Source organism: Rhizobium sp. P43, from assembly GCF_056730705.1.
In genome coordinates, this window is sequence record NZ_CM161539.1 from 2,183,626 (window position 1) to 2,239,246 (window position 55,621).

Annotated in this window: 56 protein-coding genes, 1 tRNA gene and 2 pseudogenes (2 of these 59 running past the window's edge); 32 read left to right on the forward strand and 27 right to left on the reverse strand. The window is 61.1% G+C overall.

All coding sequences use genetic code 11. The features are described from left to right. From AC1PUL_RS10840 to AC1PUL_RS10870, 7 genes and pseudogenes are all read left to right on the forward strand, one after another. Positions 1-43, forward strand: partial view of a YfbR-like 5'-deoxynucleotidase gene (locus tag AC1PUL_RS10840; RefSeq protein WP_480468410.1) — the end only. The gene continues 590 nt to the left of window position 1, outside the view; 43 of the gene's 633 nt are visible here — the last part of the coding sequence; the start codon falls outside the window, past its left edge; the stop codon is at positions 41-43. Then, positions 40-576 (forward strand): tyrosine phosphatase family protein, encoded by a 537-nt coding sequence (locus AC1PUL_RS10845; RefSeq protein WP_480468412.1) that lies wholly within the window; start codon positions 40-42, stop codon positions 574-576. The genes AC1PUL_RS10840 and AC1PUL_RS10845 overlap by 4 nt, the downstream gene beginning before the upstream one ends. Beyond that, positions 573-1,553 carry an NUDIX hydrolase gene (locus AC1PUL_RS10850; protein WP_480468414.1) on the forward strand — a complete coding sequence of 327 codons (981 nt, stop codon included), beginning with the start codon at positions 573-575 and terminating at the stop codon, positions 1,551-1,553. Before AC1PUL_RS10845 ends, AC1PUL_RS10850 begins: the two co-directional genes overlap by 4 nt. Before the next feature lie 60 nt (positions 1,554-1,613). Continuing rightward, positions 1,614-2,123: pseudogene (locus AC1PUL_RS10855) on the forward strand (mechanosensitive ion channel family protein); the annotation flags it as partial. An 83-nt stretch (positions 2,124-2,206) separates the two neighbouring features. After that, the gene (locus tag AC1PUL_RS10860) at positions 2,207-2,599 is read left to right on the forward strand and encodes a helix-turn-helix domain-containing protein (RefSeq protein ID WP_480464776.1); all 393 of its coding nucleotides are present in this window, start codon (positions 2,207-2,209) and stop codon (positions 2,597-2,599) included. 40 nt (positions 2,600-2,639) lie between these two features. Beyond that, entirely contained in the window at positions 2,640-3,158 is a 519-nt protein-coding gene (locus AC1PUL_RS10865) for an IS630 family transposase (RefSeq protein ID WP_480464775.1), read from the forward strand. 19 nt (positions 3,159-3,177) lie between these two features. Then, positions 3,178-3,552, forward strand: coding sequence for a mechanosensitive ion channel family protein (locus AC1PUL_RS10870; protein WP_480468416.1), 375 nt, complete (start codon positions 3,178-3,180; stop codon positions 3,550-3,552). Between the two features lie 54 nt (positions 3,553-3,606). Here the strand turns inward: AC1PUL_RS10870 and AC1PUL_RS10875 are convergent, their stop codons facing one another. The 4 genes from AC1PUL_RS10875 to nadA all read right to left on the reverse strand — a co-directional run bounded on the left by AC1PUL_RS10875 (position 3,607) and on the right by nadA (position 8,033). Then, a complete protein-coding gene (locus AC1PUL_RS10875; protein ID WP_480468418.1) occupies positions 3,607-3,921 on the reverse strand; it encodes a hypothetical protein in 315 nt (104 codons plus the stop codon). A 507-nt stretch (positions 3,922-4,428) separates the two neighbouring features. Beyond that, positions 4,429-5,331: a carboxylating nicotinate-nucleotide diphosphorylase gene (nadC, locus tag AC1PUL_RS10880; RefSeq protein WP_480468420.1), complete on the reverse strand. Its 903-nt coding sequence runs from the start codon at positions 5,329-5,331 to the stop codon at positions 4,429-4,431. A 12-nt stretch (positions 5,332-5,343) separates the two neighbouring features. Next, a complete protein-coding gene (locus AC1PUL_RS10885) occupies positions 5,344-6,936 on the reverse strand; it encodes an L-aspartate oxidase (RefSeq protein ID WP_480468422.1) in 1,593 nt (530 codons plus the stop codon). A 26-nt stretch (positions 6,937-6,962) separates the two neighbouring features. After that, the gene (gene nadA, locus AC1PUL_RS10890; RefSeq protein ID WP_480468424.1) at positions 6,963-8,033 is read right to left on the reverse strand and encodes a quinolinate synthase NadA; all 1,071 of its coding nucleotides are present in this window, start codon (positions 8,031-8,033) and stop codon (positions 6,963-6,965) included. A gap of 230 nt (positions 8,034-8,263) precedes the next feature. Here nadA and AC1PUL_RS10895 point away from each other — a divergent pair, with 230 nt between their 5' ends. The 5 genes and pseudogenes from AC1PUL_RS10895 to AC1PUL_RS10915 form a co-directional block, all read left to right on the forward strand. Beyond that, positions 8,264-11,044 (forward strand): DUF2339 domain-containing protein, encoded by a 2,781-nt coding sequence (locus AC1PUL_RS10895; RefSeq protein ID WP_480468426.1) that lies wholly within the window; start codon positions 8,264-8,266, stop codon positions 11,042-11,044. A gap of 50 nt (positions 11,045-11,094) precedes the next feature. Beyond that, a complete protein-coding gene (locus AC1PUL_RS10900) occupies positions 11,095-11,778 on the forward strand; it encodes an HD domain-containing protein (RefSeq protein ID WP_480468428.1) in 684 nt (227 codons plus the stop codon). Positions 11,779-11,793: 15 nt separating this feature from the next. After that, the gene (locus tag AC1PUL_RS10905; protein ID WP_480468430.1) at positions 11,794-12,639 is read left to right on the forward strand and encodes an MOSC domain-containing protein; all 846 of its coding nucleotides are present in this window, start codon (positions 11,794-11,796) and stop codon (positions 12,637-12,639) included. A gap of 333 nt (positions 12,640-12,972) precedes the next feature. Further along, a complete protein-coding gene (locus tag AC1PUL_RS10910) occupies positions 12,973-14,193 on the forward strand; it encodes an MFS transporter (protein ID WP_480468432.1) in 1,221 nt (406 codons plus the stop codon). Between the two features lie 398 nt (positions 14,194-14,591). Next, positions 14,592-14,771: pseudogene (locus tag AC1PUL_RS10915) on the forward strand (hypothetical protein); the annotation flags it as partial. Positions 14,772-14,773: 2 nt separating this feature from the next. Here AC1PUL_RS10915 and recO read toward each other — a convergent pair. Both recO and AC1PUL_RS10925 read right to left on the reverse strand, forming a co-directional pair. Next, complete coding sequence (gene recO, locus AC1PUL_RS10920; RefSeq protein WP_480464220.1) at positions 14,774-15,547, reverse strand: DNA repair protein RecO; 774 nt, start codon at positions 15,545-15,547, stop codon at positions 14,774-14,776. Between the two features lie 53 nt (positions 15,548-15,600). Next, positions 15,601-16,191 carry a TetR/AcrR family transcriptional regulator gene (locus tag AC1PUL_RS10925; RefSeq protein WP_480464222.1) on the reverse strand — a complete coding sequence of 197 codons (591 nt, stop codon included), beginning with the start codon at positions 16,189-16,191 and terminating at the stop codon, positions 15,601-15,603. Positions 16,192-16,350: 159 nt separating this feature from the next. Between AC1PUL_RS10925 and AC1PUL_RS10930 the strand changes: the two genes are divergently transcribed. Then, positions 16,351-17,514, forward strand: coding sequence for an AbrB family transcriptional regulator (locus AC1PUL_RS10930; protein WP_480464224.1), 1,164 nt, complete (start codon positions 16,351-16,353; stop codon positions 17,512-17,514). A 21-nt stretch (positions 17,515-17,535) separates the two neighbouring features. On the opposite strand, the gene era is transcribed toward AC1PUL_RS10930, so the two are convergent. The 8 genes from era to rpoZ all read right to left on the reverse strand — a co-directional run bounded on the left by era (position 17,536) and on the right by rpoZ (position 24,394). Next, a complete protein-coding gene (gene era, locus AC1PUL_RS10935) occupies positions 17,536-18,477 on the reverse strand; it encodes a GTPase Era (protein WP_298461859.1) in 942 nt (313 codons plus the stop codon). Positions 18,478-18,486: 9 nt separating this feature from the next. Next, positions 18,487-19,212: a ribonuclease III gene (rnc, locus tag AC1PUL_RS10940; protein ID WP_298461856.1), complete on the reverse strand. Its 726-nt coding sequence runs from the start codon at positions 19,210-19,212 to the stop codon at positions 18,487-18,489. Next, positions 19,209-19,946: a signal peptidase I gene (gene lepB, locus AC1PUL_RS10945; RefSeq protein ID WP_298461854.1), complete on the reverse strand. Its 738-nt coding sequence runs from the start codon at positions 19,944-19,946 to the stop codon at positions 19,209-19,211. The genes rnc and lepB overlap by 4 nt, the downstream gene beginning before the upstream one ends. Before the next feature lie 97 nt (positions 19,947-20,043). Then, the gene (acpS, locus tag AC1PUL_RS10950) at positions 20,044-20,448 is read right to left on the reverse strand and encodes a holo-ACP synthase (RefSeq protein ID WP_298461853.1); all 405 of its coding nucleotides are present in this window, start codon (positions 20,446-20,448) and stop codon (positions 20,044-20,046) included. Position 20,449: 1 nt separating this feature from the next. Beyond that, positions 20,450-21,031, reverse strand: coding sequence for a DUF2062 domain-containing protein (locus AC1PUL_RS10955; protein ID WP_480464227.1), 582 nt, complete (start codon positions 21,029-21,031; stop codon positions 20,450-20,452). A 134-nt stretch (positions 21,032-21,165) separates the two neighbouring features. After that, on the reverse strand, positions 21,166-21,315 hold the full coding sequence (locus AC1PUL_RS10960) for a DUF3563 family protein (protein WP_480464228.1): 150 nt from the start codon (positions 21,313-21,315) through the stop codon (positions 21,166-21,168). Positions 21,316-21,664: 349 nt separating this feature from the next. Next, a complete protein-coding gene (locus tag AC1PUL_RS10965; RefSeq protein ID WP_480464230.1) occupies positions 21,665-23,893 on the reverse strand; it encodes a RelA/SpoT family protein in 2,229 nt (742 codons plus the stop codon). 99 nt (positions 23,894-23,992) lie between these two features. After that, positions 23,993-24,394, reverse strand: a complete 402-nt coding sequence (rpoZ, locus tag AC1PUL_RS10970; RefSeq protein WP_480464232.1) for a DNA-directed RNA polymerase subunit omega — start codon at positions 24,392-24,394, stop codon at positions 23,993-23,995. A gap of 296 nt (positions 24,395-24,690) precedes the next feature. Between rpoZ and AC1PUL_RS10975 the strand changes: the two genes are divergently transcribed. Further along, complete coding sequence (locus tag AC1PUL_RS10975) at positions 24,691-25,275, forward strand: LabA-like NYN domain-containing protein (protein WP_298461838.1); 585 nt, start codon at positions 24,691-24,693, stop codon at positions 25,273-25,275. A 389-nt stretch (positions 25,276-25,664) separates the two neighbouring features. Here the strand turns inward: AC1PUL_RS10975 and AC1PUL_RS10980 are convergent, their stop codons facing one another. Further along, complete coding sequence (locus AC1PUL_RS10980) at positions 25,665-26,084, reverse strand: DUF3830 family protein (RefSeq protein ID WP_480464234.1); 420 nt, start codon at positions 26,082-26,084, stop codon at positions 25,665-25,667. 2 nt (positions 26,085-26,086) lie between these two features. After that, positions 26,087-26,563, reverse strand: coding sequence for an SsrA-binding protein SmpB (gene smpB, locus AC1PUL_RS10985; protein WP_480464235.1), 477 nt, complete (start codon positions 26,561-26,563; stop codon positions 26,087-26,089). A gap of 368 nt (positions 26,564-26,931) precedes the next feature. Here smpB and AC1PUL_RS10990 point away from each other — a divergent pair, with 368 nt between their 5' ends. Continuing rightward, positions 26,932-28,695 carry an ATP-binding protein gene (locus tag AC1PUL_RS10990; protein WP_480464236.1) on the forward strand — a complete coding sequence of 588 codons (1,764 nt, stop codon included), beginning with the start codon at positions 26,932-26,934 and terminating at the stop codon, positions 28,693-28,695. A gap of 133 nt (positions 28,696-28,828) precedes the next feature. On the opposite strand, the gene dapA is transcribed toward AC1PUL_RS10990, so the two are convergent. Next, on the reverse strand, positions 28,829-29,713 hold the full coding sequence (gene dapA, locus AC1PUL_RS10995) for a 4-hydroxy-tetrahydrodipicolinate synthase (RefSeq protein WP_480464237.1): 885 nt from the start codon (positions 29,711-29,713) through the stop codon (positions 28,829-28,831). A gap of 220 nt (positions 29,714-29,933) precedes the next feature. Here dapA and AC1PUL_RS11000 point away from each other — a divergent pair, with 220 nt between their 5' ends. Together AC1PUL_RS11000 and AC1PUL_RS11005 are read left to right on the forward strand one after the other, a co-directional pair. Beyond that, on the forward strand, positions 29,934-32,015 hold the full coding sequence (locus AC1PUL_RS11000) for a lytic transglycosylase domain-containing protein (protein WP_480464238.1): 2,082 nt from the start codon (positions 29,934-29,936) through the stop codon (positions 32,013-32,015). Positions 32,016-32,089: 74 nt separating this feature from the next. Further along, positions 32,090-32,950 (forward strand): alpha/beta fold hydrolase, encoded by an 861-nt coding sequence (locus AC1PUL_RS11005; protein ID WP_480464239.1) that lies wholly within the window; start codon positions 32,090-32,092, stop codon positions 32,948-32,950. Between the two features lie 103 nt (positions 32,951-33,053). Here AC1PUL_RS11005 and AC1PUL_RS11010 read toward each other — a convergent pair whose 3' ends face one another. Beyond that, entirely contained in the window at positions 33,054-34,034 is a 981-nt protein-coding gene (locus tag AC1PUL_RS11010) for a porin (RefSeq protein ID WP_480464240.1), read from the reverse strand. 239 nt (positions 34,035-34,273) lie between these two features. Further along, positions 34,274-34,364 (reverse strand) — tRNA-Ser (locus AC1PUL_RS11015). Positions 34,365-34,963: 599 nt separating this feature from the next. Here AC1PUL_RS11015 and AC1PUL_RS11020 point away from each other — a divergent pair. Next, positions 34,964-35,944, forward strand: coding sequence for a porin (locus AC1PUL_RS11020; RefSeq protein WP_480464241.1), 981 nt, complete (start codon positions 34,964-34,966; stop codon positions 35,942-35,944). A 299-nt stretch (positions 35,945-36,243) separates the two neighbouring features. After that, positions 36,244-37,176: a tyrosine-type recombinase/integrase gene (locus tag AC1PUL_RS11025; RefSeq protein WP_480464242.1), complete on the forward strand. Its 933-nt coding sequence runs from the start codon at positions 36,244-36,246 to the stop codon at positions 37,174-37,176. A 100-nt stretch (positions 37,177-37,276) separates the two neighbouring features. On the opposite strand, the gene AC1PUL_RS11030 is transcribed toward AC1PUL_RS11025, so the two are convergent. Further along, positions 37,277-38,494, reverse strand: a complete 1,218-nt coding sequence (locus AC1PUL_RS11030; RefSeq protein ID WP_480464243.1) for an NAD(P)/FAD-dependent oxidoreductase — start codon at positions 38,492-38,494, stop codon at positions 37,277-37,279. A gap of 333 nt (positions 38,495-38,827) precedes the next feature. On the opposite strand from AC1PUL_RS11030, the gene AC1PUL_RS11035 reads away from it, so the two are divergent. The 3 genes from AC1PUL_RS11035 to AC1PUL_RS11045 all read left to right on the forward strand — a co-directional run bounded on the left by AC1PUL_RS11035 (position 38,828) and on the right by AC1PUL_RS11045 (position 41,004). Continuing rightward, positions 38,828-39,181 (forward strand): hypothetical protein, encoded by a 354-nt coding sequence (locus tag AC1PUL_RS11035; RefSeq protein WP_480464244.1) that lies wholly within the window; start codon positions 38,828-38,830, stop codon positions 39,179-39,181. Between the two features lie 182 nt (positions 39,182-39,363). Then, positions 39,364-39,780 (forward strand): PilZ domain-containing protein, encoded by a 417-nt coding sequence (locus AC1PUL_RS11040; protein WP_480464245.1) that lies wholly within the window; start codon positions 39,364-39,366, stop codon positions 39,778-39,780. A 111-nt stretch (positions 39,781-39,891) separates the two neighbouring features. Continuing rightward, the gene (locus tag AC1PUL_RS11045) at positions 39,892-41,004 is read left to right on the forward strand and encodes a pyridoxal phosphate-dependent aminotransferase (RefSeq protein ID WP_480464246.1); all 1,113 of its coding nucleotides are present in this window, start codon (positions 39,892-39,894) and stop codon (positions 41,002-41,004) included. 150 nt (positions 41,005-41,154) lie between these two features. On the opposite strand, the gene AC1PUL_RS11050 is transcribed toward AC1PUL_RS11045, so the two are convergent. After that, complete coding sequence (locus AC1PUL_RS11050; RefSeq protein ID WP_480464247.1) at positions 41,155-41,421, reverse strand: SEL1-like repeat protein; 267 nt, start codon at positions 41,419-41,421, stop codon at positions 41,155-41,157. A 511-nt stretch (positions 41,422-41,932) separates the two neighbouring features. On the opposite strand from AC1PUL_RS11050, the gene AC1PUL_RS11055 reads away from it, so the two are divergent. After that, positions 41,933-42,268, forward strand: coding sequence for a DUF2147 domain-containing protein (locus AC1PUL_RS11055; protein ID WP_298468992.1), 336 nt, complete (start codon positions 41,933-41,935; stop codon positions 42,266-42,268). Between the two features lie 71 nt (positions 42,269-42,339). Here AC1PUL_RS11055 and AC1PUL_RS11060 read toward each other — a convergent pair whose 3' ends face one another. Next, complete coding sequence (locus AC1PUL_RS11060) at positions 42,340-42,717, reverse strand: bleomycin resistance protein (protein WP_480464248.1); 378 nt, start codon at positions 42,715-42,717, stop codon at positions 42,340-42,342. Positions 42,718-42,977: 260 nt separating this feature from the next. Between AC1PUL_RS11060 and AC1PUL_RS11065 the strand changes: the two genes are divergently transcribed. Both AC1PUL_RS11065 and AC1PUL_RS11070 read left to right on the forward strand, forming a co-directional pair. Further along, positions 42,978-43,148: a hypothetical protein gene (locus AC1PUL_RS11065; protein ID WP_480464249.1), complete on the forward strand. Its 171-nt coding sequence runs from the start codon at positions 42,978-42,980 to the stop codon at positions 43,146-43,148. A 98-nt stretch (positions 43,149-43,246) separates the two neighbouring features. Continuing rightward, complete coding sequence (locus tag AC1PUL_RS11070; RefSeq protein ID WP_480464250.1) at positions 43,247-44,749, forward strand: AMP nucleosidase; 1,503 nt, start codon at positions 43,247-43,249, stop codon at positions 44,747-44,749. A 30-nt stretch (positions 44,750-44,779) separates the two neighbouring features. Here the strand turns inward: AC1PUL_RS11070 and AC1PUL_RS11075 are convergent, their stop codons facing one another. After that, the gene (locus AC1PUL_RS11075) at positions 44,780-45,253 is read right to left on the reverse strand and encodes an OsmC family protein (protein WP_480464251.1); all 474 of its coding nucleotides are present in this window, start codon (positions 45,251-45,253) and stop codon (positions 44,780-44,782) included. Positions 45,254-45,408: 155 nt separating this feature from the next. On the opposite strand from AC1PUL_RS11075, the gene AC1PUL_RS11080 reads away from it, so the two are divergent. The 4 genes from AC1PUL_RS11080 to AC1PUL_RS11095 all read left to right on the forward strand — a co-directional run bounded on the left by AC1PUL_RS11080 (position 45,409) and on the right by AC1PUL_RS11095 (position 48,563). Beyond that, a complete protein-coding gene (locus AC1PUL_RS11080) occupies positions 45,409-46,005 on the forward strand; it encodes a PadR family transcriptional regulator (protein WP_480464252.1) in 597 nt (198 codons plus the stop codon). 2 nt (positions 46,006-46,007) lie between these two features. Beyond that, complete coding sequence (locus AC1PUL_RS11085) at positions 46,008-46,301, forward strand: DUF2218 domain-containing protein (protein ID WP_480464253.1); 294 nt, start codon at positions 46,008-46,010, stop codon at positions 46,299-46,301. A 196-nt stretch (positions 46,302-46,497) separates the two neighbouring features. Further along, entirely contained in the window at positions 46,498-47,661 is a 1,164-nt protein-coding gene (locus AC1PUL_RS11090) for a TMEM43 family protein (RefSeq protein WP_480464254.1), read from the forward strand. 128 nt (positions 47,662-47,789) lie between these two features. Next, positions 47,790-48,563 (forward strand): SDR family NAD(P)-dependent oxidoreductase, encoded by a 774-nt coding sequence (locus tag AC1PUL_RS11095; protein ID WP_480464255.1) that lies wholly within the window; start codon positions 47,790-47,792, stop codon positions 48,561-48,563. 60 nt (positions 48,564-48,623) lie between these two features. Here the strand turns inward: AC1PUL_RS11095 and AC1PUL_RS11100 are convergent, their stop codons facing one another. After that, positions 48,624-49,997 (reverse strand): aspartate aminotransferase family protein, encoded by a 1,374-nt coding sequence (locus tag AC1PUL_RS11100; RefSeq protein WP_480464256.1) that lies wholly within the window; start codon positions 49,995-49,997, stop codon positions 48,624-48,626. Between the two features lie 191 nt (positions 49,998-50,188). Here AC1PUL_RS11100 and AC1PUL_RS11105 point away from each other — a divergent pair, with 191 nt between their 5' ends. Further along, a complete protein-coding gene (locus AC1PUL_RS11105) occupies positions 50,189-51,547 on the forward strand; it encodes a glutamine synthetase family protein (RefSeq protein WP_480464257.1) in 1,359 nt (452 codons plus the stop codon). Between the two features lie 67 nt (positions 51,548-51,614). Here the strand turns inward: AC1PUL_RS11105 and AC1PUL_RS11110 are convergent, their stop codons facing one another. Next, positions 51,615-52,532, reverse strand: a complete 918-nt coding sequence (locus AC1PUL_RS11110) for a diacylglycerol/lipid kinase family protein (RefSeq protein ID WP_480464258.1) — start codon at positions 52,530-52,532, stop codon at positions 51,615-51,617. A 222-nt stretch (positions 52,533-52,754) separates the two neighbouring features. Between AC1PUL_RS11110 and AC1PUL_RS11115 the strand changes: the two genes are divergently transcribed. After that, complete coding sequence (locus tag AC1PUL_RS11115) at positions 52,755-53,777, forward strand: zinc-binding alcohol dehydrogenase family protein (RefSeq protein ID WP_480464259.1); 1,023 nt, start codon at positions 52,755-52,757, stop codon at positions 53,775-53,777. Positions 53,778-53,822: 45 nt separating this feature from the next. Here the strand turns inward: AC1PUL_RS11115 and AC1PUL_RS11120 are convergent, their stop codons facing one another. Beyond that, entirely contained in the window at positions 53,823-54,296 is a 474-nt protein-coding gene (locus AC1PUL_RS11120) for an Lrp/AsnC family transcriptional regulator (RefSeq protein WP_480468557.1), read from the reverse strand. Positions 54,297-54,427: 131 nt separating this feature from the next. Between AC1PUL_RS11120 and AC1PUL_RS11125 the strand changes: the two genes are divergently transcribed. Next, complete coding sequence (locus AC1PUL_RS11125; RefSeq protein WP_480464260.1) at positions 54,428-55,342, forward strand: DMT family transporter; 915 nt, start codon at positions 54,428-54,430, stop codon at positions 55,340-55,342. A 10-nt stretch (positions 55,343-55,352) separates the two neighbouring features. Here AC1PUL_RS11125 and AC1PUL_RS11130 read toward each other — a convergent pair whose 3' ends face one another. Then, positions 55,353-55,621: the 3' portion of a winged helix-turn-helix transcriptional regulator gene (locus AC1PUL_RS11130; RefSeq protein WP_480464261.1), read on the reverse strand. The gene runs 139 nt beyond the window's last position; 269 of the gene's 408 nt are visible here — the last part of the coding sequence; its start codon lies off the right edge, out of view; the stop codon is at positions 55,353-55,355.

Genomic DNA, 55,621 nt, shown 5'->3' on the forward strand with positions numbered 1-55,621 from the left:
GATCGAGGCTGACAGGCAATCGACGACCTGGGCCCGCGCATGAGCCTGATCGTCGTATCGCCGCTTGCCCGGATCGCGGAGATGGCCGTGCGCCACAAGGCGCGCGAGATGATCAGCCTGCTCGCTGCCAACCAGGATTTTCATCGGCCGGCTGTCATCCACGCTGATCGGCATCTGAAGCTTGCGATGAATGACATCGCCTTTGCCGGAACCGGTGATCTGATTGCACCGCAGGAAGCGCATGTTGCCGAGATCATCAAATTCGCAAGGGGCTGGGATCAGGCCTCCCCGCTTGTGGTTCACTGCTGGATGGGCGTGTCGCGTTCGCCGGCAGCGGCGATGATCGCAAGCCTCGCCGTGGCGCCCGATGATGACGATGACGCGCTGGCACAGCGATTGCGGGAAGCGTCGCCCTTTGCCACGCCGAACATGCGGCTGGTCGAGATCGGTGATGAGATGCTCGGTCGTGGCGGACGCCTCGCGAAGGCCGTCAAGGCGCTCGGGCGGGGTGCGGATGCCGATGGCAATACGCCGTTTGTATTGCCGCTTCCCGCACGCGAGCCCGTCCAGTCATGACGGCACCGGCGGAGATCGAGATCGGGCTCAATGCCGCGATCGTCGCCATCAACGCCCGCACACCACGCCTGCTCGTGGTCGGAGAGGACGGCAACGCACTGGATGCGCTGCCGTTCGGCCCTTTCGAGCCGAACCGCCATCGAACCATGGAAATGTCGCTTCGGCATACCGTCGAGGCGCAGACGGCGCTCGAACTCGGATACATCGAACAGCTCTATACCTTCGGGGATCGGGGGCGCCACAAGATGCCCGGGGATCTCGGACCGCATGTGGTCTCGGTCGGTTATCTCGCCCTGACGCGTCTCGACTCTGACCGCGACGCAAAGCTCGAACTTTCCGGCGCGCGCTGGCGTGACTGGTATGGCTATCTGCCCTGGGAGGACTGGCGTCAGGGGCGCCCGACCCTGCTTGATGCGGCAATCCTTCCCGCGCTGACAGCCTGGGCCGAGGAAGGCACGGCGAACGCCGATCGCGCGCAAGGCGGCTCGCGGCGCTCCAGGCTGAAGCTCGCCTTCGGGCTCGACGACTTTCCCTTCGACGAGGAACGCGTGCTGGAGCGCTACGAACTCCTCTACGAAGCGGGCCTGGTTGAAGAGGCGGTTCAAGATGGGCGGCTAGAGCGGTGTCGAACAACAGTGTCTCTCGGCCGGCCGATGCGCCATGATCATCGGCGGATTGCGGCGACGGCGCTGGCAAGGCTGCGCAGCAAGATCAAGTATCGGCCCGTCATCTTCGAACTGATGCCGCCGGAATTCACGTTGACCGACCTGCAGAGCACCGTTGAAGCGATCGCCGGGCACCATGTGCACAAGCAGAATTTTCGTCGCCTGGTAGACGGAGCCGAACTCGTCGAGCCAACCGGTTCAACGCAGTCTGCGACGGGTGGGCGGCCGGCTGCCCTTTTCCGTTTCCGTCGTCAGGTGCTCGAAGAGCGGCCAGCCCCTGGGCTCAAGGTCGGCGGTCGCGCCAGCGGTTGACCTCGCCTCCCCCTGCCCCATCTAGCCCTTGGACAGCAATAGCCAAGGAGCAATCACGGCCTGGAGATACAAGCGAACGAGGTGATCCTCGCGACACAAGCAGCATTGGCACAGGCGAGCCGTCTCGCGGTCGAATACTCCTTTTCGATCGTCGGGGCGCTTCTTCTTCTCTTCATCGGCTGGTGGCTCTCATCGCTGCTGAGCCGCTGGACCCATGCGGGGCTGATGCGTGTTCGCGGGATCGACGAGACGCTGGCTCGGTTCTTTGCCAATGTCGTGCGCTACGGTGCCCTCATCCTCGTTTTCGTCACCGTGCTTGGCCAGTTCGGCGTGCAGACGGCATCGATCATCGCTGCCCTTGGTGCGGCCGGGCTTGCCATCGGCCTTGCGCTGCAGGGGACGCTGCAGAATATCGCCGCCGGCATCATGCTGCTGGTGTTGCGGCCGTTCCGGGTAGGAGAATACATCGACACGGGATCCATCTCAGGAATCATCGTCGAGATTGGCCTGTTTGCGACCGAGCTCAAGACACCTGACGGCCTCTACCGGCTGGCGCCCAATTCGACGCTCTAAAGCGTGTCGCGGCAAACGGGATTCAGGATTCCGGTTTTTCTTGATCTGTGATTGACTGTGCCCGTGGAAGGAGAAGCGCCATGGGCAAGCCGCATCCGATGGAGTTGCGTGAGCGTGTCGTTGCGTTTGTGAATGAAGGCAACAGCAATCGGGAAGCCGCCCGGCATTTCCGGGTTTCGCCCCGGTTCGTCAACAACATGATGATCCTGCATCGTTCCTCTGGTTCTCTTCGGCCTGCCAGACAGGGCCACCCGCCTGGCAGTAAACTTTCGCCGCATGGGGAATGGATCAGCGAGCGCGTAGCCCTCAATGGCGAAGTGACGCTGGACGAACTGTGTCTCGAACTGGCCGAGCGCGGCATCGAAGTCCACCGCGCAACCGTCGGGCGGTTTCTACATCGGCTTGGGCTCAGCAATAAAAAAAAGCCTCAAGGCAAGCGAGCAGCTCAGACCGGAGATCGCCAAGGCGCGTGATCTTTGGATTGGCCGGCGAAAGCGGTTCTTCAACAAGGCGTTGTCACGGCTCATCTTTATCGATGAGACGTCCACGAATACCCGTCTGACGAAGCGCACCGGATGGTCTGCCAAAGGCAGTCGCTTTGCGGCTTACGCTCCCTTCGGCCACTGGAAGACGCAGACATTCATCGCCGGACTGCGCTGCCATGGCCTGACCGCGCCATGGATTGTCGATGCACCCATGAACAGCCGCATCTTTGAAACATGGATCGAGACACAGCTTGCGCCGACACTGTCGCCCGGCGATGTTGTCATCCTCGACAATGTCGGCTTCCACAAAAGCGAGAAAGCCGAACAACTGGTCAAGGCGAAGGGGGCCTGGCTTCTCTTCCTGCCGCCCTATTCGCCGGACCTGAACCCCATCGAAATGGCGTTCTCAAAGCTCAAGGCGCTCTTGCGAAAGCGAGCAGCCAGGAGCTTCGACACGATTGCCCAAGCCCTCGGCGACATCATCGCCCTCTTCTCTGTCACTGAATGCCGAAACTTCTTCAAAGCCGCAGGATATGAGGCTGAATAAATGCGACACGCTTTAGAATGTGCCAATCACCAATTACAGCCGGCTGCCGACCCGCCGTTTCGAGTTCAAGATCGGTATCGACTACAGTGACGACATCGATCTCGCCGAGACGATCATGCGCGAACACGCGGAGGCGGATGCAAGAGTCTTGAAAGATCCTGCCATCTCGACCCATGTCGATCAGCTGGGCGACAGCGCCGTTGTGGTCACCATGTGGTATTGGACGGCGGCCTCGGACTTCTGGCCGACCTCGCGCGAGATGATCAAGAAGGTGAAGAAGTCCTTCGACGAGAACGGGATTTCCATCCCGTTCCCGCAGGTGACCTATCACGGTTCACCGCAAGTGGTCGCACTGCCCGAACGCTTCGTCGACGCTCGGCCGAAGGAAGCCTGAGCCACACCTGCCGCCACAGATGCGACCCAGGTTCTGGGGTACGAGGCAGCAGGGTTAGCTTTCGCTCTGCTGCCCGACCGTCTTTTCGATATGCCGATCGATGATCCGTTGCATCTCGGCAAGCACTTCGAAGACACACACCGTATCCTCTTCCGTCATGCCGAAGCCAGCATCCGGCTCGCAAACGGTACCGGGCAGATCAGGGGATTCTTCTGAGCGTTTTGCAAAATCGGCAACAGCAGGCCCCAAAGTCGGCTGTCCACAGTCACGCTCACGCGTAGCCACCGCTGCTGTTACCTCGGTTGCGGGATTATCCTTCCCGACGCCGCCCAATATCGCGCTATCAGGCTCCAGAACTGTCGTCGTCATGCCCACCCCATACTCAAACACTCTGCCTGATGGCCCAGCCTGCAATACAATCTGCATGCACTGAAAGGGCTATGGGATTCGGCCGATCCGGTCAAAAACCAGGAATTACGGGTGATAAGTAGCGAAGGATTTGCTGATATATCAGCAAGACCCTGACGGGCATGCGTTTTTCGAAGCGCTGGAGTTTACCGCTGCTGCTGCACTGCGAGAGTGACCACAAACTTGGAGCCGTTCATTTTTAAATGGAAGCAGTTCTGCCGGAGCAGGTTTTCGTCAGGGCAGCGACGATCTGCGCTGCACATACCCAAAGGTATGGGCGAGACGATCGCCGCTGATCCTGGCGAAAAGATGCCCGGCCCTTCGGGTTGGCTGGAACGGGCCGCCTGATCGCCCGGCTGGCTTGGCCGTATGCTGTGGCTACGACGCGCGCCAGCCGGACGACCATCCGACTCCGTTTCAGCCAACAGAACTGATTCCATTTAGAAATGAACGGCTCTAATCGTGAGTTCAGCATAGCGCTATGTCGAGACCGATATCGAGCGTGGGCGCAGCCATCGTGATCTTCGAGGTCGAGATATAGTCGACCCCCGTTTCGGCGATCGCACGGATCGTCTGGATGTTCACATTGCCAGAGGCTTCCAGCACCACGCGCCTGACATCCGAGGCATAGCCGTCTTCACTCAGGCCATGATGCTCACGATTGATCGCCACCGCCTCGCGCAACAGATCCGGCCCCATATTGTCGAGCAGGATCACATCCGGCCGTGCCGTCAGGGCCTCACGCATCTGGCCGAGGCCATCGACCTCCACCTCGATCTTGACGAGATGGCCGGCATAGGCGCGCGCCGCTTCGATGGCCGAGGCAACACCGCCGGAGACGGCGATGTGGTTGTCCTTGATGAGGATCGCATCGTCGAGCCCGAAGCGATGGTTGGAACCGCCGCCGAGCCGCACCGCGTATTTCTCGACGGCTCTCAGGCCCGGCAGGGTCTTGCGGGTGCAGGTGACACGGGCCTGAGTATGGGCGATCTCGGCTGCAAAGCGGGCGGTATAGCTCGCCACGCCCGAGAGGTGCATCAGGAAATTCAGCGCGACGCGTTCCGCCGAGAGCACCGAGCGGGCATTGCCGGAGACGCGGGCGATGGCTTGGCCTGGCGCCACCGTGTCGCCATCGGCCACAAGCGCCTCAAAACGCACGGAGGGATCGATCAGGCGAAAGGCGGCTTCTGCCAGGGGAAGGCCCGCCACCACGCCGGTCTCGCGGCTGTTCAGTTCAGCCGTCGCCGTCTTTTCCGGGCCGATCGTGGCATAGGTGGTGATGTCGCCAGCGCGGCCAAGATCTTCGAGCAGGGCGTTGCGAACGAGATCCTCGATCATCAGCGGCGAGAGTTGCGGGCGCAGGCTCGTCATCACGTAATCTCCTCAGCCGGCCAGTTCGGCGGCGATGCGGTCGGCATCCTTGAGTGTCAGATAGGTGCGGCGGCGCAGCGGTTCCTGCGACTGCGGATGGTCGGCGCGCATATGGGCGCCCCGGCTTTCGGTGCGCAGATAGGCGCCGACGGCAATCAGCTTGGCGGTCGCGACAATGTTGGAGAAGCGCACGCGCGGACGTTTGCGCTCGAGCCCCACCAATTCGCGGATCAGGACTTTCAGTCCGTCCTCATCTCTGATCACGCCCGCATGGCGGCTCATCAGCCGACGGAGATCCTTCAGCTCGGGACTGTCCTCCACCGTGACGAGGTCGTCATTCTCACCTGCACTCGTCCCCCACTCGTAAAGCGCTGATTCCGGCAGCATTCCCTTAATGGAATCAGCGATGCGACCGGCAAAGACGATGGCTTCGAGCAGCGAGTTGGAGGCGAGACGATTGGCACCGTGGACTCCGCTCGAGGTCACCTCGCCCGCCGCCCAGAGACCATCCAGCGATGTGCGGCCATCGGCATCCACGAGCACGCCGCCCATGTGGTAATGCACCGCCGGGACCACCGGGATTGCCTGTGTCGCCGGATCAATGCCGGCGGCGATGCAGGAGGCGTGGACCGTCGGGAAGCGTTTGGCAAAATCCTTGCCGATCGCCCTGGTGCAATCGAGGAAGGCACCGCGCCCGGCCGCCACTTCGGCAAAGACGCCCCGGGCGACGATATCGCGGGGGGCGAGTTCCGCATCTGAATGCAGGTCAGTCATGAAACGATGGCCGGCCGCGTTCACCAGGACTGCGCCCTCGCCGCGCAGCGCCTCGGTCGCGAGTGGCGCCGGATCCTGGCCAATGTCGATGGCCGTCGGGTGAAACTGGACGAATTCCGGATCGGCAATCATGGCACCGGCCTTCGCCGCCATGCCGACGCCGGTACCGCGCGCCTCCGTCGGGTTGGTGGTCACCTGGTAGAGATGACCGACGCCGCCGGAGCAGAGCACGACGGCACGCGCCGGAAAGGCGACGCGCGTCTTCGACTGGCCGGCATCAGGCCTAGCAATGACGCCGGAGACGAAACGGCCTTCGGCGATCAGTTCCTCGACGACATAACCTTCCATGACCCGGATCGACGGCGTGCGGCGGACAGCTGAGATCAACGCCTCCATGATCGCGCCACCGGCCCGATCACCCGCCACGCGCACAATCCGCCGCTCGGAATGGGCCGCCTCGCGCGAGAGCAACAGATGGCCTTCGAGATCGCGATCGAAGGGCACGCCATAGCCGAGCAGATCATGCACGCGGTCCGGCCCTTCCGAGATCATCAGCCGCGCCATCTTCTCCTCGACCAGCCCGGCACCGGCGGCAACCGTGTCGGCCAGATGCTTGTCGAAACTGTCGCCGGGGCTCATGGCCGCAGCAATGCCGCCTTGCGCCCAGGCCGATGACGCGCCCTGCCCGATCGGGGCGGCTGCCAGCACCGTGACGGGACGTGGCGCGAGCTTCAAGGCGCAGAAGAGGCCGGCAAGGCCGCCACCGACGATGACGATATCGTCGATGCCTTGCCAGGATTGCGGCCGCATGGATTCAAGATTGGTTGGCATTCAGCCCTCCCCGGCTGGCTGCAATTTCAATTCTTCAGATTGATCATCCGCTCGACGGCAAGCCTTGCGCGGCCGGCAATCTTGGGATCAACCGTCACTTCCTCCGTCATGAAGAGCAGGCTGTCGAGGATCTTCGGCAGGGTGATGCGCTTCATGTGCGGACAGAGATTGCAAGGCTTGACGAAATCGACGTCGCGGACTTCGGCCTGGATGTTGGAGGCCATTGAGCATTCGGTGACGAGCAACACGCGGGCGGGGCGCTTGGTCTTGACGTAGTCGATCATGCCCTTGGTCGAGCCGGCAAAGTCGGAGACCGCGAGCACGCTCGGATGGCATTCCGGGTGGGCGACGATTTCGATGCGCGGATCGGCACGCTTGTATTCCAGGAGTTCGTCCGCCGTGAAGCGCTCGTGAACCTCGCAATGGCCTTTCCAGGTGAGGATCTTCTTTGTCGTCTGGTTGGCAACGTTCATCGCCAGATATTCGTCGGGGATGCAGAGCACGGTGTCGCTGTCGAAGCTGTTGACCACGTCAACGGCATTGGCCGAGGTGCAGCAGATGTCCGTCTCGGCCTTCACGTCAGCCGAGGTGTTGACATAGGTGACGACCGGCACGCCGGGATAACGCTCGCGGAGCAGGCGGACATCGGCGCCGGTGATCGATTCCGACAGCGAGCAGCCGGCGCGGCCATCGGGAATCAGCACCGTCTTGTCCGGGTTGAGCAGCTTCGAGGTCTCGGCCATGAAATGCACGCCGCACTGGACGATGATCTCGGCATCGACACTGACGGCATCGCGGGCGAGCTGCAGCGAATCGCCCTTGATGTCGGCGACGCAATGGAAGATCTCCGGCGTCTGGTAATTATGCGCGAGAATGACGGCGCCGCGCTCCTTCTTCAGCCGGTTGATGGCATGGATGTAAGGCGCAAAGACCGGCCACTCGATCGCCGGAATGAAATCGCGGACACGCGCGTAGAGGTGCTCCGTCTCCTTGGCCACGGCAGGCGTATAGGTCAGATCCGGCCGTTCCCAGACGCCGAAACGCTCGGCTGCGGTGCGGATCGTGGGACGGTTTTGCGACAGGTGCTGCGCTTCCATGGCCAACTCCTCCATCAATTATGCTCAAACTGAGCATAATAAGCGCCAAAGAAAACCGGCGATCGCCGGTAGTGCGGATGTAGAAAGTTTCAGGTCGGATTGCAAGAGTGCCTGCGTCCGCCGTGGCTGAGGTGTGCGGGTCGGGGTCACGTTGCGTGACGCGCAACGCTTTCCCTCGGCGAGAAAAGGGGTAGTTTGTCCCCTCGTTTCGCTGAGTGCTGCGAGGAACCATGTTCGAACTGCTGCCGCTGATCCTGATCGGCGTTCTCTTTGTCATCAACCGGGGTGCGACCAAACGGATCGACCGGCTTGAGAAGGAACTGGGAGAGGTCAGGGAGACGTTGCTTCGGCTGGGCGGACCGGAGACCGAACAGGGTTTCTCCAACGTCGCGAGCCAAACTGGCGCGCCGGACGCTGCGGCTGACACAAGGCAGCCTGTCGAAACGATAGACAAGAAAGAACCGCCGCCCGAAGAGATCGAGCCGCGTGGCGAGACGCCAGCCACGCTGGTCGATGAGGAGCCGGAACTGGAGGTTTTGCCGGCTGCGGCACGCACGGAAATACAACCATCAGCACCGGCCGAAAGCCTCGAAAACCTGCTCGGCGCCCGCTGGGCCGTCTGGGCCGGGGGGCTGGCGCTGGCGCTCGGCGGCGTGTTCCTCGTGCGTTACTCGATCGAAAGTGGCCTGCTCGGCCCCGGCGTACGGCTGACCCTTGCCGCGCTGTTCGGTCTCGCCCTGGTCGCGATGGGCGAACTCATTCGTCGCAAGGCGCTGCCGAAGGCTGACGGACTCTACGCCAATGCCATGGTGCCGGGCATCCTGACGGCCGCCGGTGCTGTCTCCCTGTTCGGCGCTGTTTATGCCGCGCATGGGATCTATGCGTTCATCGGGCCGACTCTTGCCTTCATTCTGCTGGCGGTCACGGCATTCGGTGTGCTCGGTCATTCGCTCTTGCATGGCCAGGCGCTGGCCGGGCTCGGGCTTGCCGGCTCGATGCTCACACCGCTCTTGATATCGACGACGTCGCCCAATCTCTGGACACTGTTCATCTATCTGACCGTTGCGCAGGTCGCGACGTCGCTGGCGTCGCGCCTCAAGGGCTGGGTGATCGTGCCCTCGATAGCCCAGGCCCTGCTCGGCATCTGGGCGCTGGTGGCGCTGATCGACACGACCGAAATCACCCCGATCGCCCTCTCGTTGATCGCCATGATTGCCGCCTGGATGCTGATCTGGCCGGGCACGACGGGCGATGACCCGGCGGAGCCGGGAGCGCTGCTGTCGCTGGAGGCGCTGGGCCGTCGTATGGCTTCAGGTCCTTTAGGCCTCGACATCACGCTCTCGCTCGCCGTGTTGCTGCCGGCGCTCATCATGCTTGACCGAAGCGTCCCGGATCTCTTCCCGCTCTTCGGGTTTGCAGCCCTGATCGCAGCCCTTGCTGCGGCGGGCAGTGCGCGACACGGTGCCTTCTGGCCAAGCATGATTGCAAGTGTCGGAGCGCTGCTCGGCGCCATCGTCGAAACCGGAATGGTTGGGCAGGCTCAAGCCTTCCTCTTCGGCTGGGACATGTATGCCTCAAGCCCGGCGGCACTCGACGTCACCGTCATGTATGTGCTGCTCGGCATCGCCGCCGTCTTCCTGTTCATCGGACTTGCGCAGATCCGCAGGCGGTTCGCCGAAGACCCGCTCTTCTCGACGGTCTGGGCGGTGATTGCGGCGGCTCTGCCGGTCCTGCTTGCCACGATCAGCTTCGTCTTCTACGGCATTTATGCCCGCGACTGGCTGCATGGTTTCTTCGCCCTGGGTCTCGGCGCGGTACTGCTCGGAGCTTGCGCGTTCCTCGACCGCAAGGGTGCGCTGCCCGCGTTCCGGCGCGGCATCGATGTGCTGCTCACAGGCAGTTTCTTGGCCTTTGCGCTCGCGCTGCACACGCTGACCGATGGCGTGGTCACCACGATCCTCATCGCCCTGCTCGGCTTTGCCTATCTCATGGCGACGCGAAAGCGCGGCTGGACCGGGTTGCCATGGATCATGGTCATCGCGCTTGCCGGCGTCCTCTTCCGCATCGGCTGGGATCCGACGCTTGTGGGCGCAGAGGCCCTGTCGCGGACGCCCTTCCTCAACCAGTTGCTGCCGGGATACGGAATCCCGGCCCTGCTGGCGCTGCTTTCGGCCTATGAAGTCAGGAACTGGCCGGGACAGCGGGTACGCAATGCACTGCAGGGGCTGGCCAGTCTGCTCGGTCTGCTCGCCATCGCCATCCTGGTTCGCCATGCGATGAACGGAGGCGTGCTCGATTCGTCGACGCCGACGCTGGGCGAGCAGTCGATCTACACGCTGCTGGTCGTCGGCCTCTCCGGCATCCTGATGACGCTTGATCTGAAGTCGCCGAGCCCTGTCTTCCGTTACGGCTCGATGGTGGCGGGCGGTCTTGCCATTCTGCAAACGGTCAGCCTGCATCTCGGGGCGCTCAATCCCTATTTCACCGGCGAGAGCACAGGCAGCTGGCCGCTGATCAATCTGCTCATGATCGGCTATCTCCTGCCCGGTCTCGCCTATGCCGGTCTCGCCTTTTACGCCCGTGACAAGCGACCTTTGCCCTATGTCATCCTGCTGGCGCTGTCCGGCGCCGTGCTCGGCTTTGCCTGGGTGACGCTTTCGGTCCGGCGCTTCTGGCAGGGCGAGTTCATCGCCTTCTGGAAGGGGTTCGAGCAGGCGGAGACCTACAGCTATTCGGTCGCCTGGCTTGCAATCGGCGTCGGCTTGCTCGCCCTCGGTTCACGCTTCGATGCGCGCAGCCTGCGCATTGCCTCGGCAGTCATTGTGATCCTCACGGTCGCCAAGGTCTTCCTGATCGACATGGCAAACCTCGAAGGCGTGCTTCGAGCACTTTCCTTTATCGGCCTCGGCTTCGTGCTGATCGGCATCGGTCTCTTCTATCAGAAGATCCTGGGTGGCAAATCCAGCCGTGCTTCGGCAGCAAGCGAGGACGAGGCCCCGACGGGGATCTGACCAAAGACGATGGAACGGGGCGGTTGAACAGAGGGCGCTTGCAAGGCTAGATGCGGCCTCACCTCAACGGGGAAACTGTCTTGACCGCCCTTCTCACCGCAACTGACTTCGCACCCCACGAGACGCTTGCCGCCGATCTTCTTGATCACGCGACCGAAGGCGACGACGGTTCGCATGACCTCGCCCATATCCATCGTGTCTTCAAGAACGCCATGAAGATCCAGGCAGGCGAAGGCGGCGATGCGGAGATCCTGGCCGCCGCCGTGTTGCTGCATGATTGCGTCGCGGTCGAGAAGAACTCGCCGCTCCGCTCCCAGGCCTCGCGACTGGCAGCAGAGAAGGCGAGCGGCATTCTGGCGGGGCTCGGCTGGCCGGAGGAGAGGATTGCGGCGGTCGCGCACGCGATCCTCACCCACAGCTTTTCCGCCAATATCCCGCCGGAAACGCTGGAAGCGAAGATGCTGCAGGATGCAGACCGGCTGGATGCGATCGGCATGGTCGGCGTGGCGCGCTGCTTCTACATCGCCGGCCGCATGGGCTCCGGCCTCTATCATCCCGGCGACCCCGGCGCGGAGCATCGGCCGCTCGACGATCGGTCCTATGCGATCGACCACTTTCCGGCCAAGCTCTTGAGGCTCTCCGAGGGGTTCCAAACGGCGACGGGCTCCAGGCTCGCCCAGGAGCGGCACGAGCGGCTGACGCTGTTTCTCACCCTTTTCCGCGACGAAATCTGAAAAAGGCAAAGCATCATGCAGGTCACCGGGCTTTTCATCTATCCGTTCAAGAGCGCCCGGGGGATTGCCGTGCCCCAGGCGCCCATCGATGCCATGGGTCTTTCCGGCGACCGGCGGATGATGCTGGTCGATCCCTCGGGTCACTTCATCACCCAGCGGGAATTGCCGGCGCTTGCCCGGCTGATTGCGCTTCCGGCCGCCGCCTATCTGACGCTTCGCCTGGAGGATGAGCGCGAGATGATGGTCGCGCCACCGCAACCGGACAACCGCATGAATGTGGCGATCTGGCAATCGCCCGTCAGCGCTGCGGTCGCGCATGAGAGCGTCAATGACACGCTGTCGGAGTGGTTCGGACGGCTGGTGAAACTGGTCTTCATCGATGGTGATAGCCGGCGCGAGGCGAGTGCGGACTGGGCGGGCGAAGGCTCGCCGATGGGCTTTGCCGACGGCTACCAGATCCTCGTCACCACGACGGGTTCGCTGCGCGCCCTGAACGAAGACATGGCGCGGCATGGCGAAGGCGAAGTCGGCATGGACCGCTTCCGGCCCAACATCGTTCTCGATTGCGACGACCCCTGGGCGGAGGATGCCTGGACCGGCCTTGAGATCGGCGGCATCCGCTTCGACTTCGTCAAACCCTGCCCGCGCTGCATCATGACCACGCAGGACCAGCAGACCGGTTCCCGCGAGGGTGCCAGTCCGATGCCGGCCATGGGACGTCTGAGGATGTCAGCCGACCGGCGCGTGCCGGGGGTGCTGTTCGGCTGGAATGCGGTGCCGCGCGGCGAAGGTCTGGTGCGGGTCGGGGATGCGGTGACGGTGCTCGGCAGCCGCGAGGCTTGGGCGATCAAGCGGCGGTGACGGCCGCTGCCAAACGTGCGGCGCCCATCTCCCCCTTGGTGGGGGAGAAAGCGATTTCGATGAATTCGTCGTGGCGGAAGCCACGGCTAAACATCTGAAATCGCAAGATAGGGGGCGTTCGCCGTGCCAACAGAACCACCCCCTCACCAACAAAATCTGAAGTTTAGGCGGCTTGCGCTCGCCTAAAGCTTCGATTTTGTATCCTCTCCCGCAGGGGGAGAGGTGGGGTCCCCATCTAACATTCATCAAATCCCCTGATGGCCAGATCATCAAAAGGCGTTTCTGCTCATCAATCGACTGCACTAATGTGCTGTTGACAGAGGAGAAGCCCCGATGACCACCACAGCCCGTCCTGCCATGCCCTGGCTCATCATTCTTGCGGGATCGCTGATTGCGGTGATGACCTTCGGGCCGCGCTCGGCCATGGGCTTCTTCCAGCTGCCGATGCTGGCGGATCGGGGCTGGGACCGGCAGACCTTTGGTCTTGCCATGGCGTTTCAGAATCTGTTCTGGGGCTTGAGCCAGCCCTTTTTCGGGGCGCTGGCCGACAAATATGGGACGGGCCGCGTGCTCGCCGCCTCGGGCGTGCTCTATGCCGCCGGCCTCGTGATGATGGCGAATGCCTCGGCCCCCATCTGGCTGCATATGGGTGGTGGCGTGCTGATCGGGCTTGCGATCGGTGCCGGCTCGTTCAGCGTCATCCTCTCGGCCTTTGCCCGCAATGTGACGCCCGAGCAGCGGTCGATGGCCTTTGGTATCGGGACGGCGGCGGGCTCCGCGGGCATGTTCCTGTTTGCGCCGCTCAGCCAGGGTTTCATCTCCGCCTTCGGCTGGTCGGACAGTCTGGTGATCATCGCGGTCATGATGCTGGTCGTGCCGCTGCTTGCCTTCCCGCTGCGCGGCAATGCCCAGTCGGGCTCGCAATCCGGCAGCCAGTATCAGCAGACGATTGCCGAAGCGCTGAAGGAAGCCTTCGCGCACAAGAGCTATCTTTTGCTGACCACCGGCTTCTTCGTCTGCGGCTTCCAGGTCGCCTTCATTACCGCACATTTCCCGGCCTATCTCGGCGATATCGGCATCGAGGCGCGCTATGCCGTGATTGCCATGGCGCTGATCGGCTTCTTCAACATCATCGGCTCGCTGGCCGCCGGCTGGATCGGGCAGCGCTATTCGAAGCCCTATTTCCTCGCCTTCATCTATATCGGCCGTTCGATCACGGTAACGCTCTTCCTGCTCCTGCCGCAGACGCCGACCTCGGTGGTGATCTTCGCCGCCGTCATGGGCCTGCTCTGGCTCTCCACCGTGCCGCCGACAAACGGGCTGGTGGCGATCATGTTCGGCACGCGCCATCTCGGCCTCCTGGGCGGGCTTGTTTTCCTCTCCCACCAGATCGGCTCCTTCCTCGGCGTGTGGATGGGCGGCTATCTCTACGACCACTTCGGAACCTATGATCAGGTCTGGTGGCTGGGTGTGGCGCTCGGGATCTTCGCGGCTGTAGTGCATTGGCCCATCCGCGAACAGGCTGTCGAGCGGCCAGCCATGGGCATGGCGTAATTTTGCCCAAAGTGAGATCATATTTCGGCATTTCGCCCATGCCGGATCAAAATTCCTGTGTTTTTGCCTAGCGCGGACCGTCACAGAAAATTATTTTATTTTTCTTGGTTCGCCCGTTGACGGATTCCGACCCAGCACCTACCTTGTGCGTGCTGGTTCGGACACTGACGACGAACCATGTTTGGCCTTCAACGAGAAGGCCCCAGCCAAAGAAGGAGGTCAGCGAAATGCAAGTTGTATTTCTTGATGCCATCCGATCCTGGCGGACCCCGCGCGTGGTGGTGGTGAAATGCCATTCCGCCTGCTCCTGTCGAATGTGACACAGCTCAAAGACTGACATACACAATCGACTATTGAAACAGCGCCGTGCCATGCGTGCACGAGCGGGGATATTCGTTATGAAGAAGCAAGTCATTGAATATGCCGGGATCCCGGTTGGCATCACCATACCCGACGGTGACAGGGTCAAGTTCATCGCCGTCAAATATCCGGTCATCGATCTCGACGGCGGCGTCTATCGCAGCATTGGCGAATTGCAGATGGCCATCCATCAGCACATGGCGAAATCCGCGCCGGAAGATCAGGCCGAGTTCTTCGGTGCCGCCAATGCGCCATTCGCGTCGAGCGAGCGCAAGGTCTTCAACGCTGCCTGACAAAATCCCTCGCGTGCCGCGCCGGGCTCAAGCCCCCGCGGCACGTAGACATGCCGATCGAGAAAATAGGCCGTCAGCCTGAAGGCGTCGGCAAGGCTCTCGGGATCGGCCGCGCGATTGGTGCCGGGGGTCAAGAAATCCGGCAGCGCCAGCATCTTGTCCGCCCAGGGCGCACCTGCCTCGCGGCTGACCGCCCTGCCCGACTTCGGCGAGACGTAAGCGAGATCATAGCGCGCGCCGGTCGCCGCACATTCCTCCAGATCCAGCCCGAAACCGAGATCGTTGAGCAGCGCCAGCTCGAAGCGAACGAAGAGTTCGCCCGCCGTTGCCGGCTCCTCCAGATGATCGAGGATCACATCGAGTGCTTCAAAAAGATGCGGGTGGGGATCGCGCTCGGGGAGGAGACGCAGCAGCGCCGCCAGGGCCTGGACGCCGTATACGGCGGTCGCACTTTCCATCAAGCGCCCTGCCCGCAGGACCAGCGGCTCGATCCGGTATTCGCCGAGATGTTCGTCGAGGCGGGCGCGCCAGGTGACTTCAAGCCGGTTTCCGGGCTGCAGCATGGGCTGCATCGTGCGGGAGCGACCGGAACGCACCATGCCCAGATGGCGGCCACGGCTGCGTGTCATCATCTCGGCAATGACGCTCGATTCGCCATGCCGCCGCACCCCGAGAAGGATCGCCTCATCAGTCCATTGCATGATCGGGTTTTAACGCAGAGGCGCCCGGAGGAACAGGAGTTTCCGCGTCCGGCTCAGATTTCGGTGAGGTAGCGCTGCACCCAGCCGCGCCAATGGGCGATCGCTTCGGCCTTGCCGGGATAACGTTTCTCTTCATGCAGTTGCACGAGGGATTTCATCGCCTGGAAGAGCACGACCGACATTGCCTGCGCCTGATCCACCGCAAGCTCAGGACGCCAGAGCGTCAGGATCTCGGCGATACGCTTGCGCAGGCTTTCGCGCAGCACGCCGGGGCGCACGCCCGGCTGCTCCCAGCGGGCGTCCAGCAGGCTGAGCGCCAAGCTGCGCTCAGCGGCATGGGCAACGAGCACATCGAGCAGTCTGTCTGCGAGCTGGATACCGTCGAGCTCGGCGACCTGTGCCCTGATCCGATCGAGCGCTGCCTCGACATGCTCGGCATAGCGGGCGACAAGTGCGTCGGCCAGCACATCCTTGTTGGGAAAGAACTGGTAGAGTGAGCCGATCGGTGCGCCGGCGCGCGCGGCGATCTCGGTCATGGTGGCGGCCTTGTAGCCCTGCTCGGCAAAGACGGAAGCGCCGGCGTCAAGGAGTTTGGCCACACGCGCGATGCCGCGCTTGCGCTTAGGCTCCTTTGCCGTTGGCACCGCCACCTGCTGCACGGGCTCCGATGTTGCCGAACTTGACTTTTGCGAGACCATTCTCATAAAACTTGTTTGTGAGTTACCCCTCATTTATTCGATGAAATGTCTCTTTCGTCCAGCCCTTTCCCAGTATTAGGCTTCAGACGAAGGACGGAGATGAACATGCCATCGGGCAAAGACCACGAGGACCTGCCGCCACCTGACCCGGACGCGCTCCCAGAGCCCGTTGTTGCAAAGGCTGCGGCCACCGATCCTCCGCCGCCGCCGGGCCTTCTGACCCCACTGCCGATCGCGCTTCGATGGCTGATACTGCTGGTGCTGTCCCTTGCGATCTCAAGCGGGCTTTATCTCGCGCATATCCCAGGCGCGCTTCTGCTCGGGCCCATGGTCGCGGCAATCCTGGTTGCGACGAATGGTGCGCGGCTCTCGGTCCATCGCTACCCCTACATCTTCGCCCATTCGCTGATCGGCTGCATCATTGCACGCTCGATCGATCTCGGCACGCTTTCAACGGTCGCCAAGGACTGGCCGGTCTTCCTGTCGATCGTGCTGGCCATCATAGGGGCGAGCAGTCTGCTTGGCTATCTCATGGCGAAAGCCGAGATCCTGCCGGGCACGACGGCGATCTGGGGAACCTCTGCCGGAGCGGCCTCGGCCATGGTGCTGATGGCGGAAGCGCATGGCGGGGATCCGCGCCTCGTCGCCTTCATGCAGTATCTCCGCGTCGCGTTTGTCGCCACGGGCGCCTCGCTGATGGCAGCCTTCGTCTTCAACATCGAGGGTGGCGCTGCCCATCCCGTCGTCTGGTTTCCTAAGACCGACTGGCTCGATCTCGGGCTGACGCTGGTTGCCGCACTCGCTGCAGCCGCGATCGGCGCAAGGTTCAAGATCCCGGCCGGCACGATGCTGCTGCCGCTGGTTGCGACGACCGTCTTGCATGTGATGGGCTTTATCACGCTGCAACTGCCCGAATGGCTGCTGGCGCTCGGTTACGGCGTGATCGGCTGGCGGATCGGCCTGTCCTTCACGCGGCGGATCCTGCGGCATGCGGCAGGCGCCCTGCCCCAGATCGTCGGCTCGATCCTGGTGTTGATGGCGTTCAGCGGCGGCCTTGCCTTCCTGCTCTGGTCGCTGCATGGCATCGACCCGCTGACCGCCTATCTCGCGACGAGCCCGGGCGGGCTTGATTCGATCGCGATCATCGCCGCAACCACGCCTGTGGACATGTCCTTCATCATGGCCCTGCAGACCATGCGGCTCATCCTGATCATCCTGATCGGGCCGCCGATTTCGGATTTCGTCGCGAGACGGGTGGCGAAGGGCTGAGCGCCCTTCGCTGTGTTTTCATCAGTCGCGCGGGAATTCGAGACCCATTTCGCGGAAGCGCTCGGGGTCGTTGCCCCAGTTCTCGCGCACCTTGACGAAGAGGAAGAGGTGGACCGGCTGCTCGAGGATCTCGGTGAGTTCCTTGCGCGATGCGGTCGAGATCGACTTGATCGCCTCGCCGTTCTTGCCAAGGACGATCTTCTTCTGGCTGTCGCGCTCGACATAGATGACCTGCTCGATACGAACAGAGCCGTCCTTGCGCTCTTCCCACTTCTCCGTCTCGACATGCGAGGAATAGGGAAGCTCCTGATGCAGGCGCAGGAACAGCTTCTCGCGGGTGATTTCGGCGGCGAGCTGGCGCATCGGGAGATCCGAAATCTGGTCCTCCGGATAATACCAGGGACCTTCCGGCAGTGCCGCCGCCAGATAATCCATGACATCGTCACAGCCGGAGCCGGTCGTGGCGGAGATCATGAAGGTGCGGTCAAACTTCACCGCTTCATTGGCGGTCTGCGCCAGCTTGAACAGATCCTCATGCTTGACGCGGTCGATCTTGTTGAGGACCAGGATCTTTGGCTGCGGCACATCCTTCAGCGCCTCGAGGATCGCCTCGGCATCGCCGCGCAGTCCGCGCTCGCTGTCGATCAGCAGCAGGATCACATCGGCGTCCTTGGCGCCGCCCCAGGCCGAGGTGACCATGGCACGGTCCAGCTTGCGGCGCGGCTTGAAGATGCCCGGCGTGTCCATGAAGACGATCTGAGCGTTGTTGTGGATCGCGATGCCGCGCATCACGGCGCGGGTTGTCTGCACCTTGTGGCTGACGATCGACACCTTGGCACCGACGAAGCGGTTGACCAGCGTCGACTTGCCGGCATTGGTCGGACCAATCAGGGCCACAAAGCCGGATCGGGTGGGGGTGTTGCCGGTGGCTTCGCCGCCGTCATGGGTTTCGGTGTCGGTCATATCTTCCAATCAGTTCGCGTCGGAGGCCTTGGCCCAGACGCCTTCGCGTTCGAGAATCTTGGTCGCGGCCACCTGCTCGGCGGCACGCTTGGAACGATCGATGCCGATCTCCGGCTTCAGGCCCGGGATCTCGACGATCACCGTGAAGCGGGGATCATGATCCGGTCCGGAGCGATCGGCAACCTTGTATGTGGGCGGCCTGCCAAACTTGGCATGCGTCCATTCCTGCAATTCGGTCTTGGCATCCCGGCGGGCGCCGTCGGCACGGGCCGCGCGGTCCTTCCAGTATTTCAGGATGAAGCCGCGGGCGGCCTCCAATCCGGCTTCGATGTAGATCGCCGCAATCAGGCTCTCCACCACGTCGGCGCGCACATTCAGCATGTTCTTCGCGGTGATCTTCTTCACGTCTGCGCCGGTGCGGATAAAGCGGTACAGGGCCATTTCGTCCGCGACCGAGGCGCAGGCTTCCGCGCTGACCAGCTGGTTGAAGCGAACGGAAAGCTCGCCTTCGGTCGCGTCACGAAAGGTGGTGAACAGCATTTCGGCGACGCAGAGGCCGAGCACCCGGTCGCCGAGAAATTCCAGTCGTTCGTAATCGCCCTTCTTGCCACGCGAGACCTGGGCGCTGGAATGGGTCAGCGCCCGCTTGAGGCGATCGCGGTCGGCGAATGTATGGCCGATCGCAGCTTCGAGCTGCTGCCAGTCCTTATCGCTGACCACGCCTTTTTCCGTCATTCGACCCCCTTGAACAGGCGATCCCAGCGCATGTTGGCCGGCCACTTCCAGACTTCGCGGAACGAGGTGTCGTTGCCCAGCGAGAAGAAGATCAGCGAGGCCTTGCCGATCAGGTTTTCGGCCGGCACGAAGCCGACGTCAAAACGGCTGTCGAGCGAGTTGTCGCGGTTGTCGCCCATGGCGAAATAGTGGCCCTCGGGCACGATGAATTCGCGCGTGTCGTCGCCGCGGGTATTCTGGGCCTGGTCGAGCGTGTCGAAGCTCACGCCGTTCGGCAGCGTTTCGCGGAAGACCGGAACGTCCGTGCCGGGATCCAGGCGGTAGTCGGAGGTGAAGACACCGTCCTGGACCTTCGGCACCGGCTGACCGTTGATATGCAGCACGCCACCGATCATCTGGATGCGGTCGCCGGGCAGGCCGACGATGCGCTTGATGTAGTCGATGCTCGGGTTCGGCGGGAAGCGGAACACGGCGATGTCGCCACGCTCCGGCTCGCTCGCAAAGATGCGGCCTTCGAAGAGGTTGGGCGAGAAGGGCAGCGAATACTTCGAATAGCCATAGGAGAACTTGTTGACGAAGATGTAGTCGCCAACCAGCAATGTCGGCATCATGGAGCCGGACGGAATGGTGAAGGGCTGAAAGAACACGGTCCGGATCACCATGGCCAACAGCAGGGCCTGGATAATGACCTTGACGTTTTCCCAGAGGGCACTTTGCTTCTTGTCTTCGCTCACGCGGATCGGTTCCTTCTTCCGAAAATCCTGCTCTCTCTAGTCGGTTCGCGACCGCGCGGCAACCGCACAGGCGCATAGACCGGCGCGACCAGTTAACTCAGCGGCTTTCCGGCAGGGCTTCGACGATGACGAATGCCTGGGCATAGGGAAATTCGTCGGTGATGGTCAGATGGATCTGGGCAACATGTCCGGGTGGCAGGAGACGCTCCAGGCATTTCGCTGCCCCTCCTGTCAATTCGAGACCGGGCTTGCCATTGGGCAGATTGACGACGCCCATTTCCTTCCAGAAGACGCCTTCGGCAATGCCGGTACCGAGCGCCTTGGCCATCGCCTCCTTGGCGGCGAAACGCTTGGCATAGGAGGCGGCGCTGTCCTTTCGGCCATTCGAACGCGCCTGCTCTTCATCCGTGAAGCAGCGCGCGGTGAATTTTTCGCCGAACCGGGTGATCGACTTCTCGATCCTTCTGATATCAACGAGGTCGCTGCCGATACCGATGATCATGTCAGATGCTCGATCCTTGGAGGGCTTCCGCAAGGCGAATTTTCGCTCGCTCGGCAAGGCGCTCGCGGCGTCGTGCCTGGAACTTCGATACGGCAAAGTAGATGACGCAATAGAGAATTGCGCCGCTGATGGCAGCAAGCGGTAGCGCGCCGATCAGCATGGGTTTGAGGACCGGCTGCCACATGCTCTCGATGCCGGCGATCGAAAACTTTTTCTCAAGATCGACGCTCTGCGCAACCGGGTCACCCTGGCCAATCATCCGGTGTCCGACCTCCCAGGTTGCCGCCCAAATGAACGGAAAGGTGAGCGGATTGCCAAACGCCGTGCCGATGGCCGCTGCAACCATGTTCCCGGCGATCAGATGGGCGATCGCAAAGGCGAGCAGGAAATGCAGGCCGATAAAGGGCGTCCAGGAAGAGACCACACCGGCGACCACACCCGCAGCAATCGCATGCGGTGTCGCCGACAGGCGCAGAATACGCTTGCTCAGATATTGAAACGACCGGATGAAGCCACGACGCGGCCAGAAAAGCTCACGCAGCTTTGTCAGTCTTGAGATCGGTTGCCGGCGTCGAAACAGCATGCGGGATATGTAGTTGATCCTAGACTGCTTCGGCAAGGAAAAGCGGCTGACAAGGTCGCCGAAAAGCAAAGACGCCGGCAAAGACCGGCGTCGCAGCGAGGATCCGAGCGGACCGGATCAAATAGGCTGGCGTATCAGCCGCGGCGGAACATGCCACGGTCGATTTCGCGCTGGCGATATTCGAGATCAACCAGGTCACGAGCGCCGTTCAGGTAGTTCATTTCGCGCTCGGCAACGCTCGGAACGCGGAGGGCGCGGGCGATTTTGCGGATCGGAGTAAACATCGTTTTGTCCTCAGTTCTTTCTCTTCATCTGTTGGCCGAGATATAATGGTGCGGCGCACAATCAACCAGAGACAAGAACTGAAGTCAGCCATGCGCCAGATGCATGGCAATGGTATTGAGGTTCACGATTTAGGCAGGATCGTGGTCAAAAGAAGGGCAGATTGATCCGAGGACAGGCTCAAGGGCGGGTGTTTCTCCCCCCTGCCCTGTCTTCGAAGCCGGGTCTAGAGCATTTCCGGTGAAAACGGGATCACCTGAAATGCTCTATCCTTTTGCTTTTACGCAGTCCGGACGCAAAACCGCTGACGCACTTTTGCTGGACCTGCTCTAGGCCAGCCGGATCGGCGCGTCAGTCGTAGACGCGCTTCACCGTCGAAATGCAGTCGAGTTCCTTGAGCTCGCCGAGCAGCTGGCTGAGCTGGCGCAGATCCCAGACCTCCAGATCAATTCCCATCTCGGTGAAGTCGGTGGCGATCCGGATCATGTTGAGGACGCGGATATTGATGTCGAGCCGGGCCACGCATTGCGCGACGGTTGCCAGCGTACCCGGCTCATTCAGCGCATTGATCAGGATGCGGGCGACGAAGCGCGACTTGTTGGCCTCATCGAGATCCCAGCGCACGTCGATCCAGCGCTCGGGCTCGTTTTCGAAGCGCTGCAGGGCCGAGGCCTGGATCGGGTAGATGGTGATGCCCTTACCGTCTTCCATGATGCCGACGATCCGATCCCCGGGCACGGCACCGGCCGGGGCGAAATGCACCTCGGCATTGCCGGACAGGCCGCGAATCGGCAGCGGATCCGGCCCGTCGCCGGCTGTCGGCGCATCGCCCTTGCGCTGGGCGGGACCGGGGATCTTGAAGACCATGCCGTTGGCGCTGTTCATCGCGAACCAGCCCTCATCCGAAGACGGTTTCACCGTGACGCGTTCGTCCTGGTAATCAGGGAAGACGGCGCGCAGGACATCGAGCGACGAGGTTTCGCCGCGGCCCACCGAGGCGATGGCGTCTTCCACGTCGCGCTGGCCGAGGCGATGCAGCGCCGGCCGCAGCGTATCCTTGGAGAAGACCTTGCCGGCGCGTTCGAAGGTGCGTTCCAGAATGCGCTGGCCGAGGCCTGCATATTGCTTGCGGATCGCCATGCGGGTAGCGCGGCGGATGGCGGCGCGCGCCTTGCCGGTGACGACGATCTCCTCCCAGGCGGCCGGGGGCACTTGGACGCCGGAGCGGATGATCTCGACCTCGTCGCCATTCGACAGGCGGGTGACGAGCGGCATGATCGAGCCGTTGATCTTGGCGCCGACGCAGGTATCGCCGACATTGGTATGCACGGCATAGGCAAAATCGATCGGGGTTGCGCCGCGCGGCAGCGCGATCAGCTTGCCCTTGGGCGTGAAGCAGAAGACCTGGTCCTGGAAGAGTTCGAGCTTGGTGTGCTCCAGGAACTCTTCCGGGTTGTCGCCTTCGGCCAGCGCCTCGATGGTGTGGCGCAGCCAGGAATAGGCATTGCTCTCGCGCTTCAGCGGCTCGTTCGGATCGCCGTTTTCGCCATCCTTGTAAAGGCTGTGGGCGGCGATGCCGAATTCGGCGATGTCATGCATATGTCGTGTGCGGATCTGCAGCTCGATGCGCTGGCGCGATGGACCGACGATCGTGGTGTGGATCGAGCGGTAGTCGTTCTGCTTCGGTGTGGAGATATAGTCCTTGAAGCGGCCGGGCACGACGCGCCAACGGGTGTGCACGATGCCCAGCGCCCGGTAGCAGGCCTGGGTGTCATCGACGAGGATGCGGAAGCCATAGACATCCGAGAGCTGCTCGAAAGACAGCGACTTCGACTGCATCTTGCGGAAGACGGAGTAAGGCTTCTTCTGCCGGCCCTTGACCGAAGTGTTGAGCAGGCCGTTTGCCACCAGCAGTTCGCGCAGCTCATCCTCGATCTTGGTGATCAGGCCTTCGTTGCGGGTCGACAGTTCAGAGAGGCGGTTCGTCACCGTCTCATAAGCTTCCGGGTTCATGTAGCGGAAGGAGAGATCCTCCAGCTCGTCGCGCATGTCCTGCATGCCCATGCGGCCGGCGAGCGGCGCATAGATTTCCATGGTCTCTTCGGAAATGCGGGCGCGCTTGTCGTCGCGCATATGCTCGAGCGTGCGCATGTTGTGCAGGCGGTCGGCGAGCTTGACGAGCAGCACGCGCACGTCATCGGAAATGGCCAGCAGCAGCTTGCGCAGGTTTTCCGCCTGCTTGGCCTTCTTGGTGACGAGGTCGAGCTTCTTGATCTTGGTGAGACCCTCGACCAGGCGGCCGATATCCTCGCCGAAGAGTTCGTCGATCTCGGCGCGGGTGGCCGACGTGTCCTCGATCGTGTCGTGCAGCAGGGCAACCGCGATCGTCGATTCGTCGAGATGCATGTCGGTGAGGATGGCGGCAACTTCGAGCGGGTGGGAGATATAGGGGTCCCCGCTGGCGCGTGTCTGCTTGCCGTGCTTCTGCATGGCATAGACATAGGCCTTATTGAGCAGAGCTTCGTTGGCATCGGGCTTGTATTTTTGCACCCGCTCCACGAGCTCGTATTGCCGCATCATTCCACGCGTCTCCCACAAACGAAAAAGCGCGCCAGTCGAGACGACTGGCGCACACGTATCCTACAGTCAGATCAAGACTTAAGTCTGATCTATTGACGATTAGTAATCGTCGCTCTTTTCCGGCGGCACGAGGCCTTCGATACCGGCCAGAAGCTCCTCTTCCGACATCTGGTCGAAAGTGAGGGTTTCCGGCAGTTCGTCCTCTTCGTCGCCCTTGCCGGCGGTGCCGGTGTTGGAGAGCATCGAGCTCGGCTCCTGCTCCGGCTCGTCGACTTCGACATGCTTCTGCAGCGAATGGATCAGATCTTCCTTCAGATCGTCCGGCGACAGCGTCTCGTCGGCGATTTCGCGCAGCGCCACAACCGGGTTCTTGTCCTTATCGCGATCGACGGTGATCGGCGCGCCCTGGGAGATCTGGCGGGCGCGGTGGCTTGCGAGCAGAACGAGCTCGAAGCGGTTCTCGACTTTGTCGATGCAATCTTCAACGGTGACACGGGCCATTGCCTGTCCTTTGCGGTCTTGAATGCGTGGGATTGATCGGTGCGATACAGGCAAAGAGCGGCAAATTCAAGTTTTTCGTGCTGACGGTCTGCGCAGCCCAAAAATGAAGGCCGGAAAAGGCCCTCAAGCCACCACATTTCAACCGCAAGCTGCTTGGATTGCCGCACTTGATGACCTAGATAGATCTCTATATGATCATTTCATAATTTAACGTTTATGGTCATATCTTGAGGGGCAAGGTATTGTTTTAACTGCCGATTGCCGATGCCGTGGATATTTGACGTAAGGATATAAGCATGTTTGACCCGCGCGAAAAAATTGCTCTCTTCATCGACGGCGCCAATCTCTACGCGGCGTCCAAGAGCCTCGGCTTCGACATCGACTATCGCAAGCTCTTGAAGGCGTTCCAGAAACGCGGCTACCTGCTGCGCGCCTATTATTACACCGCCCTCATCGAGGACCAGGAATATTCCTCGATCCGCCCGCTGATCGACTGGCTGGACTACAACGGCTACAAGGTGATCACCAAGCCGGCGAAGGAATTCACCGACTCCATGGGCCGCCGCAAGGTCAAGGGCAATATGGATATCGAGCTGGCCATCGACGCGATGGAACAGTCCGAGACGGTCGATCATCTCGTGCTCTTCTCCGGCGACGGCGATTTCACCACCCTCGTCGAAGCGCTGCAGCGCAAGGGTCGCAAGGTTTCCGTCGTCTCGACCATGGCGACGCAACCGCCGATGATCGCCGACGACCTGCGCCGCCAGTCCGACCACTTCATCGACCTGATGACGCTGAAGCCCGAAATCGGCCGCGACCCCTCGGAACGCGGCGCGCCGCGTGCCCCGGAACCGGCAACGGCCAGCGAAGACGAGCACTGAGGGAATTTTGGGGCGGCACTGCCCCAGGATTATCGCTTCGCAGTATGGCACCCCCCTCTGTCACTTCGTGACATCTCCCCCACAAGGGGCGAGAGTGAAGACCATTGGCGTCTCGGCCCCACCCTCCCCTTGAGGGGGAGGGTCGGAGCAAAGCTCCGGGGTGGGGTGATGGCCTGAAGCTTAGAAAGATCGAGCAAACGTCGAACTCGAAGTAGGGTTCACCCCCACCCGCCGCTTTGCGGCGACCTCCCCCCTCAAGGGGGAGGTGGGCAGCACGACGCCCCCGCTCCGCAGCCCACTCTCCCCCCGTGTGGGGGAGATGTCACGCAGTGACAGAGGGGGGCGTTCCTGCTCCGCGCATCGGTGACGCACCCAGCAGGATACCTTCCCTACATCGCCTCGAAGGCAATATCCTGCGCGCCCTGCCACAAGACCATCTTCCCCATGGCCTCCAGCTGCTCCCCACCCTTCACCACCGTCAGAAAGTGATTGCCCGCCAGCACGCCCATCTTGCTGGCAAACTGCGAGGAGCCGTAGGCGAACAAGAGTTCGGTTTCGCTGAAACCACCGGGATAAAGCAGGATGTCGCCGCGCGAGGGATGGGCCGTGTGGTTTTCGAAGCCTGCCCCGAACTGGAAATCACCCAAGGGCACCCAGACCGCCTCGCCCGACCAGCGCGAATGGATCGCCTGGTTGCGGAAGGGCAGGAAGGTCTCAAAAATGCGGCAGGTCTCGGGCGCCTTTTCGCGCTCCAACCGGGCCTCGAAGACGAAGGGGCCGACGGTGACCTTGAGAAACGAGAGCGTCATGATCAGCCCGTCTTCATCAGGCGCTGCTTCTGGCGGTTCCAGTCGCGTTCCTTCTCGGTCTCGCGCTTGTCGTGCAGCTTCTTGCCCTTGGCGAGCGCCAGCTCCAGCTTCGCCCTGCCCTTCTCGTTGAAATAGATCTTCAAGGGCACCAGCGTCATGCCCTCGCGATTGATCGAGGCCCGCAGGCGATTGATCTCGCGCTTGGAGAGCAAGAGCTTCCGACGGCGGCGCGGCTCGTGATTGAAGCGGTTCGCCTGCAGATATTCCGGCAGATGCGAATTGATCAGCCATATCTCCTCGCCCTCATCCGAGGCATAGGATTCGGCGATATTGGCCTTGCCCTCGCGCAGCGACTTGACCTCCGTGCCGGTCAGAACCAGACCCGCCTCGTAGGTGTCGACGATCTCATAATTGAAGCGCGCCTTGCGGTTTTCCGCAACGATCTTGTTGACGACGCGCTGTGAGCCTTTGGGGGCCATGGCCTGATCTTCCGTTTCGCCCGGGATTTTGTGGTGGTGCGCCTACGCGGGCGGGGCGTGGCGGGTATGGGAGGTATGTAATGGAGGATGGGGGGGAAATAAAGGTGCGGGTGGGGTGGGAGGAGTTATTCGCACTTCGCGAACGCGTCTCACGTCATATGCAAAAACCCATAGCTCCTAGTTCAGTCCAATGTGAACTGTGAAGGCTCCAGCCTCCCGAATTCATCGCCTTCCGTGTGCGAAGAACAATGCAACTTGGTTGTGGCTTTTGACACAAAGCTATTATTTAGTGTTACCGGCACCTGTCCGCAGGTAGGTGGCACACATTCGACCAATACAAATTGCCGAAGCTCGCGTCGGAGGGACGGGTGACTAAAAGTGCACATTTCGCGGTAAATACTCGTCTGACCCGAATTCTGGGCGAATCCTACCGCTCAAGCGAGGCGGCGTTGAAGGAGCTAGTCGATAACGCGTGGGATGCGGACGCCAACAACGTCTGGATCACGCTTCCCGAACCGCTTACTAACGAAGCCATATCCGTCGTCGACGATGGCACTGGAATGACGAGCCTCGAGATACGCAATGAGTATCTGAATATTGCAAGCGACAAGAGAACGCGAACTGGAGATCGAACTGTTAGATTCAATCGGAAGGTCAAGGGACGTAAGGGGATTGGAAAGTTCGCTGGCCTAACGATCGCGAACAAAATGCAATTGCTTACTATCACGCGTGGTCGCCGTTGCACGCTGCTGATCGACAAAACCGAACTGATAGAGAATCAGAAGGATCTTGAGGCGGTACCCTTGCCGTTCGATGAGGAGGATGTCGTCGATGCTGCCACGGGAACCACGATATCATTAACGGAGCTAGATAGTCGCCTCAATTTTCCAACCCCTGATCGACTACGGGAAGTCTTGATTCATGAGTATGGACGTGAAGACGCCTTCAAAGTCTTCGTGAACGGCTTGCCGCTGTCTGTGCAGGATGTTCCTGGGATAACGACCCAAACGATTGCCAACCTGCCAACAGCGGGTGCAATAGCTCTTAACTTTACGATAGCTGACGGAAAGCGGCCACCACGATCCCCCGGAATAGTGTTGAAGGTCGATGGAAAGGCAGTCGGAAAGCCCATGCTATTCGGTTTGGATGAAGACGAAGAGATTCCAGTGAAGTTGGCTAAGCGAGTTTACGGCGAAGTCGAGCTTTCTGGCATCGAGGACTTTGTCACCGCAGACTGGGGAAGCATTTTGGAGAACAGCAAATCCTACCAAGAGGCACGATCCTACGTCTTTGACCAAGTGAAAGCGGGTTTACAAGAGACCCATTCTAAAGATTTAAGCCTTCAAAAGGCTCGCCTTCAAAAACAGATAAATCATCGGCTTGCGCAATTGCCTGAGCATCGCCGCAGCTATGCCGAACAGGCACTCAACCGTATTCTGAAGAAATTTTATGGAGAGACTGAAGAGCGGATCGCGACGATCGCTGATGTCGCGCTGGATGCTTTGGAACATGACGCCTATTGGGCTGTTCTTGACAGCATTAAAACGTCCAGCCATGGCGACGTGAGTTCATTTGCTAGCTCTCTTGAAGAATTTGGCCTTGTTGAACTTGCGAATATTGGATCGCAAGCTTCCCGGCGGCGTGAGTTTCTAAATTTCCTCGATCAGTTGGTTCAGAATCCTAAAACTCTTGAAAAGGATGCGCACCAAGCCTTTGAAACTAATTTGTGGCTTCTGGGACGAAAGTACTCCCTCATGTCTTCAAATTCGACACTACAAAGAGTCATCGATACATATTGCGACATTGCTTATAAAGGGAACCGCGCCTCAAAGCGCCCAGACCTTTTGCTTTCTCAGGACTACGGCGACAAGTATCTTCTGATCGAGTTTAAGAGACCGTCACATAACATTGACCGTGACGATATAGCCCAGGCCGAAAAATATCGAGATGACTTGTCTTCCAGACTATCATCAACCGCAGCGATGGATATCATAATGATAGGCAAAGGTCGCGTTGCAACGCTCGACACCCGAAGCTTGCCTCCTTTGGTATCATTACACTCGTATGCGAGTGTTATTTCGGCTGCCCGCTCGGAACTGGATTGGCTGATTGACTCCCTCTCCCGCGCCTAGACCATTTAGATGACGATGGGGCTCAAAGCCTGCGAAACTGCACAGCATCGCCCCAAGACATTGTGCTAAATGAGAAACAAGCGGGGCCCCCAAACAAAAAAGCCGGCGTCTCCGCCGGCCTTTCTTCATCCCCTCAATTCACCAATCCCGCATGCTTCAGCGCCGCGTCGATCGCGGCTTCCGTCGAAGCCTCCAGCGTCGCCATCAGCGGCAGGCGGACGGTGCGGTTCATGCCGCGGGTGCGGTTCAGCGCGTATTTCGCGCCGCAGAGGCCGGGCTCCATGAAGATCGCCTTGTGCAGTGGCATCAGGCGGTCCTGATATTCCAGCGCCTTGGCGTAATCGCCGGCCAAGGTGGCCGCCTGGAATTCGGCACAGAGGCGCGGGGCGACATTGGCGGTGACGGAGATGCAGCCGACGCCGCCATGGGCGTTGAAGCCCAGCGCGGTTGCATCCTCGCCTGAGAGCTGGACGAAATCCGGTCCGCAGGTGATGCGCTGTTCGGAGACGCGCTCGATCTTGCCGGTCGCATCCTTCACACCGACGATGTTCCGGTAAGCCTTGGCGAGCGCGCCCATCGTCTCCGGCGACATGTCGATCACCGAGCGGCCGGGAATGTTGTAGATAATGATCGGCAGCGAGACGGCCTCGGCGATCGCCTTGTAATGGGCGATCAGGCCCTTCTGGGTGGGCTTGTTGTAATAGGGGGTGACGACGAGCAGCGCATCGGCGCCGACGGCTTGCGCATGCTGGGCAAGCTCGATGGCTTCCACCGTGTTGTTGGAGCCAGCACCGGCAATCACGGGCACGCGCTTGGCGGCAACCTCAACGCAGAGCTCGACGACGCGCTTGTGTTCGTCATGGGACAGGGTCGGCGATTCGCCCGTGGTGCCCACAGGCACCAGGCCGGTCGAGCCTTCGGAAATCTGCCATTCGACATGGGCGGCGAAGGCTTGTTCGTCGACGGCGCCCTCATTCGTGAACGGCGTGACGAGTGCGGGAATGGATCCCTGATACATGCATGAACTCCTCGAGCGCCGATATCCACGCTTCGGCCTCATTCGCAAATTAAATCGGGGGCACATTACTGTGCACCATCAGGTGCGACAAGCGCATCCGCAGGAGATTTGTGACAGATTTCCGAGGCTTCGTTCGAGAGAATGTGATCGGTTGTTTTAAGCTTTTGGTAACCGCAGCGACGGCCTACTCTCGCGCATGATGGATGGTTCTGGTGTGTGGATGACGAAGCCTGCTTTCTATAGTTCTGCTCTTAGCTTTGGCCTCGGTCTTGGCCTAGCCGCGCTGCTTGCCGCAACGGGCGCGAGCGCGAATTCGGCCGTGCCGGTTCCGGCGATGAAGCCGCTCGGCTTTGCCGCATCCAAGGCAGAGCAGCCATCGATGGAGACGACGGGAACCATTCCGCGCGGCGAGCGGCTGGCCTCCGCCAGCCCGCAGCTGAAATCAGGCCTCGATGCACTGTCCGACAAGGATGGCGCCCGGGCGATCTCGATCCGCAACCGGATGCCCGAGGGCCTTGACCGGCAGATGCTGACCTGGTCGATCGCGATGTCGGGCCTGCGTGATGTGCCGGCGTCAGAAATCGCCGCCGCCCAGCGGCAGCTTCAGGGCTGGCCGGGGCTCAAATCCTTCCGCGCCAATTCGGAGAAGGCGCTGTTCCGCGAAAATCCGCCGGCCGCCACCGTGCTGTCCGCCTTCGGCAATAGCGCGCCGGAGACGACCGAAGGCACGATGCTTCTGGCACGCGCGCATCTGGCCTCCGGCGACCGGGGCAAGGCGGCAAGCCTGATCCGCAACCTCTGGCGCACGGAGGGCCTGGACGAGACGACGGAAGACCGGGTGATGGGCGAGTTTTCCGGCCTGCTGCGGCCCGCCGATCACCGCGCCCGCATGGATTATCTGATGTATCGCGAGCGCGCCAAGCAGGCGAAGCGTTTTGCCTCGCTGGGTGAGGCACAGTCGCTCTACCGCGCATGGGCAGGGCTGATCTCGAAGGCCGACAATGTCGGCGGGCTGATCAAGGCCGTGGATGGCAAGTGGCGCAACGATCCGGCGCTGCTGTTCATCCGCATCGAGAATCTCCGCCGCCAGCAGAAGTTCGAAGAGGCGGCCAAGCTTCTCTCCCAGATGCCGCGCGATCGGGCCGAACTGGTCAATACCGGCGCCTGGTGGGACGAGCAGCGCATCATCGCCCGCGGGCTTGCCGATCAGGGTCAGTTCCGCGAGGCCTATCGCATCGTCTCGCGCCATGTGGCGACGACCCCGACCGACATTGCCGATGCGGAATTCCATGCCGGCTGGTTTGCGCTGCGCGCGCTGAATGATCCGGATACGGCAAGCCGGCATTTTGCCCGCATCCTCGAGGTATCCAACCGGCCGCTGTCTGCCAGCCGCGCCTGGTACTGGCTGGGCCGCGCCGCAGAAGTGTCGCGCGACCGCAAGGCACGCGAGTATTTTGCCCGCGCGGCGGAGCATTCCAGCACATTCTACGGCCAGCTGGCCGCCGCCCGCCTCGACCGGCCGGGGATCGAGATCCCCTATCCGCGCCCGAGCCAATCCGATCGCAATCGCTTCGCGCAGCGCGAAGCCGTTCAGGCGATTGCGCGCTACGAGGCCGCGGGCCATGGCTGGCGGGCGCAAAGCCTCTACCGGGCGCTTGCCGACCAGCTGGAGAGCCCCGGCGAACTCGCCTTGTTGAGCGCCCGGGCAGAAAAATCCTCCGGCGGCCATCAACTGGCGCTGCAGATCGGCAAGACCGCCTATTCCCGCGGGATCGACGTGCCGGCACTCGCCTTCCCCGTCGGCGTCATTCCGTCCTCGGCCAATATCGCCGGCTCCGGCAAGGCGCTCGCCTATGCCATTGCCCGCCAGGAGAGCGCGTTCAACCCCGCCGCCATTTCGCCGGCGGACGCACGCGGGCTCCTGCAGCTTCTGCCATCGACCGCGCGTGGCGTTGCCGCCCGCCACGGCCTTGCCTATTCTCCGGAAAGACTCACGCGCGATCCGGGCTTCAACGCCACGCTCGGCGCGCATTATCTGGGCGAGCAGATCGACCGCTTCGACGGCTCCTATGTGCTGACCTTCATCGCCTACAATGCCGGCGCCAGCAAGGTGCCGGACTGGATCGCCCGTTACGGCGATCCGCGTGGCAAGTCGATCGACGAAGTCGTCGACTGGATCGAGCGCATCCCCTTCCCCGAGACGCGCAATTACGTGATGCGGGTGATGGAGAACTATCAGGTCTACAAGAGCCGGCTCGGCCAGAAGACCGATATCGTTCATGACCTGCGCTTTGGACGATAGCCCCCTGCCCTTTGCGGGTGACCGCTACGCTCTGCTCGGTTAGGCTCTGCTTCCCTATCGAGAAGGAGAGCCGCATGGCCGTGGGAACAGATCGCTTCATCACCGTGCCGGACGGGCTTGCCCTGCATGTTCGCATTCATGGCGACGGCAATCCTGGCACGCCCGTCGTGTGCCTGCCCGGGCTCACGCGCAATCTGCTCGACTTCGAGGATATCGCGCGCCTGCTGGCCGCCCCGCCGCATAATCGGCGCGTGATCGCCATCTCCTCGCGTGGCCGTGGTTTGTCAGACCGGGATCCGCTACCGGAGCGTTACACGATCCCGGTCGAGGCCGGCGATGTCATCAGCGTGCTCGACCAGCTTGGTATCGGGAAGGCCGCCTTTATCGGCACCTCGCGCGGCGGGCTCATCCTGCATGTACTGGCGATGACGCATCTTAAGCGGATCGAACGGCTGGTGCTCAACGATATCGGCCCGGTTCTGGAGGTCGAAGGTCTCCGTCAGATCCAGGGCTATCTGGCGACAAGAGCGACGCCGACGAGTTTTGCGCATGCGGCAGAGATCCTGCGGGTGACTTATGGTGCCGAGTTTCCGGCCCTCGACGAAGAGGATTGGGCGGGGATGGCGCGGGCGCTCTATCGCGAAACGGATGGACGGTTGAGTGCCGATTTCGACACGGCAATCGCCGAGCAGTTCCGCGCCGCCGACCTCAGCCAGGCGCTACCCGATCTCTGGACGCAGTTTGCGCTGTTGAAAGACGTGCCGGCGATGGTAGTGCGGGGGGAACATTCGCGGCTGCTCTCACGCGAAACTTTTGCGGAGATGGCGCGGCGACATCCGGAGTGCATCGCTTTCGAGGCTAAGGGCCAGGGGCACGCTCCGCTGCTGCATAAAGGCGGCCTGGCAGAGCAAATTGCAGCGTTTCTGACGCAATAGGTGCTTTCGAGCGTTGTCGCCGCTGGCAATTCTGCCTGGCGATCGCACAAACAGAGAAGCCCGGCGTGAGGCCGGGCTTCCTTTATCCGATCTGGAGATCGAATTAGAACGAACGGATCAGGCGAACGAAGCCGGTCCAGTCCTTGGTGTCGCCCTTGTTGTAGTCGACAGTGGTGTCGAGCTTCAGGCCAGAGGCGATTGCGTAGGAGGCGAGAACACCACCGGTGGTGTAGTCGACGTTGTTGAACTGCTCAACAAAGTTGACCGACGGGGTGATAGTCAGCTTGTCGGTAGCCTTGAAGCCGTAAGCAGCGCCAACGGTCCACTCAACGGTGCCAACGTAGTGCGACGGATCAGAAGCCCAGCCAGCGTAGAGTTCGAAGGTGCCCGGGCCTACAGCAGCCGAAGCCTTACCAGAGATGTAGCCTTCGTCAGCCTTGGTGTCGTAGCCGCCCCAGAGGGTGAGCTTCACAACGCCAAGTGCAGCAGACGCCATACCCTGAACGCCGAAGGCGCCATCAGCCTGGCGGAGTTCGTCAACGCCGAGACCAACGGTGAACGCGTCGGTTGCGTAAACGTAGTTTACAGCGTCGAACTTGGCGTTGGAGATGAAGGTGTCGTTCTCGCCCGAGATGCCGATGTCATCAGCAAAGGTGTTGAAGTAACCAGCCTTGAAGCCGCCAACGGTGATGAAGGCTTCGTGAAGGCTTACGCCCTGCGTGCCATCGCTCGTAGCTTCGAGACGGATGAAGGAACCAATGGTGCCAACTTCCGAGTCGTTTGCCGTCTGGAACGTCAGGCGAGCGCGGGTCTGGAAGTCGTCGATGTTGATGCCAGTAGCGGTACCAGCAACGACACGCGGAGCGTCGTTGTTGTTCCAGTCGTAAGCGAAACGAACTTCGCCGCCGATCTTGAGGCAGGTTTCGGTGCCGGGGATGTAGAAGAAGCCGGTGCCGAAGGCGTCGCAAACGCGAACGTATTCCATGGGCTCGGGCTCAGCAGCGACGATTGCGTCAGCAGCCTGAGCGCCGGAAACTACTGCGAGAGCAGCAGCGGAGCCGAGAAGAAGGCTCTTGATGTTCATTATTGACCTCCAGTCAATTCTAGAGGTCGGGACAGGTGGTCTCAGTGTTTTTGCCGTGTTTTCAATTGCTTGCAGGTTCAGCGTGAATCTACTCGGCAATTCCGAGCAGTGGTGCACGTCTCCGGCGGCACGATTCCGGCGGAGCTGCCCCGGGATGCCAGGCGCGCAAACTCGAACAGAAGCGCGACACCGCAGGGGTATCATGCCAAGGATGATGGTGGTGTATAGGGAGAAAACTATGGCGGAGAGGAAGGGATTCGAACCCTCGATACGCTTTTGACGTATACTCCCTTAGCAGGGGAGCGCCTTCGACCACTCGGCCACCTCTCCGGTGCCGCCTGATTATTTGCTTGAATCGGCGAATGCAAGGCCTTTTATCTGCTCTCAACATTTTAGAACTGCCACGACTCGGCGGATGGCGGTGCATGCATGCCGGAAATCGAATCGGGCTGCCGGTTCGACATGATTCTGTCGTCTCATCGGCAAACTCCCGCCGAATTCAGCTGTATATATAAAGAAATCGTCGTTCCGGTGTTGCAGCCGGCGCGGGAGACGGAGTGGCTCAAACCGCAAATTTTTACGGAATCTGTGCCAAAACGGGAAGGCGAACACCCCTCCGGTCATGGGTGCCCCCGCTAAAACCCGCCTGTAAGCGGCGGTTTTTTCTCGCTTTTCTTAACAGAAACTAAACGATCAACGGCTGCCACCTGTCGGTTTGTGGCCTTTAGGCAACAGCCCGAGTGGAAGGGTGTCGTCATTCTGCCCATTCCACTCTTTGGTGATTGCATGACCGACCGGGTTTTGTATTTTCAACCTCGGAAGCGAGGCGGTGGATCGTCCGTCTTCTGAAACCGACGGGGATGGGGCAGGGAATGCTGTCCTTCAGCCAAATAACCCAGACCCATACGAAACTTGACTGGAGGTCAATAATGAACATCAAGAGCCTTCTTCTCGGCTCCGCTGCTGCTCTCGCAGTAGTTTCCGGCGCTCAGGCTGCTGACGCAATCGTCGCTGCTGAGCCCGAGCCCATGGAATACGTTCGCGTTTGCGACGCCTTCGGCACCGGCTACTTCTACATCCCCGGCACCGAGACCTGCCTCAAGATCGGCGGCGAAGTTCGTTTCGCTTACGACTGGAACAACAACGACGCGCCGCGTGTCGTTAACGGCGTTGCCACCGGCATCAACACCGACGACTTCCAGACCCGCGCTCGTCTCGTGATCGAGTCGAAGAACGACTCTGAAGTTGGCACGATCGGCTCCTACATCCGCCTCGAAGGCACCAGCGATGGTACGCAGGGCGTCATCCTTGACCAGGCCTACATCACCGTTGGCGGCTTCAAGGCTGGTTACTTCCTGACCTGGGCTGACGACATCGGCATCTCGGGCGAGAACGACACCTTCATCTCCAACGCCAAGTTCGACTCCGTCAGCTACACCTACTCGGCTGACGCCTTCACCGTTGGTCTCGGCGTTGACGAACTCCGTCAGGCTGATGGCGCCTTCGGCGTTCAGGGTCTCGCTTCCGCCACCCTCGGCATTGCAACCGTTACCCTCTGGGGCGGTTACGACACCAAGGCTGACGAAGGCTACGTTGTTGGTAAGGTTGCTGCTGGCGTAGGCCCGGGCACCTTCGAACTCTACGCTGGCTGGGCTTCTGACCCGTCGCACTACGTCGGCACCGTTGAGTGGACCGTTGGCGCTGCTTACGGCTTCAAGGCTACCGAAAAGCTCACGATCACCCCGTCGGTCAACTTTGTTGAGCAGTTCAACAACGTCGACTACACCACCGGTGGTGTTCTCGCTTCCTACGCAATCGCCTCTGGCCTGAAGCTCGACACCACTGTCGACTACAACAAGGGCGACACCAAGGACTGGACCGGCTTCGTTCGCCTGATCCGTTCGTTCTAATCCACAACGGATTGACGAAAAAGTTTGGGGTTCGGCTTTTTCAAGCCGAACCCTTTTCGGTCAGTGTGGGTCAGGTCCTCAGCTCTCAATCTTTTCAGGGATCTAGCCCCGATTTCCTGCGCCGCAGTTTAACCAAAGGAGCGCCATTCGAAGACATCCGCGAGGCTTGAAGCGAGCCACTCCGCAAAAGTTTGTGCTGTTTTGCACTATACTTTTTATTCTGCATAACTATGTCTAAGCCCGTGGGGACGGGCGGTGAGCCCGTTCGCGTGCTCGCCAAAGGGAAATTTGGGGGATACATGCAGGTGGAAATGCCGGCCGGGAAGGGTTTTGACGTCTTTGTGGGCGTGCCCGATTATTCGGTTCATTATCAATACAGACAGGGAACGATCCTGCACGAGGTGCGCGACACGAATTTGCGCGAACTGTTCGGCAAATATGGCGACCTGTTATGGATGAATGGCAGCCACAAATATAACGTAACTAATTTCATTGGAGAACTTCACGATCTCCTTGATTTTCCGGGCTTCTCAACCTTTTCCCAGGAGATGCTCGACCAATTGATCGGCAAATTGCGCAAACGCGGTAATAGCAACGCCACCATCAATCGAAAGATGGCGGCCTTAAGCAAACTGCTGCGAAAGGCGTACAAGATGGGAGACGTACACAGTCTGCCTGAGTTCAAGCGCCAGAAGGAGAAAGCGGGTCGCATTCGCTTCCTCGACAGGGATGAGGAAAGCCTTCTGTTTTCCGAAATCCGGGCGCATTCTGAAGCCTATTACAGGTTATGCATTTTTTTGGTCGATACCGGTGCGCGCTTGAGCGAAGGGCTCAACCTGCGTTGGGGCGACATACACAAAGATCGGGTCACGTTCTGGGTGACGAAGTCTGGCCGCTCACGCTCCGTTCCGCTGACCCAGCGTGCTCTCGCTGCCATTGAAGGTTCGGATCGTCGCTATTCCGGCCCTTTTGCCGAGATCGATCAGCAGAGGTTCCGCGTCGCATGGCACAATGCCAAGGACACGGTGGGCTTTGCCGACGACAAGGACGTGGTGCCGCATGTGCTGCGCCATACCTGCGCCTCCCGTCTTGTTCAGGGTGGGATCGACATTCGTCGTGTGCAGATGTGGCTGGGGCACCAGACGCTGACGATGACCATGCGTTATGCCCACCTGGCGTCGCATGACCTCGATATGTGCATTCCGATCCTGGAACGCGCCGGAACCAATTGAGCGATTACATCGTCTTGTGGGTAGGGGCCGCTTCTCTTACCCCACTTCCCGTGCGTTATGCCTCTTCCGACATCAGATCATAAGAGGCTGCGCGAATAAGTCAGCCTATCAGGCTCTTCAGATCCAGTGCGGGATCTGCGATCATCGCCGGATCGACAGACCGTTCGAGGTCGAGAAGCTTCTTGCCCGTAACATAGGCCTTGGCGTCATTGATGGCGTCTACCGCGATCAGTACGTTCCCTTGGAAATACCAGACCGACAGACTGCCCTCGCGGGCACCCGGCCGAAGGACAGTCTTGTCGTATCCGAGATTGAAGCCGGCGATCTGCAGCTTGACATCATACTGGTCGGACCAGAACCAGGGCTTCGGGTGATAGGGGACTGAGCCGCCAGTCATGACTGCTGCGACGGCTTCAGCTTGATCGACGGCATTCTGCACCGATTCAAGCCGGATCTGCTGGCCCTTCCATTCCTGAACCGCACAATCGCCCATGGCGAAGATGGCGGGATCGCTGGTGCGGCCGAAACGATCGACCACGATGCCGTTGCGGACCTCGAGCCCGGCATCGGCAGCGAGACGGTCATTGGGGATCACGCCGATGCCGACGATGACCATATCAATGTCGATCACCCGACCGTCTGAGAGTTCGGCGGCCTTCACGCGGCCCTCATCGCCGATCAAACGGGTCAGGCCGGTCTTTTCAGCAATATGCACGCCCTCCTTTTCGTGGATTGCGCGGATGGCATCGGCCGTCTCCGGGGCCGCAACGCGGGCGAGAATACGATCCGCCATCTCAATGAGCGTGACCTCGAGGCCCAGCCTGCGCGCAACAGCAGCCGCCTCTAGACCAATATACCCGCCGCCGACAATCAACAGCCTGTGGCCAGGTTTCATTTCAGTGGCCAAACAATCAGCATCGGCCTTGTCGCGCACTGTGTAGACGCCATCGAGATCACCGCCGATGGAACCCGGCAGGCGCCGCGGTGTCGCCCCTGTCGTAAGAGCGAGGCTGCCGTATTCGATTTCACTACCATCGAACAGCTTCACCACCCGCTTTTCCCGGTCAATCGCCTCAACGGGGGTCGCCAGACGGATCTCGACATCATTGTCGGCGTACCAGGCATCAGGCCGGAACAGCAGTCTGTCGAAGGTCATCTCGCCCAACAGATATTTTTTCGAGAGGGGCGGTCGCTGATAGGGGTGCACGGGTTCGGCGCCGAGAAGCGTGATCGGACGATCGTCTTTCAACGCACGCAGTTTCGCAGCCAAAGCGAAACCCGCCTGCCCTGCACCGACAATCACCAGTCGTTCCGCCACGTCATCCACTCCCTACAGCCTCAGTCTTCGCCGGAATCGCTGTCACACAGCCGGCATTTGGTGCAGCAACGCCTAGCTTTGTGGCGATTTGCGGTCAAGTTTGACCACTGGTCTTTGGCCGAGCCTCTAAGGTGTAAAATCTGATCGCTACTCGGCGGGGCCTCGCCAACCAATCGCACGGGAGCCCCAGTTCGGTACAGGTGCCGACTTGGCGAAACGGCTGTCTGAATTGGACAATTCGGCAGATCTGCAGCATTTGACAGATTGCAACGAGGATTGGTTAAGGACCATCGACTAGGGTGTCAGTGTAACTTGACGCTGTAGGAGGGTGACATGCCCTTGCAGAGGATACCAGACGCGAAATCGGACATCCCCCGGGATCAGATTTTCGAGAAGTTCAAGATTGACCGCCCGGGCAAGATTGTCTTCGTCGGACACCACCTCAGCATGGCGCGTTCACAGCGCTGCCTCATCCGGACGATGTCGCTATACGGCGCCGAGCTCGACGTCTCGCCGCATGTTCAGGTCCCCTCGAACTTCTTCCTGGAGATCCTTGGAATCCACGACGATATCGGCTGCACGCTAATCCGCCGAGAGGCCGAAAAGCTGACGGTCGGCTTCAATATGCTGATCAATCCGGAATTCCTCCATCACGTCGTTCGGCTGTCTTTCGAGACCAGCCACTGATCGACCCACAGAGCGAAATCAGCCCTCTGCACGTCGCTCGAATGCGGCGCGGCACCGCAGGATGCCAGCCTCGCTGCTTTAAAGTCGAATATTCGGCATCCTTAAAATTTGATCGAACTTATTGATGCTACTGCAAATATTAGCCTTCACAGTCTGACGTAGAAACCTGTGGAGAGCCGCTCATGGCGATGGAAAATGCGACGCATCTGGCTGGGGTGAGCTCTGAAATGTATGAGCGCAAATGGGAGCGCTTCTACGTTCGTCGGCCGGCCAAGGTGATGTCGGTTCGCCCCGGCCTCACCGGCATCACCATCCGCAGCTGCGAAGTCGTCGATATCTCACAGGGCGGGGCAGCACTTGAGCTGACCACAGCCATCGGCCTTTCCTCTCATTATTATCTGCAGATCGTCGGGCTCGCCGACCGGATCGGATGTGCCGAGGTCTATCGCAATGGCAGCCGTGTCGGTGTGAAGTTCATCGCACCGATCTCCGAACACATGCTGCATCGGATCGTGCGCGCCGACTTCATGCTCGGCGACGCGGTCAACACACCGCTCAGACCATTTCAGAATGGTACCGGCGCGCGGCTGGGTCGCTGATTTCACGCACCAGGTGGACAAGGGGCGAGCGACCCCGCCCGAGGCCTTGCGTTGGCGGCAGCGCCTCTTATGGTGTTCGGATCGTACTCACCTGCCGGATGCCCGCAAGAAATGACCGCATTCTCACGTTTCACGCCGCTCGCCGCCTCGCTTCCCGCAACCGTCCCCTTTGTCGGCCCGGAAGCCATCGAACGCCAGCGTGGCCTCACCGTTCGTGCCCGGATCGGGGCCAATGAAAGCGGATTTGGTCCAGCGCCCTCGGTTCTGCAGGCGATCGCCGAAAAGTCAGGCGAGATCTGGAAATACAATGATCCGGAAAACTATGCGCTGAAGACGGCACTCGCTGCCCATCTTGGGCTCCAGGCGGAAAATTTCGTCATCGGAGAAGGCATCGATGATCTGCTCGGGCTGATCGTGCGGCTGGTGATCGAGCCCGGCATGCCGGTCGTCACCTCGCTCGGCGCCTATCCGACCTTCAACTTCCATGTGAACGGCTTCGGCGGACGCCTGGTCACAGCACCCTATCGGGATGACCGGGAGGATCTCGACGCTTTGCTTTCGCTGGTGAAGCAGGAGAATGCGCCGCTCGTATATTTCGCCAATCCCGACAATCCGATGGGTAGTTGGTGGGACAAGGAGAGCATTGTCGCCTTCGCGCGCGCCCTGCCCTTCACCACCCTGCTCATTCTCGATGAAGCCTATAGCGAGACGGCGCCTGAAGGATCGATCCCGGCAGCCAACGCGCTGATCGACCTGCCGAATGTCATCCGCACCCGCACCTTCTCCAAGGCCTATGGGCTTGCCGGCGCGCGCGTCGGCTACGGCATCGGCACGGCGGGCACAGTCTCGGCCTTCGACAAGATCCGCAATCATTTCGGCATGCCCAGGCTCTCGACCGAAGCCGCGCTCGCCGCATTGGGTGACCAGGGCTATCTCAAGGACGTCGTCGGACGGATCAAGGCGGCACGCGACAGAATAGCGGACATCGCCAGGACGAACGGCCTGACGCCGCTACCGTCGGCGACCAATTTCGTGGCGATCGATGCCGGGCGCGACGGCGTCTTTGCCCGCGCCATCGTCGATGGGCTGATGGAACACGGTGTCTTCATCCGCATGCCCGGTGTTGCCCCGCTCAACCGCTGCATTCGGGTTTCCACCGGATTGCCTGCCGATCTCGATCTTTTCGAGGCGGCACTGCCGCAAGTGCTCAAGGGGCTCGGCTGAGCTGCTGAAATGAAAAAGACCGCGCCGGCCTTGTCCCTGCCGGTCGCGGTCTTGAAAAGTGTTGGCCCTGGCCCCGTCCAAAGGTCCCCGCCACGTTCCCCACTCGGGTTATTCTTGTGATTTCCCAGCCGCAGGCGCGGCCGGTATTGGTCAGTGCATGGTCATCCATTCGCGGGCGGCACGAAGCGCCTCGGCGAGCTGAGACTTGGTCATGCTGTAAGCGAGATCGGCGCGCAGCTCGGCGGCGCGGTCGCAGCCCTTGATCGCTGCGATGTTCAGCCACTTGTGCGCGGAGACCAGATCGACCGGGCAACCGCGGCCGGTCGCATACATCAGGCCCATGTCGCGGAAGACGTCGGCCCGGGTTTCGCCACCCATCGTGGCATTTTCGGAATTGTGCATTTCAAAGCGTGCCATTGGTTTTGTCCCTGTTTGCCTAGTTTCTCAGTCGTCCCTGTTTTCCCTTGCGGGCCCTTCCGAAACGGCGCCGGCTCGTTGTCCGGTCATTCTCGCTTTGGTCGGGTTCGGCGGGGTTTTTCCCTGCTCGTTTGATGGGTTCACTATGCCAAACGGGCTTTGAAACTCGCTTAAAATGCATCCTTAATTTGCTGAAAACAAAGTACAAAAGCTTCGTAAACTTCGGAATCCGTTAAGTATCGCAGCCCCTGCAACTCAAGGATTTCCTGTCAAAATTTACGAAACCTTCAGCACGGCGATTTCACCGATTGTTCACCACGATTTCCGATCGCATTTCGGCAAATGCCGGGATTCCGGCGATTTCTCGGTGTCGCGAAGCCCTCTGCAGGTGCCCGATTGCATTTTACCTTTACGTGTGCGTAAGATTATTCTTAACCGTTGGACCGGTTTGGGAGAGGACCCGACTCGGACTACGGTGAGGCACCATCATCTCGGGAGGAGAGATCAGACCATGCGTTCCATCATCATTGCGGCAGCACTCGCGCTTTCCGCCTTCACCGCGCAGGCCGCCGAGCCCATCCAAGGCAACTGGAAGACGGCATCTGGCGCCACAGCCGAGATTGCCCCCTGCGGCGGCTCCTTCTGCGTAACGCTGAAGAGCGGCAAGCACAGCGGCAAGCAGATCGGCAAGCTGGCCGGCAGCGGCGACAGCTACAAGGGCGAGATCACCGATCCGGAAACCGACAAGACCTATTCCGGCTCAGGCTCCGTCTCCGGCAATTCGCTGCAGATGAAGGGCTGTGTCATGGCCGTGCTCTGCCGCAGCCAGACCTGGACCCGCCTCTGAGGCAATCGACGTTTCAGAATCCAAAAGGGGCGCCGGCTGCAACCGGCGCCCCTTCTGCTTTCAAGGGCGGATCAGATCGGCTGACCGACATCGATGCGATTGCCATCGGGATCCTCGAAGACGAAGGCGCGTAGGCCGTAGTCCTTGTCCTGGAGGCGTTTGATCACCTTCAAACCTCGCCCCTGCACGAGCTCATGAAGACGGTCGATGTTTTCGACCATCATATGGGCGACGTTGAAGTCGGCGGCCTTGTGGGCCTTCTGAAGCGTGAGATGCAGTTCGGCATCGTCGCGCTGCAAGATGACAAAGCCGGTGGGATTGCCGTTCTCGAACACGGAGCGGAAACCGAGCAGATCGACATAGAAGGCCTTTGCCCGCTCGATATCCCTGACGGGCAAGGTTGCGGCGATGCGCCCGAACCGGAGGGTGCTTTCGTTCTCTTCAGTCATGGGTGAAACCCTGTTGCCGGACAGCGCATCGGAGGGTGACGGTGCACCATGCTGCACGAGGCCTTTCCGGAAGGACAGCTGGACGGGACGGTGCCCGCCGGCTGCCATTATGGCCAGAAGCCGGATCGAGGGAAGAGGTCTTTCCCGGATGGCCGCGCATTTCGATTAACGCTTCTGAATGCCAGATGAACTTCGATCTCAGGCCTCATTCAGCCCGGCTTGGCTAAAACGCTCCCATCGGATCGGAAAGGAGCAAGGACATGGCCAAGCTGGCACGGCGTTTCACCATCATCTCGCTCACCATGGCGCTGTTTGCCTTCATGTTCGCGCAGCTTGTCGTCCACAACCAGCCGACCGTTCGACACCTCTCCTCCGGCCTCGTCGCGAGCTGCGCACCAACTGGCCTCAACAGCTGCCGCCCGACCTTCTGAAGCGTGGCACTCTAAGGCTGGAATTGTCCCAGCAAAGATTCTTGACGCTTCGCCGCGGACGTCGTTTGCTTGTCAAGCTTCGTCTCCTATAATGCGCCATGAACACACGAATCTCATCCCCCGCCGCCCTGAACACCATCAGCCCTGAGCCGTATCAGCCTCAGGTCTTTACCGATGCGACCGCAGCCGTCGATGCTTTGACGGCGCTTTACGAGCGCAATACCACCTTTCTGATCGAGGCCTTTTCGGCGCTCGCCAAGGGTGGCGCGATCGAGGGCCGCTACCGCGCCTTCTACCCTCAGGTCAGCATCGAAACCACGAGCTTCGGCCATATCGACAGCCGCCTGTCCTATGGCCATGTCACCTCGCCCGGCATCTACACGACGACGATCACCCGGCCGCAGCTGTTCCGGCACTATCTGAAGGAACAGCTGGCGCTTCTGATGCGCAATCATCAGGTGCCGATCACGGTGTCGGAATCGACGACGCCGATCCCGTTGCATTTTGCCTTTGGCGAAGGCGCGCATGTCGAGGCCTCCGCCGGCGGTCTTGCCGACATGCAGCTGCGCGACATCTTTGATACGCCGGACCTGACAACAACCGATGACGAGATCGCCAATGGCGAATACGAGCCGCTGCCCGGCGAACCGCATCCGCTGGCGCCGTTTACGGCCCAGCGCATCGACTATTCGCTGGCGCGGCTGTCGCATTACACGGCAACCGGGGCGAACCACTTCCAGAACTTCGTGCTCTTCACTAACTATCAGTTCTATGTCGATGAATTCTGCGCCTATGCCCGCAAGCTGATGGCGGAAGGCGGCAGCGACTACACGGCCTTTGTCGAGCCCGGCAATATCCTGACGCCATCAGGTCATGCCGAGCCGACCGAGGGTGTGGCGCTGGGGCGTCTGCCGCAGATGCCGGCCTATCACCTGAAGAAGAAGGGTCATGCCGGGATTACCGTGGTCAATATCGGCGTCGGCCCCTCCAACGCCAAGACGATTACCGACCATATCGCCGTGCTCAGGCCGCATGCCTGGCTGATGCTCGGCCACTGCGCGGGGCTGCGCAACAGCCAGCGTCTCGGCGATTACGTGCTGGCGCATGCCTATATGCGCGAGGATCACGTGCTCGACGACGACCTGCCGGTCTGGGTGCCGATCCCGGCGCTGTCGGAAGTGCAGCTGGCGCTGGAAGACGCGGTCGAGGAGATCACCGGCTATGAGGGCTTCGAACTGAAGCGGATCATGCGCACCGGTACGGTCGCGACCATCGACAACCGCAACTGGGAACTGCGCGACCAGCGTGGCCCGGTGAAGCGGCTCTCCCAGGCACGCGCCATTGCGCTCGACATGGAATCGGCGACCATCGCCGCCAACGGCTTCCGCTTCCGCGTGCCTTACGGGACGCTGCTCTGCGTCTCCGACAAGCCGCTGCATGGCGAACTCAAGCTGCCGGGCATGGCGACCGCCTTCTACAAGACGCAGGTCAGCCAGCATTTGCAGATCGGCATCCGCGCGCTCGAAAAGCTCGGCGCCATGCCGACCGAGAAGCTGCATTCGCGCAAGCTCAGAAGCTTCTTCGAGACGGCGTTTCAGTAAGCACAAACGGGCGCGCGATGGGCGCGCCCTTCACGCCTCGACGATCTCCGCCTGACAGCGCACCGGGAAATTCACCGAATTGGCGATGAAGCATTTTTCATGCGCGTCTTCGTGCAGTTCGAGCGCAAGCTCAGGGAAGGTGCCGCGCTTGATCGTGACGCGGGGCTTCAAGAGGACGTCGGTGAAGCGTCCCGTGCCGTTCGCATCCATTTCCATGACACCTTCCGCCTGGTCTTCATAGGCGAGCACGATGACGCCCGAGACGGCGCAGAAATGCAGGTACCACAGCTTGTGACAGGCAGAGAGCGAGGCGAGAAACAGATCCTCTGGGTTCCAGCGGGCCGGATCACCGCGGAAGGCAGAGTCGGACGATGCGAGAATGTCCGGCTTGCCCTCGGCAGAAATCAGGTGGTCGCGCCCATAGTCGCGATAGCCAGAGGTTCCCGTGCCCGCATTGCCCTGCCAGGTGACCGTGACCCGGTATTCGTGCCGCTTTTCGCCCATCCTGTTTCCTCCCTGTCGCGATTCCCTTCGCATCATAGGCGTCCACCGCAGCAGGCTCCAAGCGGCGGATGCGCGAAAAAGTTTGGCAACGCTCTTGTATCGACCGCTCTAAGATATATCTTAGATGCAATTCCATCATAGAAAGAGACAAGATCATGAGACATTGCCATCAAGGCCGCGGGGAGCGCGGCAATCCCTTCTTCGCTTTTCGCCAGGCCATGTCTGCCATGCGCCAGGGCGGATCCTTCGGCGCCAGCATGGGCGCGGGGCCTCGCGGACGCGGCGGCGAGCGCCGACGCATGTTCGAAGGCGGCGAGCTGCGCCTCGTGCTTTTGAAGCTTGTCGAGGACCAGCCGCGCCATGGCTATGACCTGATCCGCGAAATCGAGAGCCTATCCGGCGGCGCCTATGCCCCCTCGCCCGGCGTGGTCTATCCGACCATGACGCTGCTCCTCGACATGGGGCTTGCAGAAGAGCTGGAGAGCGATGGCCCGCGCAAGCTGATGACGATCACCGAAGCCGGCCGGCAGCATCTCTCCGAGCGGGCGGATGAGGTGGCAACCGCCATCGGGCGCCTGACGGCCCTTGCCAAAGTCAGCGAAAGAACCGATGCAGCCCCGGTGCGCCGTGCCATGCACAACCTGAAACAAGCCCTGCACGACTGTCTGTCGCGCGAGACAACCACGCGCGACACCCAACTGGAAGTCGCCCGCATCCTCGATGAAGCGGTCGGCAAGATCGAAAGGCTTTGATCATGGCAACATCGACGACAACCGTGTCCACCGAAAACGGCTGGAAATATCTGCAGCAGCTCTGCAAGCACTGGTCCCACAAGCTCGAAGTGAAGCTGGACGAACAGAACCACAAGGCCGTGGTGAAGTTTCCCGAGGCAACAGCATCCATGCACAGCGACGCATCGAGCCTGACGGTCACGATCGCGACCGAAGATGCCGCAAAGCTCGAAACCTATCAGGGTGTCGTGGCGAGCCATCTGGACCGCTTCGCCTTCCGCGAGGCGCCCCTGCCGTTCGACTGGAAAGCCGCCTGATCTTTCCGGGCTGCTGGCCGAAGCCAGAACCCCAGCGAACCAATCAGCCTCCAACCGGAGGCTGATTGCTTTGGCAGAGACAAGTAAAAGTTACCCCTTAAACAGTCGTTTCCTCCCAAGATAAGAACTTCCTCTCGCAACAAAACTTGCTAGAAACTCGGCCTGGGGACATTTCTATCTAATAATGGGGGTTGCCATGGCTGTGGTAACAAGAACATCGACATCTTGGTTTTCGCGTCTGGGCGGGGCGCTGACGGGTGCGGTCTTCGGCTTTATTCTATTGATCGTCGCCATCGTGGCGCTGTTCTGGAACGAAGGGCGGTCGGTCGCGACCTATGAGTTGCTGGTGGAAGGCCAGTCGATCGTCGTCGCGGCGGATGCCTCGCGGATCGACCCCGCACTCGAAGGCAAGCTCATCCACATCGAAAGCGCCGTGGCACCAGTGGCTGACGTCGTCGACCCGGATACGGGCATCAGCGCAAGCGGCGTGATTGGCCTGGCGCGCAAGGTCGAGATGTATCAGTGGGTCGAGGAAAAAAGCAGCACGACCGAGAAGAAGCTCGGCGGCGGCGAAGAAACCGTGACGACCTACACCTATTCCAGGGAATGGAGTGGGGACGCGCAGGATTCCTCGAAATTCCAGGAAACGACCGGGCATGAGAATCCGGAATTCTGGCTGCCATCCACGGAAACGCTGGTGGCGACGGCGAAATTGGGCGCCTTTACCGTGGAGGGATCGCAGATCGCCTCTGTCGGTGCGCGTGAAGCCTTGCCGATCACCAACGAAACAGCTGCCAAGGCCTCGGAAGCGCTGGGCTATCCCGGCGAAGGCCGTGCCGTGATGCAGGCGCTCTATTTCGGCGCCGATGAAAAAGCCCCTGAGGTCGGCGACACCCGGATCCGCTTCGAAAAGATCGTGCTGCCGGAAGTCAGCATCGTGGCCAGGCAGAATGGCGACCGCCTGACGGAGTACACGACCGGCAATGGATACACGCTCTTCCTGCTTGCCGCAGGTCGCGAAACCTCAGACAAGATGTTCGCCGACAGCCAGACCGAAAACGTGATCCTGACCTGGGTCATCCGGGTCGCCGGCATTTTCGGATTGTTCATCGGCTTTGCCCTGATCTTCCGGATCTTCGGCGTCATCGGCGACGTGATCCCGTTCATCGGATCGCTGATCGGCTTCGGTACGGGCTTGATTTCCTTCCTGCTGGCAATCGTCGTCGGGGTGACCGTGATTGCGATCGGTTGGTTTGCCGCCAGGCCGCTGTTGTCGATCGCATTGATCGCGGGCGTTGCGGCCATGGTCTTTGCCTTTACCCGCTATGTCCGGAAACAACCGGCTGCGCCTCAAGCGTAACGGACCGTTCGGGTCCGATGAACAAACCGGGCCCTTCTGCGCCTCAGGGATAGGACTTGATAAGGAGCGGCCTTGCCAAAAGACGGCAGGGCCGCTCTAAGCTTGTCGGACAACAGGAGGACCGCACGATGACCACGCTCACCATTCCCGATCTCGCCGGCAAGGCCGTTCTGATCACCGGCGCGTCGAGTGGCATCGGCGAGGCGCTGGCCAGGGCCTTTGCCGCCCAGGGTGCCCTGGTCGGCCTGCATTACAATTCGAATGCGGAAGCCGCCCATGCGATCGCAAGCGATATCGAGGCCGCTGGCGGCAGTGTGGTGCTGGTCAAGGGCGACGCGGCCTCATCGGCGGCGATGGCCGAGGCCGTGGCGCATGTCGCCAAGACCTTTGGCCGGCTGGACGGCCTGATCAACAATGCCGGCAGCATGATCGCGCGCGTGCTCTATGAAGAAATGACCGATGCGCATTACGACAAGGTCATGGACGTCAATGCGCGCTCGGTGCTTTCAGCCAGCCAGGCGGCCGTGCCCCACATGAAGGCATCGGGCGGCTTCATCATCAACACGACCTCGGTCGCCGCCCGCACGGGCGGCACCGCCGGCTCTGGCGTCTACGGCTCGTCGAAAGCCTTTGTCGGCGCGGTGACCAAGGGCATGGCGCTGGAATTCGGCAAATACAATATCCGCGTCAACGCGGTGGCACCCGGCGTCATCACCACGGCCTTCCAGGACAAATATGCCCTGCCCGGCCAGCTCGATCAGGTCGCCGGCAGCGTGCCGCTGAAGCGCACCGGCACGCCTCAGGATTGCGTCGGCGCCTATCTCTTCCTCGCCTCGCCGATGCTGTCCGGCTACATCACGGGACAGACGATCGACATCAATGGCGGGCAGTTCATGCCGTGAGGGCAAAGGGCGCCGGTATCGCCGGCGCCGGTATCGCCGGCGCCGCATTCGCTGGGCCCCTCAGCCCTCGCCCCTGTTGTCCTTCAGCCAGTCCAGACCTGATCGCAGCGTGTCGACCGCCTGATCGATCTCGGATCGCGAGATGATCAGCGGCGGCGAAAACAGCATGCGGTCGCCGGTGGCGCGCAGCACAACGCCGGCATTGACGCACTGGTTGCGCACGGCAGTGCCGGTATCATCAGGCTTCTTGAAGCGCCGGCGGGTCGCCTTATCCGCAGCGATCTGCACGGCGCCCATCAGACCGACGCTCACGGCTTCGCCGACGAGCTCGTGGTCGGTGAGCGAGGCGAGCGCCTCGGCGAGATAGGGGCCGGTGTCGTCACGGACTCGCTCGACCAGGCCTTCCTCTTCGATGATGCGGATGTTTTCAAGCGCAGCCGCTGCGGCCACCGGGTGACCGGAATAGGTGTAGCCGTGGTAGAAATCGCCGAGCTCGTTGACCATGACTTCCGCCACGCGGTCGGATACCAGCACGCCGCCGATGGGCAGGTAGCCGGAAGAGAGACCCTTGGCGATCGGGGCGAGATCCGGGTCGAAATCATAATGCTGGTGGCCGAACCAGGAACCCAGGCGACCGAAGCCGGAAATGACTTCGTCGGCGACGAGCAAGATCTGGTACTTGGCGCAGATCCGCTTGATTTCCGGCCAGTAGGTCGAAGGCGGCACGATGACGCCGCCGGCCCCCTGAATCGGTTCGGCGACGAAGGCGGCGACGTTCTCTTCGCCGAGTTCGAGGATCTTGTCCTCCAGCTCGCGGGCGACCTTCAGGCCGAAATCCTCAGGCGAGAGATCGCCGCCCTCGGCGTACCAATAGGGCTGGTTGATGTGGTGGATGCCCGCGATCGGCAGGTTGCCCTGCTCATGCATCCATTTCATGCCGCCCAGCGAAGCGCCGGCAACGGTTGAACCGTGATAGGCGTTCTTGCGGGCAATCACCTGCGTCTTGGTCTCATGGCCGAGCGCCTTCCAGTAGACTCGCGCCATGCGGAACCAGGTATCGGAGGCTTCCGAACCGGAATTGGAGAAGAAGACCCGGTTGATCTTCGGGCCGGTCTTTTCGGCGATCTTCTGGGCAAGCAGCGTGGTCGGCGGCGTCGTGGTGCCGAAGAAGGTGTTGTAATAGGGGAGCTCCAGCATCTGGGCATGCACGACATCAGCAATCGACTTGCGGCCATAGCCGACATTGACGCACCAGAGGCCGGCAAAGGCGTCGAGATACTGCTTGCCGGTCGCGTCCCAGATGTGCACGCCTTCCGCACGGGTGATGATCTTGGTGCCGGCCGCGTTCAGCTTCTTCATGTCCGAGAAGGGATGAAGATGGTGGGCAGCGTCGATGGCACCGAGATTGGAGACGGCGGTTACTGGCTTGTTCATGGGTCGGATCCTCGATCGGGGCGGAAGCTCTTGCTTTCACGGCCAAACATGGTCCGTGTGGCGACCCTACCCCGCATTGAAAGGCGGAACATTATCGGCTACGAACATGACCTTCCAAAATGCGTTTGGCAAGGCACCGATCGCCGCGTTCCTCCGGCCAAATTAGCCCAAGAGCCAACGAGAGTTTTTCCATGACAGCACCGACCGAGGCCGCCGATCACACCGCAGCCGATCCTTCCGCGCGCATCGAGGTGCTGCTCGTCGGCATGAACGGCGACTTGCGCGGCAAGATGATCCCGCTGAAAGCCGAAGACAAGGTCTGGAAAAACACGGTTCGCCTGCCCGCCTCGACCCAGTCGCTCGACATCTGGGGTGACGACAATGACGACATCACCAAGATCTCGCTGACGCTCGGCGACCCGGACGGCATCTGTGTGCCCACCAAGAATTCGCTGACCACCCTGCCCTGGGGACCCGCCGGCTCCAAGCAGGTTCTCGCCACCATGCATACGCTCTCCGGTGAGCCGCATTATGTCTGCCCGCGCGCGATCCTCGCCAATGTGATGAAGCGCTTCGAGGAGAAGGGCCTGACGCCGGTTGTTGCCACCGAGCTCGAATTCTATGTCATGGAACCGGATTTCCGCGAAACGGGCGTGCCGATGCCGCCGAAGGCGCTGGTCATGAACGGCGAGGTCGAGGGCTACCAGCTCTATGACATGCGCGCGACCGCCGCGATGGAAGACTTCCTCGAGACGGTGCGCGAATATTGCGACCACATGGGCCTGCCGGCCGATGCGACGACCGCCGAATTCGGCCCTGGTCAGTTCGAGGTCAACCTGCTGCACAAGCCGGACCCGATGGCTGCCGCAGACGACTGCATTTACCTGAAGCGCGTCGTCGATTTCGCCGCCCGCCGCCACGGCCTGAAGGCAACCTGCATGGCCAAGCCCTATGGCGATCACGCGGGCTCGGGCCTGCATGTGCACGCCTCGATCATCGACAAGGACGGCCGCAACATTCTCGACGCCAAGGGCGGCGATCCGGTGAAGCTGAAATCGATCACCGCCGGCATGCTGAAGAGCATGCAGGATGCCCAGCTGATCTTCGCGCCCTTTGCCAATTCCTATCGCCGCTTCCAGCCGGGCTCCTTTGCGCCCGACAAGATCGACTGGGGTTTCGGCAATCGCGGCACCGCGATCCGCATTCCGGACAAGGACGGCCCCGCCGCCCGCATCGAACACCGTGTGGCAGGCGCCGACGCCAATCCGCATCTGCTGCTTGCCGCCATCCTCGGCGGCATAATGCTCGGGCTTGAGGAAGACCTCGATCCCGGTCCGGTCACAACGCCGGACAGTGCGCCCGAAAACCCTGATATGCTGACCTATGACTTCCTGACCGCCGTCGAACGCTTCCGCGCCTCGGCCTTCATCAAGGATATCTTCGGCGCGGAATATCAGCGGATCTATGGCGACACCAAGCGCAAGGAAGCAATGGCCTATCTGCGCACCGTGTCGAGCTTCGACTACCAGACCTATCTGCCAAGGATCTGAGCATCTTCGCCATGCTGGCGCCCTGCGACGTCGTGGACACGGCGCCCGTTGAGGGCGCCGTTTGCGTTCAAGTCGCCGGTTGGGACGGTGCGACAAGCACCTTCAGTTCTCCAGCATGGATCTTGATCTCCACATCGGCCGGCATGCGCAAGAGTTCGCCATCGAGAACGCAGGCCGCGCCCTTGCGGTGCTTGGGGAAATGCAGATGCACCTTCTGCGCGGTCGAGGCGGTCACCGCCTGGTTTTCCTTGAACTTGCCCCTGATGATATCGAAGGCAAGCAGGCCGACCCCCGTCGGCTCCAGCGGATCGGCAAGATAGACGCCGAGTTTGCCGGTATCGACCCGGTCGGCGAAGAACAGCGAGTTGTTGCCGAGCGGATTGTTCGACACCGAGATCGCCGAGACCGGCCGTTCGTCGCTGCGGCCGTCGCCATCGATATCGAAGATCACTTCAAAGCGCGGGGGATCAAGCATGACGCCAAAGGCGGCACTGGTGCTCGCGCGGATCTTGCCGATCCGCGAAGCGAAGTTCATCTGGTTGCGCATCCGCACCATGCGGGCATGCAGGCCGGCAGAGAACTGATGCACAAACGGCCGGCCGTTGGCGGTCGCGATATCGACATTGACAACGGTTGACGAGGCCAGAACGTCGAGCACCTTCCAGATATCAAGCGGCAGTTTCAGCGAACGGGCGAAGAGGTTCATCGTGCCCGCCGGTATGATGCCGAGCGGCAGACCCGCCTTCCAGGCAATCGCCGCCGCCGTCGAGATCGTGCCGTCACCGCCACCGGCCAGCAGCGCGTCGACACCCTGCTCCTCGGTCGCGGCTTCCAACGCATAGACGATCTCATCGCCCGCCACGACGGCACAGTCGAGTTCGTGTCCCTGCGCCGCGAAGGCGCGCAAGGCCGTCTCGCAATAGGTCTGCATGTCGGTGGTCTTGAAGGTGCCACCGTCACGATTGAGTACCGCCTTGATCTTCATGAAGTTCCTTAAGGGTCGGGGAGCGTCGCAGCAAAGCAACGCTGGGTCCCGGTCATTTGTTGCATTGCCATAAGATCGAGACACAAAAGGTGAATTTCAAGGCAGGCCCGGTCTCATCATCGGCGAAGCGGGATCCGTACCAAAAGCAAAAGAAGCATTCTTGCAGAACGGGAAACTATGTCCTTAATGGACAGCGAGCAGTGGCCAGACAGGAGCTTCGTGATGCGTGCGATCGGATTTTACAGCAATCAGCCCGCCACTTCGGAGGAGGCGCTCGTCGATATCGAACTGCCCATGCCGATGGCCACAGGCCGCGACCTGCTGGTGGAGATCAAAGCGATATCCGTCAATCCGGTGGATACCAAGGTCCGGCGAAACCAGACGCCGCCAGCGGGCGAAGCTCGCATCCTCGGTTACGATGCGGCCGGCGTGGTCAAGGCCGTCGGTCCGGATGTGACGCTCTTCAAGCCCGGTGACGAAGTCTATTACGCCGGTGCGGTCAACAGACCGGGAACTAATGCCGAATACCATCTGGTGGACGAACGGATCGTCGGGCAGAAGCCGAAGACGCTCTCCTTTGCCGAGGCGGCGGCCCTGCCGCTGACGGCGATTACGGCTTACGAAGCGCTGTTCCACCGCATCAAAGTGCAGGACCCGGTCCCGGGGGCGGCACGGGCGATCCTGATTACCGGAGGTGCCGGTGGCGTCGGCTCTATCGCGATCCAGCTTGCCAAGCAACTGACCGATCTCGCGGTGGTCGCCACCGCGTCGCGGCCGGAAACGGTGCAATGGGCGAAATCGCTCGGCGCCGATCATGTCATCGACCATTCCAAGCCGCTGGCCGCAGACTATGCCGCTCTCGGCATCGGCGCACCGGGCTATATCTTCTCCGTCACCCATTCCAGCCAGCATCGTCTGGCGATGGCCGAAATCATCGCGCCTGCCGGGCGCATCTGCCTGATCGACGATTTCCCCGAGGGTTTCGACATCCTCGCCTTCAAGCCGAAGGCGGTGTCACTGCATTGGGAGATGATGTTCTCGCGGCCGGTCTTCCAGACGCCTGACATGATCGAGCAGCACAAACTGCTCACGCATGTCGCCGAGTTGATTGACGCGGGCAAGATCCGAACCACACTCGACACCGTGCTCGGCCCGATCACGGCTGCCAATCTGCGCAAGGCGCATCAGATCATCGAGAGCAACCGGGCGCGCGGCAAGATCGTGTTGGAGGATTTCCCGGCCTGAGGCCGTTCCCCGACCAACGGTGGAGCCGCAGGCCAAGCCTCGATGTTACATCCGGACGGGAAGCTTCAACGGCGCACCGGTCTTGATGCTTCTGATGGCAAAGCTTGAGCGGATGTCGGTGACATTGGGCAATACGAGAAGCTTCTCCGTCAACAAGTTCTCGTAAGCTGCAAGATTTTCCACCACGACTTCGGCAAGGAAATCGGATTCGCCGGAGATCATATAGCAGGCCACGACCTCGGATATATCGAGAAGTGCCTCATGCAGCGCATCGGCGTTCTCACGGGTATGACGCGCCACTTTGAAGGCCACGAAGACTGTCAATTCCAGGCCCAGCATGCGTCGGTCGAGATCGGCGCGATAGCCGCGGATGATGCCGGCCTCCTCCATCAAACGGATTCTCCGAAGGCAAGGCGATTGGGATAGTCCCACTCTGTCTGCGATCTCAACATTGGTGGTGCGGGCATCCTGTTGAAGGAGATCAAGGATCGCATGATCGAATTTGTCCAGTTTTGGCAACACCATGAAGCTCGCCCGTCAATATTGGCAGATAGTGCTAAACAGCTACTGTTCTGCGGTGAATTTCGCAAGGACACACCAGGCCGCTTGCCGTAAATTGGCTCCCTGGCCAAAGTTTCCCGGAGCTTCGAATGTCCGCCGTTGGCACATCTTCCTTTCAAGGCGGGCGCCAGTCGGTGCTTGGAGCACTCTCGGCCTTATCCGTCGTGTTGATCTGGGCATCCTGGCTGGTCTCGACCCGCCACAGCGTCGGTGCCGGCCTTGGGCCCCTCGACCTTAGCCTCTTGCGCTATGGCATCCCCGCGCTTGTGCTCGCACCCGTGTGGTTGCGTACCGGGTTGTTTCCCAAGGGCGCCATGGGGCCGCTCTGCCTGATGGTTCTCGGCTCCGGCGCGCCCTTTTTTCAGATCGTTGCATTCGGAATGCGGCACACACCCGCGTCGGCGGCCGGCGTCTTGTTGCCCGGCCTGATGCCGCTGGCCGTTGCCGTGATCGGCATGGCATTTCTGGGAGAGCGACCGGACAGGTGGCGGAAGGTGGGAATGATTGCCATTCTCGCTGGCGGCCTGGTCCTTTTGTTCGGCAGTTTGGGTGAACGGGGTCTCGGTTGGATCAGCTTTATCATCCTGCCTCTCGGAGCCACCCTCTGGGCCGTTTACACCCATGCCTTTCGCCGCAGTGGTCTCGATGCGTTTGAGGGTGCGGCCCTGATTTGTGTCTGGTCGACTATCCTGAACCTTGCTGCCCTTCCGTTTGTCGGGACGCAGTTCATGACCGCACCGCTGAAGGAAATCGCGCTGCAATCCGTGACACAGGGTCTGCTTTCCGGCCTGGTGGCGACCCTCCTTTATGGAGCGGCGGTTCGCTCGCTTGGAGGAACCCAGGCAGCCGCCTATACGGCGATCACACCCGTTGCTGCCGCAATCGGTGGAGGCGTTCTGCTCGCAGAACCGCTCGGTATCTCCACGCTTGCTGCGGCAATTGTCACGGGGCTTGGTGTCCTACTATCGACGGGATTGCTCTCCCGGCGACAAACATCTTCTTGATCCGCCTTGATCAAGCCGCAGAGCGCATGATGGCGGCGGCGCCAGTCGGGCGCTCGGCCGGTTCGGCCGAAGCCTCTGCCACCGCCACGAGGTTTTCCTGCCCCCAGCGGCCGATGGCCTGAAGCACGGGCTCAAGACTGCGGCCGAGCGGGGTCAACGAATAGTCGACACGCGGCGGCACGACCGGATAGACGGTGCGCGCGACGAGACCGGCGACCTCCATGTCGCGCAACTGCTTCGAGAGCATGCGATGGGTAATGGACGGGAGCCGCTTCACAA

Bases quoted from the DNA above. Each gene is read 5' to 3' on its own strand.
- AC1PUL_RS10845 (WP_480468412.1), top strand. From the start codon at position 40: ATGAGCCTGATCGTCGTATCGCCGCTTGCCCGGATCGCGGAGATGGCC.
- AC1PUL_RS10850 (WP_480468414.1), top strand. From the start codon at position 573: ATGACGGCACCGGCGGAGATCGAGATCGGGCTCAATGCCGCGATCGTC.
- AC1PUL_RS10860 (WP_480464776.1), top strand. From the start codon at position 2,207: ATGGGCAAGCCGCATCCGATGGAGTTGCGTGAGCGTGTCGTTGCGTTT.
- AC1PUL_RS10875 (WP_480468418.1), bottom strand. From the start codon at position 3,921: ATGACGACGACAGTTCTGGAGCCTGATAGCGCGATATTGGGCGGCGTC.
- nadC (WP_480468420.1), bottom strand. From the start codon at position 5,331: ATGACGAGCCTGCGCCCGCAACTCTCGCCGCTGATGATCGAGGATCTC.
- AC1PUL_RS10885 (WP_480468422.1), bottom strand. From the start codon at position 6,936: ATGCCAACCAATCTTGAATCCATGCGGCCGCAATCCTGGCAAGGCATC.
- nadA (WP_480468424.1), bottom strand. From the start codon at position 8,033: ATGGAAGCGCAGCACCTGTCGCAAAACCGTCCCACGATCCGCACCGCA.
- AC1PUL_RS10895 (WP_480468426.1), top strand. From the start codon at position 8,264: ATGTTCGAACTGCTGCCGCTGATCCTGATCGGCGTTCTCTTTGTCATC.
- AC1PUL_RS10900 (WP_480468428.1), top strand. From the start codon at position 11,095: ATGCGGCCTCACCTCAACGGGGAAACTGTCTTGACCGCCCTTCTCACC.
- AC1PUL_RS10905 (WP_480468430.1), top strand. From the start codon at position 11,794: ATGCAGGTCACCGGGCTTTTCATCTATCCGTTCAAGAGCGCCCGGGGG.
- AC1PUL_RS10910 (WP_480468432.1), top strand. From the start codon at position 12,973: ATGACCACCACAGCCCGTCCTGCCATGCCCTGGCTCATCATTCTTGCG.
- recO (WP_480464220.1), bottom strand. From the start codon at position 15,547: ATGCAATGGACTGATGAGGCGATCCTTCTCGGGGTGCGGCGGCATGGC.
- AC1PUL_RS10930 (WP_480464224.1), top strand. From the start codon at position 16,351: ATGCCATCGGGCAAAGACCACGAGGACCTGCCGCCACCTGACCCGGAC.
- era (WP_298461859.1), bottom strand. From the start codon at position 18,477: ATGACCGACACCGAAACCCATGACGGCGGCGAAGCCACCGGCAACACC.
- rnc (WP_298461856.1), bottom strand. From the start codon at position 19,212: ATGACGGAAAAAGGCGTGGTCAGCGATAAGGACTGGCAGCAGCTCGAA.
- acpS (WP_298461853.1), bottom strand. From the start codon at position 20,448: ATGATCATCGGTATCGGCAGCGACCTCGTTGATATCAGAAGGATCGAG.
- AC1PUL_RS10955 (WP_480464227.1), bottom strand. From the start codon at position 21,031: ATGCTGTTTCGACGCCGGCAACCGATCTCAAGACTGACAAAGCTGCGT.
- AC1PUL_RS10960 (WP_480464228.1), bottom strand. From the start codon at position 21,315: ATGTTTACTCCGATCCGCAAAATCGCCCGCGCCCTCCGCGTTCCGAGC.
- AC1PUL_RS10965 (WP_480464230.1), bottom strand. From the start codon at position 23,893: ATGATGCGGCAATACGAGCTCGTGGAGCGGGTGCAAAAATACAAGCCC.
- rpoZ (WP_480464232.1), bottom strand. From the start codon at position 24,394: ATGGCCCGTGTCACCGTTGAAGATTGCATCGACAAAGTCGAGAACCGC.
- AC1PUL_RS10975 (WP_298461838.1), top strand. From the start codon at position 24,691: ATGTTTGACCCGCGCGAAAAAATTGCTCTCTTCATCGACGGCGCCAAT.
- AC1PUL_RS10980 (WP_480464234.1), bottom strand. From the start codon at position 26,084: ATGACGCTCTCGTTTCTCAAGGTCACCGTCGGCCCCTTCGTCTTCGAG.
- smpB (WP_480464235.1), bottom strand. From the start codon at position 26,563: ATGGCCCCCAAAGGCTCACAGCGCGTCGTCAACAAGATCGTTGCGGAA.
- dapA (WP_480464237.1), bottom strand. From the start codon at position 29,713: ATGTATCAGGGATCCATTCCCGCACTCGTCACGCCGTTCACGAATGAG.
- AC1PUL_RS11000 (WP_480464238.1), top strand. From the start codon at position 29,934: ATGACGAAGCCTGCTTTCTATAGTTCTGCTCTTAGCTTTGGCCTCGGT.
- AC1PUL_RS11005 (WP_480464239.1), top strand. From the start codon at position 32,090: ATGGCCGTGGGAACAGATCGCTTCATCACCGTGCCGGACGGGCTTGCC.
- AC1PUL_RS11010 (WP_480464240.1), bottom strand. From the start codon at position 34,034: ATGAACATCAAGAGCCTTCTTCTCGGCTCCGCTGCTGCTCTCGCAGTA.
- AC1PUL_RS11020 (WP_480464241.1), top strand. From the start codon at position 34,964: ATGAACATCAAGAGCCTTCTTCTCGGCTCCGCTGCTGCTCTCGCAGTA.
- AC1PUL_RS11025 (WP_480464242.1), top strand. From the start codon at position 36,244: ATGCAGGTGGAAATGCCGGCCGGGAAGGGTTTTGACGTCTTTGTGGGC.
- AC1PUL_RS11035 (WP_480464244.1), top strand. From the start codon at position 38,828: ATGCCCTTGCAGAGGATACCAGACGCGAAATCGGACATCCCCCGGGAT.
- AC1PUL_RS11040 (WP_480464245.1), top strand. From the start codon at position 39,364: ATGGCGATGGAAAATGCGACGCATCTGGCTGGGGTGAGCTCTGAAATG.
- AC1PUL_RS11045 (WP_480464246.1), top strand. From the start codon at position 39,892: ATGACCGCATTCTCACGTTTCACGCCGCTCGCCGCCTCGCTTCCCGCA.
- AC1PUL_RS11050 (WP_480464247.1), bottom strand. From the start codon at position 41,421: ATGGCACGCTTTGAAATGCACAATTCCGAAAATGCCACGATGGGTGGC.
- AC1PUL_RS11055 (WP_298468992.1), top strand. From the start codon at position 41,933: ATGCGTTCCATCATCATTGCGGCAGCACTCGCGCTTTCCGCCTTCACC.
- AC1PUL_RS11060 (WP_480464248.1), bottom strand. From the start codon at position 42,717: ATGACTGAAGAGAACGAAAGCACCCTCCGGTTCGGGCGCATCGCCGCA.
- AC1PUL_RS11065 (WP_480464249.1), top strand. From the start codon at position 42,978: ATGGCCAAGCTGGCACGGCGTTTCACCATCATCTCGCTCACCATGGCG.
- AC1PUL_RS11070 (WP_480464250.1), top strand. From the start codon at position 43,247: ATGAACACACGAATCTCATCCCCCGCCGCCCTGAACACCATCAGCCCT.
- AC1PUL_RS11075 (WP_480464251.1), bottom strand. From the start codon at position 45,253: ATGGGCGAAAAGCGGCACGAATACCGGGTCACGGTCACCTGGCAGGGC.
- AC1PUL_RS11080 (WP_480464252.1), top strand. From the start codon at position 45,409: ATGAGACATTGCCATCAAGGCCGCGGGGAGCGCGGCAATCCCTTCTTC.
- AC1PUL_RS11085 (WP_480464253.1), top strand. From the start codon at position 46,008: ATGGCAACATCGACGACAACCGTGTCCACCGAAAACGGCTGGAAATAT.
- AC1PUL_RS11090 (WP_480464254.1), top strand. From the start codon at position 46,498: ATGGCTGTGGTAACAAGAACATCGACATCTTGGTTTTCGCGTCTGGGC.
- AC1PUL_RS11095 (WP_480464255.1), top strand. From the start codon at position 47,790: ATGACCACGCTCACCATTCCCGATCTCGCCGGCAAGGCCGTTCTGATC.
- AC1PUL_RS11100 (WP_480464256.1), bottom strand. From the start codon at position 49,997: ATGAACAAGCCAGTAACCGCCGTCTCCAATCTCGGTGCCATCGACGCT.
- AC1PUL_RS11105 (WP_480464257.1), top strand. From the start codon at position 50,189: ATGACAGCACCGACCGAGGCCGCCGATCACACCGCAGCCGATCCTTCC.
- AC1PUL_RS11110 (WP_480464258.1), bottom strand. From the start codon at position 52,532: ATGAAGATCAAGGCGGTACTCAATCGTGACGGTGGCACCTTCAAGACC.
- AC1PUL_RS11115 (WP_480464259.1), top strand. From the start codon at position 52,755: ATGCGTGCGATCGGATTTTACAGCAATCAGCCCGCCACTTCGGAGGAG.
- AC1PUL_RS11125 (WP_480464260.1), top strand. From the start codon at position 54,428: ATGTCCGCCGTTGGCACATCTTCCTTTCAAGGCGGGCGCCAGTCGGTG.